The following is a 44,339-nucleotide window of genomic DNA, read 5'->3' as shown; positions in this document are numbered from 1 at the left end:
CTACCAGCGGCCCTACACCAGCAACACCGAACGCACCGCCGCCCTGGCAGACTTCCTGCACACCTACAACCACCACCGCGGCCACACCGCACTCGCAGGCCAGCCACCGATCAGCCGCGTGAACAACGCTCCGGGTCAATACACCTAGGACCAACGGCGGAGCGGCAGTTCGGGCTGTGGGCCGCGGACGGGGCGGGTCGGGTGTGATTACGGTGACGTCATGTCCGAGTCCATACCGTTCGACCTCGACGTGTATCTCCGGCGGATCGGATGGGAGGGGGAGCGGCGGGCCGACGCCGCCACCCTGCGCGGAGTGCATCTGGCGCACATGCGGGCCATTCCGTTCGAGAACCTCGACGCGCTGCGCGGCACGGCCCCCTCCCTCGACCCGGCCGACCTGATGGCCAAGCTGGTCCACAGCCGGCGCGGCGGCTACTGCTACGAGCACAACACCCTGTTGGCCTGCGCCTTGGAGGCGCTGGGCTTCCGGGTGACCCTGCTGTGCGCGCGGGTGGTCGTCGGCGCCGACAGCATCGCGAGCCGGCCGCGCACCCACATGGCGCTGATGGCCGAGGTGCCCGGTGAACCACGGCCGTACCTCGCGGACGTCGGCTACGGGACGGTCGGCGCGCTGCCTGAGCCGGTGCCGCTGGCCGCCGACGTCGCATTCGCCGCGGCCGGGCGGCGGCACCGCCTCGTGCACGCGCCGCACGACGGCCCCCTGGAGATGTGGCTGCTTCAGGCCCACGACGCGGGGAAAGACGACTGGGTCAGCCAGTACGCCTTCACCCTGGAGCCCTTCGAGAAGCCCGACTTCGAGGTCATCAACTGGCACATCGCGACCCACCCGCGCTCGCCGTTCACCCAGCGCCTCTACGTCCAGCACACCGACACCACCCGGCACCTCCTGCTCGACGGCCGGCTCCTCACACGGACCGGCTCCGACGGGACGGTCAGCGAGCGGGAGGTGACCGGTGAGGCGGAGGCGCGGCGGCTCCTGGAGGAGGAGTTCGGCATCACCGCGCCGGAGGGGATGACGCTGTTCCAGGCCTCCTGAGGACAGGAACTGTCCTAATTGCTCCCTACGGTTCTCCCATGACCACTTCCCCGGAGAAGACCGACCTGTCGCAGGCGCTCGCGGAGCAGCGGGAGTTGCTGCTGATCACCGTGCGCGGACTCACCGACGCGCAGGCCGCGCAGCGTACGACCGTCAGTGAGCTGACCCTGGGCGGGATCGTGAAGCATCTCGCCCAGGGCGAGGAGGCGTGGATGCGGATCATGGTCGAGGGGGACGGTGAACTGCCCGACGGCATGCTGGATCTGGGGCAGTACCGGATGGCCGAGGGCGACACGATCGCCGGGCTGGTGGAGCGGTACGAGGCGGCCGCCCGGGCGACCGACGAGGCCGTGGCCGGGCTGCCGGACCTGGGGCAGAGGGTGCTGCTGCCGACGACTCCGTGGTCGCCGCCGGAGCCCCAGTACTGGTCGGCGCGCCGGATCCTGCTGCACCTGATCAGGGAGACGGCCCAGCACGCCGGTCACGCGGACATCGTCCGGGAGGCGCTCGACGGGGCCAGCACCACGGCCCAGCGCTGACCCCGGCCCAGCGCTGACCCGGCGGTCCGTCAGACGCGGGCGTCGAAGCACTCGCGGGTGCCTCCCGTCACCGGGCGGAAGCAGGCCCGGACGGTCGTGCCGGGGCGGGCTTCGGTCATGGGCGTGTAGACGTAGGACTGGGCGGCGATGTCGTCCGTGATCTCGGCGGTGTGCGGACGGCGGCCTCCGTCGGTCCTGTTCAGCTCCAGCCGGTCGCCGATCCGCGTGCTCCACATCCGGGCCCAGCCGGCCTCGCACTTGTCGCTGTAGCGCAGTTCGAGGTGGGCTCCGGTGGACGTGCGGCGGGAGGCGAGGGTGAGCGGGGCCTCGCCGCATCTCATCTGCATCGGGCTCTTGCCCTCGCAGATGGCTCCACGGCAGCGGGGTGCCGGGGCGGACGGGGACGGCGGGGACGGCCGGGGGTCGCCGGACTGGCCCGCGAGGAGGACCAGGGCCACGGACAGGCCGCCGGCCGCTGTCGCGCACACCGACGCGAGGACGGCCAGGAGTGCGCCCCTGCCGGCGACGGCAGGCCTTCGGGTGTCCGCCTCCGGGGGCGCGGGCGGGTCCGTGGGTGCCGTCGGTGCCTTCGTCGGTGTCGCCGGTACCTTCGTTGGTGTCGTCGGTGCCGCCCGGCCGCTCCACTCCGACTCCGCCAGCTCCCACAGCGCCAGACACCGGCCCTCCGGTTCCCCGGCCAGGCGGCACAGCTCCTGCACCGCCTCGCGCGGTGGGAGTGTCCTGCCGTTGAGGTAGCGCTCCCAGGAGGACTTGCTGAAGGTGGTCTTCGCCGCGAGGGCCGCCAGGCTCAGGCCCGTGCCCGCCCTCAACTCCCGCAGCGCCGCGGCGAGCCGGGCGCGTTCGGGCGGCAGCGGGCCGGGCGGGGTTCGCGTCATTCCCGCAGGGCCTTCCAGGTGTGCGGGCCGATGATGCCGTCCACGACCAGGTGCGCCCGTTTCTGCAGGTCCCTGACCGCGCGTTTCGTGTGCGGGCCGAAGATGCCGTCCACGGCGCCCGGCGAGAGGCCCGCCTCGCGCAGCAGACACTGCGCCTCGGCCACCTCCGCTCCGGCGTGGCCCTCGGCCAGGACGGCCTTCATGGTGCGGCTGTTGCCCGCGTACCAGCGGCCCTCGATCCGCTCCGCCCGGCAGGTGTACCGGGGCCGGTCCGACTCCTCGGGCGACCCCGGTGCGGTGGTGGAGGAGGCGGTGAGGCCGGCCGCCGCCGCTCTGTCCTCGCCGTCCGACAGCCGTACGGCCAGCAGGACCGAGGCGGCCACGGCCAGCACCAGGGCCACCGATCCGGCTGTGAGCGTGATGCGCAGCGCCCGGCCGTGGGGGCGGGGTGCGCCGGATCCCGGATCGGTTCCGGGCTCGGTTCCGGGTGCGGTTCCGGGTGCGGTCCCGGGTTCGGTCCCGGGCTCGTTCCCGCGCTCGGTTCTCGGCTGGGTCCCGGCCGTCTCGCCCTCTCGATCCGCCAGGTCCGCCAGGTCCGCCCGGTCCGTCCGGGCCCCCAGGCCCGCCCGGCGTGTTCCGTCCGCCCTGTCTGCCGGGTCCGCCCCCTTGCCCCACGCCTCGGTGGCGACCTCGTGCAGGGCGAGGAGGCGGGTCGGGTCGTCACCGCCGAGCCGGGCCATCGCCTCGACGGCCTCCCTGGGCGGGAGCGACCTGCCGGCCAGGTAGCGCTCCCAGGACGACGTGCTGTACCCCGTCTTGGCCGCGAGCTGGCGCAGGCTCAGTCCGCTGTGATCCTTCACCCGGCGTAATCGCACCACCAACTGCCGTACGCACGGGTCGAGTTCTTCGGGCAGCCCTTTCCAACGCGACATGTTCCCCCCACTCGCGTTCGTGGACCGTGGTCAGCGGTCCCGTCACCGCCGCATTCTGCATCAGCATCCACGCGGTGCCCCATACATCGGTTCCGTTCTCCCCGCCGCCCCCTACCGATTCGGCCACACCCCACCGCGACCGTCCCGCCGCACCGTCCCGGCGGACGGTGTCACCGCAGGTCAGCGCACGGGACGTCCCGCGAGTACGTCACTTCGGAGGCGACTGTGGCGGACCCGGGGCCCCGGGCCGCAGTCTCGTTGCCGAGCCGGCCGGTGCGGTCGGCCCGCCCACGAAGGGGGACACAGCATGCGTATGACCAGGAAGCTCGCCGTCATGGCCGGGGGCCTCGCGCTGACCGGTGGTCTGCTGGCCGGGGGCGCGGGAACGGCCGGTGCGGCCGAGGCCGGGCCGCAGGCCGCGTCGGACTGCCCGTCGGGCTGGTTCTGCGTCTGGGCCGGGCAGAACTACACCGGCCGTATGCAGAAGGTCGCCGGGACCAACAAGGACCTGACCCAGTACGCCGTGTTCCAGAACTTCAAGTCCTGGTACAACCACGGCGCGTCCTGCGACTTCCAGTGGTTCTCCGAGAAGAACCACCGCGGGGACGACGGCATCATCCCGAGGGGATCCAAGAAGTCCGACAACACGGGCCACTACATCAAGTCCAACAAGTGGGTCAACTGCAAGTGACCTGCGCCCGGTAACGCCGAGGGCGGCACTCCACGGGGGGAGTGCCGCCCTCGGCCTGTCGCGGCAGGGCCGGGCTCAGAGCCGCTCGGGCGTCCGGATGCCCAGCAGGGCCATGCCCTGGTGGAGCGTGCGGGCCGTGATGTCGCAGAGGAACAGGCGGTTCTCGATCTGCTCGGGCGACTCGGCCTTCAGGACCGGGCACTTGTCGTAGAACGTCGTGTACAGCGACGCCAGCTGGTACAGGTACGCCGTCAGCTTGTGCGGGGCGTACTCCGCCGCCGCCTCCGCCACCGTCGCCCCGAACGAGTCCGCGTGCAGACCCAGCGCGCGCTCCGCCTCGTGCAGGTCCAGCTCCGGGTGCGCGACCGGGCGGGCCTCGCCGGCCTTGCGCAGGATCGACCGGATACGGGCGTAGGCGTACTGGAGGTAGACGGACGTGTCGCCGTTCAGCGAGACCATCTGGTCCAGGTCGAACTTGTAGTCGCGGTTCGCCGACGTCGACAGGTCCGCGTACTTCACCGCGCCGATGCCGACCTGCGTGCCCCGCTCGGCGATCTCCTCGTCCGACAGCTGACGCTGGGTGTCCTTCTCCCGTACGACCGCCGTCGCACGGTCGATCGCCTCGTCCAGCAGGTCCACCAGCCGGATCGTCTCGCCCTCACGGGTCTTGAACGGCTTGCCGTCCTTGCCGAGGACCGTGCCGAAGGCGAGCTGCACCGCGTGCACGTCCTCGTTCAGCCAGCCCGCCCGGCGGGCCGTCTCGAAGACCATCTTGAAGTGCAGCGACTGGCGGGCGTCCACGACGTACAGCAGCGTGTTCGCCTTGAGGTTGAAGACGCGGTCGCGGATCGCCGAGAGGTCGGTCGCCGCGTAGCCGTAGCCGCCGTCCGACTTCTGGACGATCAACGGGACCGGCTTGCCGTCCGGGCCCTTGATGTCGTCGAAGAAGACACACAGCGCGCCCTCGGAGCGGACCGCGACGCCCGACTCCTCCAGCAGGCGGCAGGTCTCCGCGAGCATGTCGTTGTAGCCGGACTCGCCGACGATGTCCGGGTCCCGGATCTCCATGTCCAGCTTCTCGAAGACGGAGAAGAAGTAGATCTTCGACTCGTCCACGAACTTCTGCCACATGGCGAGGGTCTGCGGGTCGCCCGCCTGGAGGTCGACCACCCGGCGGCGGGCCCGCGTCTTGAACTCCTCGTCCGCGTCGAAGACCTTGCGGGCGGCCTTGTAGAGGCGGTCGAGATTCGACATCGCCTCCTCGCCGGAGACCTCGTCGGCCTTGTGGTCCAGCTCGTGCGGGTGCTCCTCCAGGTACTGGATGAGCATGCCGAACTGGGTGCCCCAGTCGCCGATGTGGTGACGCCGCACCACGCTCTCGCCGGTGAACTCCAGCAGCTGCACCACCGAGTCGCCGATCACCGCGGAGCGCAGGTGACCGACGTGCATCTCCTTCGCCACGTTCGGCTGGGCGTAGTCGATGACCGTGGTGCCCGGCTGCTCGGCGTGCGGCACGCCGAGGCGGCCGGTGTCGTCCGCGTAGCGCTCGGCGAGGTTCTCCGTGATCGCCCGGTCGGTGATCGTGATGTTCAGGAAGCCGGGGCCGGAGACCTCGACGTCCTTGATCACGTCACCCGACTCGACCCGGGAGACGACCTGCGTCGCCAGCTCCCGCGGGTTCGCCTTCTCCTTCTTCGCGAGGGCCAGGATCCCGTTGGCCTGGAAGTCGGCCCGGTCGCTTCGTCGCAGCAGCGGGTCCGCGGAGCCGGCCTGCGGCACGGCCGCCGACAGGGCCGCCGCGAGGCGCTGGTGGACGGAGTCGCTGAGGGACGTGACCGAGGCCATAGGAAGGGGTGCCGTTCTCCTCGAGGGAATGGATAGACACGGCCAGTATCCCATGGGGGGTTGTGCTGCTGCCGCTTGATTGAGACCGAGCGTACTGGGGCGGGTGTGAGTGAGCAGCGGTCCGCAGTGGGGTGTGCTGCGGGCTTGGGACTGGGCGAACGGGAGTGTGCTTGCGGACGCGGCGGTGCTGTACGAGGTCGGCTCCTTCCTGGACCGTCCAGGCCGGACCGGAGACCTCGGGGCGTGACGGACCCCGCCCCCGCGTTCCCGGACCACGCACCGGATGCGTGCCGCCCGGACGCGGAGTGAAAGCGGGCGACCAGCGTGCCCAACACCGCTCGGAGCACGCGGCTGAGCACGAGCCCTGGCAGCAGGACTCACTCCCGCTCGGTCCTCAGGACCGGTAAAGCCGTTTTTCCGGGCGCGAGGTGGTCTGGGACAATGGTGCGGTCAGCCGTGCGACCGTACCGGCTGCCCGATGCAGAAAGAAGGACGTGCCGATCGTGGCTCAGAGCACCGAGACCACCGACTGGGTCTCCCGTTTCGCGGATGAGGTCATCGAGGAGTCGGAGCGTCGGGCCCCGGGCAAACCCGTCGTCGTCGCGTCCGGCCTCTCACCGTCCGGTCCCGTCCACCTGGGGAACCTCCGCGAGGTCATGACCCCGCATCTCGTCGCCGACGAGATCCGCCGCCGGGGCCACCAGGTGCGGCACCTGATCTCCTGGGACGACTACGACCGGTACCGGAAGGTGCCGGCGGGGATCGCGGGCGTCGACGAGTCGTGGGCCGAGCACATCGGCAAGCCGCTGACCTCCGTCCCGGCCCCGAAGGGCTCCTCCCATCCCAACTGGGCCGAGCACTTCAAGGCCGCGATGATCGAGTCGCTGGCCGAGCTGGGCGTGGAGTTCGACGGGATCAGCCAGACCGCGCAGTACACCTCCGGCGTGTACCGCGAGCAGATCCTGCACGCCATCAAGCACCGCGGCGACATCGACGCGATCCTCGACCAGTACCGCACGAAGAAGGCCCCGGCCAAGAAGCAGCAGGGGCAGAAGCCGGTCGACGAGGCCGAGCTGGAGGCCGCCGAGGGCTCCGGCGCGGCCGCCGAGGACGACGGCAGCTCCGGCACCGCCGGGTACTTCCCGTACAAGCCGTACTGCGGCAACTGCGAGAAGGACCTCACCACCGTCACGTCCTACGACGACGACTCCACCGAGCTGACGTACGCCTGCACCGCGTGCGGCTTCTCCGAGACGGTCCGGCTGAGCGAGTTCAACCGCGGCAAGCTGGTCTGGAAGGTCGACTGGCCGATGCGGTGGGCGTACGAGGGCGTCGTGTTCGAGCCCTCCGGCGTCGACCACTCCTCCCCGGGGTCCTCCTTCCAGGTCGGCGGGCAGATCGTCGGGATCTTCGGCGGCAAGCAGCCGATCGGCCCGATGTACGCCTTCGTCGGCATCTCCGGCATGGCAAAGATGTCCTCCTCGCGGGGCGGCGTGCCCACCCCCGCCGACGCCCTGAAGATCATGGAGCCGCAGCTGCTGCGCTGGCTGTACGCCCGGCGCAGGCCCAACCAGTCCTTCAAGGTCGCCTTCGACCAGGAGATCCAGCGGCTCTACGACGAGTGGGACCGGCTCGACGCCAAGGTCGCCGACGGCAGCGCCCTGCCGGCCGACGTCGCCGCGCACTCGCGTGCGGTGCGCACGGCCGCCGGTGAGCTGCCGCGCACGCCCCGGCCACTGCCGTACCGGACGCTGGCGTCCGTCGCGGACATCACCGCCGGGCACGAGGACCAGGCGCTGCGGATCCTGAGCGAGCTCGACCCGGAGCAGCCGCTGACCTCGCTCGACGAGGCGCGGCCGCGGTACGACAAGGCCGAGGCCTGGATCAACACGCACGTGTCGGCCGAACAGCGGACGATCGTGCGCGACGAGCCGGACGCGGAGCTGTTGAAGTCGCTCGACGAGCAGGGGCGGGAGTCGCTGCGGCTGCTGCTCGACGGGCTGGCCGACCACTGGTCGCTCGACGGTCTGACGCACCTCGTGTACGGCGTGCCGAAGGTGCAGGCCGGGTTCCCGGCCGACGCCACGCCGAAGGAGCTGCCGCCGGAGATCAAGACCGCGCAGCGGTCCTTCTTCGCCCTGCTGTACCACCTGCTGGTCGGGCGGGACACGGGGCCGCGGCTGCCGACGCTGCTGCTGGCGGTGGGGCAGGAGCGGGTGCGGGCCCTGCTCGGGGAGTGAACAGGCACTGAGAAGGGGCCCCCGGATTTCTCCGGGGGCCCCTTCTGCGCGCCGGCGGTCAGGCGATGTGGTCTTCTTCCAGTTCCGCCGAGTGGCGCTTCTGGAAGCGCTCCACGAGGGACTTCAGCTCACCGGGGCTCAGCGTCGTGCCGTAGGTGGCCTGGATGTTGTCACCCAGCGCGCGGGGGGTGGGGTAGCTGCCGTCTATCGACTGGCGGAACACCTGGTAGTACGCCTCTTCGTCCGGCTCGGGGGCCGGGGGCGTGCCGCCGCCCTCGCCGAGTTCGCGGGTGCGGTTCGGGCCCACCGGGATGGGGAAGCTGCCGGTGTCCTCCGGCGTGGGTTCCTGCTCGTACTGGGTCTGGTACTGCTCGGCTTCCTGTTGTTCGGCGATCCACTGGGCGTACTGCTCGGCGGGATCGTAGTCGGGGTCATAGCCGCCCTGGTACGCGACCTCGCGGGGGGTGTTGAACCAGGGGCTCTGGTCGGGTTCGGGTGCGCGGTCCAGGTGCTCTGCGACGGGGTTGCTGTCGAGCTCCAGGCGCTGCTCGCCGGGAGGTGCCGCTCTCTGCGGGACGGGCGCCGCCCCAGCGGCACGACTGCCCGCTGCCGGGTCGGCCGACGCGCCCGCTGCGGGGCCGGCGTCCAGCGCCTGCTGCGGCGGCGGGGGGATCAGCGCCGGCTCTATGCCTGCCGCTGCCAGGCCCGCCGGGGCCGTTTCCGCCAGGGGGACGCCGTAGCGGGCCAGGCGCAGTGGCATCAGCGATTCCACCGGGGCCTTCCTGCGCCACGCCCGGCCGAAGCGGGAACGCAGCCGGGCCTGGTAGACGAGACGTTCCTGCTCCAGCTTGATGACCTGCTCGTAGGAGCGCAGCTCCCAGAGCTTCATGCGGCGCCACAGGAGGAACGTCGGGACGGGGGACAGCAGCCAGCGGGTGAGGCGGACGCCCTCCATGTGCTTGTCGGCCGTGATGTCGGCGATCCGGCCGATCGCGTGACGGGCCGCCTCGACCGAGACCACGAACAGGATCGGGATCACCGCGTGCATCCCGACACCGAGCGGATCCGGCCACGCGGCGGCGCCGTTGAAGGCGATCGTCGCCGCCGTCAGCAGCCACGCCGTCTGACGCAGGAGGGGGAACGGGATCCTGATCCAGGTGAGCAGCAGATCCAGGGCCAGCAGGACACAGATACCCGCGTCGATGCCGATCGGGAAGACGTAGGAGAAGTTCCCGAAGCCCTTCTTCAGGGCCAACTCGCGCACCGCCGCGTACGAACCGGCGAAGCCGATGCCGGCGATGATCACGGCACCGGCCACGACCACGCCGATGAGGACGCGGTGCGTCCGAGTCAGTTGCAGTGGCGCGGCCACCCGTACTCCCCTCCCCATGCGTGTTCTTGCGCGCAACAGGGTGGCACATGTGTGCGGAGGACGGGTGGCCGGTTCGTGTTCTGCGTCCTGACCTGCTTCTCGTAGTGAGAGGGCCGGTTGTGGAGCTTCCCCTCTTGTTCAGTCGGCCGCGGGCCTCCACTGGGCGGCCTCGCGCGCAGCCGCACGGGCGCCGAGGAACCCGACGGCGAGAGAGACCACGGCGCATGTCGTGATGCCTGCCGCCAGAACGGTCCAGGACACGGAGCCTTCCTGCACCAGGGCGATGAAGAACACCGAGTGCCATGCGGTCACGGCCCCGGTCAGGACCGTGGCAATGAGCAAGGGGACGGTCAGGTGCCATGAGCTCACGGACCGGAACACCCGACGGTGGCCGGTCAGGACGGAGAGCGGGGCGAGGGCATGGCGGATCCGGACGAATTCGGCTGCCGCGCTGACCGCACCGGCCACGAGGATGAAGAGGATGCCGATGACGCCGAACAGCTGGATCCAGTTCGCCAGAGGGGCCCGCGAGGGTCCCAGCCAGTTTCCGCCCAGTGTCTGGACCTGCACCGAGGGATTGGGAAGCGTGTACGCGGCTTTCTTCACCGCGCTGAGGTGCCCCGGCTCGGGGGTCACGACGAGGAGGGACTGGGTGCTGTCCGGCTTCACGGTGATGCGGGGGACTTGGGCGAACTTCACGTTTCCGTACCAGCGACGCATTTCCTGTACCTGAACGCTGGTTCCCGCCGCTGCCTTCGTGTCGCCGGGGCAGGCCACGTGCAGGGTGCGCAGATCTCGGCAGGACCCTTCGATCGTCACCCAAGGATCTTTCGGTGGCCCCGGATCGTGGAAGGCGCGCGTCAGGAGAAGCGACCCGGCTGGAAGGGACGAGCGGAACCGGTCTGTCTGCGCCGCGGTCATGCCACCGGTGGTCAGCTGGATCACGGTGTCCTTGATCCGCTGGTGTGTGTCGACCGCTGCCTGCGACTGCACCCCGAGTCTGCTGGTCCATACCTGCATCTGTGCGACGATCCCGATGCCGATCACCATGGCCAGAGCCAGCCGCACGATGACGCCGGGATGCGCGTGCGTCCACCGGCCGCCGATCATGCGGCCCGCGTGCCCCTTGCGCTTGCCGTTGTCGGCGAGCCAGGAGCCCAGGTGGCGGGTGACGAGAGCCACTACGGAGGACAGGAACCCCCACATCACGACAGTTCCGCAGGTGAACACCGCAAGCTGTGCTCTGTGGGGCACGTACTGGCTTGTCAGGACCAGCGCGACGCCGACGCCACAGACGGACAGGCGCCATGCGGGAACCCGAGAAGCGAACGAGGCCGGGCGGGTGGACCTGCCGTCCCGGTGAACACGGTGCGAGCCCACCACGATGCCGAGCACGGCCAGCAGGGATACCACTGCCGCCCCTGCGGCGGTGGGCCACGCGCCCAGCACGTCACGGTGGTCGAGGATGTATCCGGTGGGCCCGAGGCGAACATCCCACACGGAGGCAATGGCATACGGGATGAAGGCGGCGGAGGTCCCCAATGCCGCGGGGAGTGCGGCTTCGCCGATGTTGACGATCATCCGGTGCCGCCATGTCCCGCCGAGGGCCTGCAGCAGACTGCTGCGCCGGTCACGGGAGCGGGAGCCGACCCGCGCGGCGACCACGGTCAAGGCGAGGGCGGGCAGTCCGGTCAGGGCCCACAGAGCCAGAAGCGGCGACGTCACCGGCTTCTGATCGGCCATCTCTCCCGTGGCTCCGCCGCCGGCACCGAAGGCGGCCACGTGCATCCACCGGTCATCGTCCTTCGGCGGAGTGTCTGCCACCCGGACATAGGCGATCCGTTCGGAGGGAGTGACCAGGCCGTCGGTGGTGACAGTGCCGGCAAACGACCCGTACCGGGTACGGATCCCCTCCGCGTGTCCGGTGCGCAGGAGTTCGGGAGAGAGCAGCACCTCGCCCGGCTTGGGCCAGCGGGACACACCGGCGGGAAGAGGAGCCTCAGGAGTGAGGGGGTGGAGAAAGACGACGGATACAGGCCGGTTGTCGACGGAGTCGGCGCCCTCCCGGTACAGCAGCGTGGCGTGCTTGCTGTCGGTGATCACCGCTCCTCTGGCGTCTGCCCTGGTGTCGCGGCCGTGATACGTGGCGACGGTGGCCACTGTCGCCAAGGTGACGAAGGCGACGGCGAGGGCGGCGCAGAACAGGCCCCACCAGCGCAGGCGGTCGCCGGGAGTGGAGCGCCCCGCGGCAAGGCCGATTCTGATCAGGGTGCCTGCGGTGCGCGTGCTCGTTCGCATCAGACGGCTCCGACTTCGGCCAGGATCCCGCCCTGAAGCTCGTGGCGGCGGTCGGCCCGGCCCGCGACCCAGGGGTCGTGCGTGACGACGAGCAGTGCGCAACCGCGGTCACGGGCGGCGGTGAAGAGCAGACGGGCGACTGCCTCCTTGGCTGCGGGGTCGAGGGCGCCGGTGGGCTCGTCGGCGAGGAGGACGGCGGGCTCGGTGATCAGGGCGCGGGCCACGGCGGTCCGCTGGCGCTCCCCGCCGGAGAGCATCCCGGTGGGGGTGGAGCCGGTGGGGACACCGAGCTCGCCAAGGAGCTCCTCCGCACGCCGGTAGGTGTCCTGGTGATGGCCTCCGTCGAGCAGGACCGGCAGGGCGACATTCTCCACCGGGCTGAGTTCGGGGAGGAGTTCGCCGAACTGGAACACCATGCCCACAGTCTCCCGCCGTGCCTGCGCGAGCTGTGCGGACCGGAGCCCGGTGATCTCCCGGCCTCCGGCGGTGATGGTGCCTGCCTGAGGTTTGATCAGTCCGAGGACGCACATGAGCAGCGTTGACTTGCCGGATCCGCTGGGGCCGGTCACCGCGACCGACTCGCCGGGGGACACGGACAGTTCCACGTTGTCGAGGAGGGTCCGTCCCTCGACCTGGTAGCACAGGCCGCTCACGCGGAGCCCGGACGAATCACTTTGTTTCACAGAATCTGGCCCCGTTCCCCTCCTTGGTCATCTGACTGGTGGACAGGCCGAGTTGCCGTGGCATGGCGCCGATGCCACGACTTTGCGCTGTCGTCCCAGTAGTCCGATCTTCACATGGATGAAGCTCAGGAAAAGGGAGCTGGCGAGGTGATGACTCAATGACGACCTTGGTTTCAGGTCGGAGCAGCCGGCTGTACCGGGGGAGGCATACGAGAGTCGAGAGAAAGATGTCCTCGCGGGCGATCACCGGCGGGACGTACCGCCGCCGCAGCTCACGCCGAAGCGGCCTCGTCGCCATGCTGCACCGCTGACGACCGTCAGCGGTGCAGCCTCGGCCTCAGCTCTTCTTCGCGGGCGTCTTGGAGGGCGACGCGGAGGAGTCCTTCGAAGCGCTCTTCGAGGCTTCCTTCGAGGGCTCCTTGGACGGGGACTTCGACGCCGGCTTCGACGGGGCGCCGCTCGCCTTGGCGCCGCCCGCGCCGTTCGCCTCGGACACCGCCGCCACGGCCTCCTTGGCGGCCTTCTTGGCGTCCTTCATCAGGTCGTCGGCGCTGGGGCTCTTGTCGCCGGCCAGGCCCGCGCCGTTGTAGTCGATGGTGACGACGACGTTCTCGACGCGTGCCACGACCGTCTGCTGCTTGAAGGTGCCTTCCTTCTTCTTCAGCTCGTAGCGCACGGCCGTCGCCTCGTCGCCGGTCCCGGGCACCGGCTCCGACTTGGTGCTCTTGGCACCCTCAGTGGCCTGGGCGTCCTGGACCTGCTTCTCGACGTACTCCTGGGCCAGCTTGTCGGCCGGGCCGCGGGTGACGTCCGACTCGAAGCGCAGCATCGACACGTTCAGCCAGCGGAACTGGGAGCCCTTGACGCCGTTGTTGTCGAGGCTGTTCCAGGAGCAGTTGGCGCGGGTCGAGATGTCGTCCGACTTGCCCTCCTTGCCGGACTTGCCCTCCGGCACGAGGTCCTTCAGCGTCTTCTTCGACAGCGCCTTGCAGGGCTCCGGGAGTTTGCCGTACGCCGCCGCCTCCACGGTCGGCGAGGGGCTCGCGGACGCCGAGGCGGCTGCCTTCGCGGCCTTGTCCGTGCTGTCGCCGGAGCCGGAGTCCGAGGAGCAGCCGGCGGTGACCAGCATCACGGGGACGGCGGCCGCGCAGACAAGGACGCGGTGGAGTCGCTTCGCTCGCTGGTCTCGCTGGTCACGCTGTGCTCGTCGCTGCATGGTTCCTTCACTCATGACGCTCGTGGTTCCTGCGGTCGGAACGGGTCCGAGTGGTCACGGTACGCGGTGAGGAAGCGGTGTGTTCTTCCTTCGGTTGCTTTGCGGGTGCGCGTGAAGGGGGCGTGAAGGGGCCTCAGTCGCTCAGCGAATCGGCCAGCTGCGAGGCCAGTTTCCGGGCCCTGTCCTGCATTTCCTTGCTGTCGGGGACGACGCCGACGGTGGCCGGCTGCTCGGCGTACTCGATGGTCACGATGACGTTCGACGTGCGGAATGCCACAGTCACCGTCCGCTGCTTGGCCGTCGAACCGGAACTGCTCAGCTCGTCGTCGAGGAAGGCCTCGTCGCCGACCTCCTCCAGGACGCGCGGCTGGAGGTCGGTCGGGGTGGCGGAGGCGGATGCCGGGGGCGAGGAGCTGCCGGAGGGGGACGGGGAGCCGCTCGGTGCGGGGGTGGCACCCCCGGCCGGCGTGCTGCCCGGAGTGCTGCCCGGAGTGCTGCCCGGGGTCGCCGACTCGGTGGTGGTCGGCTCGGGCAGGTGGGCCGCCGCCTCCTTCTCCGCGAAGAGCTGCTCGGCCTGGCTGTCGTCGCTGACCGCGTTGTCGTAGGAGACGACCCGCTCGAAGTCGACGAGCAGATGGTCGGTGGCCTGCGGTGCGTCGACCTTCCACTGGCAGCCGACCTTGCGGTCGGTGTCGTACGTGACGGTCGCCTCGCCCTCGTACGCCTTCTCGCGCTGTTCCTCGTCGGTGATCTGCCGGATTCCGGGCAGGAGTTCGTCGAGGGAGCTCTGGCCGACGGCGCCGCAGGGCTCGGGCAGCGTGCGGTACTTGCCCGGCTCGGCGGCGGCCGAGGCCGTGCCCGTGTCGCCCGGGTTGGCATCGTCCGTCGCGCCGTCGTCGCCGGAGCCGCCGGTGCAGCCGGCCAGCAGGGCCGCGAGGAGCGCGGCGATACCGGGTGCGTACGCCTTCCGTTGCACGTGGTGGCCCCTCTCGACGCGGAAATCTGCTTGCCGCCGGGGGGCGGCCGATGAACACAATGTCTATCGCACGCACTGCCGTGGACGCCGGTCCGGATTCCCTTTCGTCGACCTTGGCGCCGGTATTTGCTGTTGAGGACTTCTGTTCGTTTACGGGGGATTGAGGACGCTATGTCGTATGTAGAGGTGCCCGGTGCGAAAGTACCGATCCGGATGTGGACCGACCCGGCCACGGTCGAGGGCTCCGCACTCCAGCAGCTCCAGAACGTCGCCACGCTGCCCTGGATCAAGGGCCTGGCCGTCATGCCCGACGTGCACTACGGCAAGGGTGCGACGGTCGGCTCGGTCATCGCCATGAAGGGCGCGGTGTGCCCGGCGGCGGTGGGCGTCGACATCGGCTGCGGAATGTCGGCGGTGAAGACGTCCCTGACGGCGAACGACCTGCCCGGGGATCTGTCGCGGCTGCGGTCGCGGGTCGAGCAGGTGATTCCGGTCGGGCGGGGGATGCATGACGATCCCGTCGACCCCGGGCGGTTCCACGGGCTGGCCACCGCCGGGTGGGAGGACTTCTGGGGGCGGTTCGACGGGGTGGCGGAGGCGGTCAAGTTCCGTCAGGAGCGGGCCACGAAGCAGATGGGAACGCTCGGATCCGGGAATCACTTTGCAGAAATTTGCATAGATACGCAGGGGTTTGTGTGGCTCATGCTCCACTCCGGCTCCCGGAACATAGGTAAGGAACTGGCCGAGCACCACATCGGCGTGGCCCAGAAGCTCCCGCACAACCAGGGGCTGGTCGACCGCGACCTCGCGGTCTTCGTCGCGGACACCCCGCAGATGGCGGCGTACCGCAACGATCTGTTCTGGGCGCAGGAGTACGCGAAGTACAACCGCTCGATCATGATGGCGCTCCTGAAGGACGTGATCCGCAAGGAGTTCAAGAAGGCCAAGCCGACGTTCGAGCCGGAGATCTCCTGCCATCACAACTACGTGGCGGAGGAGCGGTACGAGGGCATGGACCTGCTCGTGACCCGCAAGGGCGCGATCCGGGCCGGTTCCGGCGAGTACGGGATCATCCCCGGCTCCATGGGCACGGGTTCGTACATCGTGAAGGGCCTCGGCAACGCCAAGTCCTTCAACTCGGCCTCGCACGGGGCGGGCCGGCGCATGAGCCGCAACGCGGCCAAGCGCCGCTTCTCGACGAAGGACCTGGAGGAGCAGACGCGGGGCGTGGAGTGCCGCAAGGACTCCGGCGTCGTGGACGAGATCCCGGGCGCCTACAAGCCGATCGAGCAGGTCATCGACCAGCAGCGGGACCTGGTGGAGGTCGTGGCGAAGCTGAAGCAGGTAGTTTGCGTGAAGGGCTGACACACAAGTGCCCCGGTCAAAACCGGGGCACTTGGTTTCACTTATTCGCTGTCGGGCCGGGGCACTTGCCCACTGCGCAGGCGCCAGAGCCGGAGATTACAGCTTTGGACGGTCCTGCCGAGCGCCACTGCCGCGGCCGTTGGGCTGTTGAGCTTCAGCAGAATTCTGTCTTCGTGGTCAGCCCAGCGGCGTCTCGTGTGAGCGGACCGCATTTCTGCGGGACGCACCCATGCGGTCAGGGACGCGGCTGCAGCCCGTTTGCGGTTCAAGGGACAAGCAGCCCGGGTAGTACAGTTCGGCCGCCAAGCGCTGGGCCACTTCCATCGTGTAGAGGACGTTGTAGATGTCGTCGCGGCTGTTGCGCTTCGGGATGCGATCCGCTCCCGTGACCTCTCTCGCGTAGGTGCAGATGTAGGACGCCATGGCGGTGCTGGCCGTAGTGAGGGAGATGAAGGGGAACCCTTTGCCTGTGAAGCCCACTGAACCGTCGGCGTCGATGACGCCCCGCAGATAGTCCCGGTTGGAAAACTCGGTGCTCGGCGGAGCGATCGTCTTGGACTTGCGGCCGTATGGAAGTCCTAGTTCGCTCAGTTTGGTCCTGGCTTCGAGGGAGCACAGGCTCCAGATGGCCGAGGTGTGTACCTCGGCGAAATTCGTGGGCCGGTCGCGCGTCCTGATGTTGCTGTAGAACGGCGTGAGCTTCTGAAACTCCCTCAGAACCTCGACATCGCGGGCGTTGAGTTCGAGGGTCAACTTGCCCTTCTGCCCGGCACCTCGTTGCAGATGCCCATCCGCCTGCAAGAAGCCGAACATGTACGCGTACTCGGGGACCGTGAGGTCCATGAACTGGTGAGCGCTAGGCTCGCAGTCAGCCACAGGGAAGCCTCTACTTCCTTGTCGGTCAGGCCCTCGGTCGGGACCGGCATCCCGGTCGAGGGCCGTCGTATTGACGATGTGGCGTGAGCCTAGAGCGCCAGTTCAACTGCCGTTCGGGTGATCGAGGATGTTCACTCCTGTGAGTGAGAGCTACTTCGGGGCATGCAGCACCGCGTAGATCATGACGAACGCCACGATGTGGATGCCGAAGAGGAAGTAGGCGAGCCACCACCACATGTGGCGTTCGTTCTTCGTCTCCTGGGTGAGGCGCTGTTGTTCCCGCTCCCGCTGCTGTTCCGGGTCACCTGCGGTGTCCGGCATCACAGGTCCCGGTGGACCTTCGTGTTGGAGGCCTGGGCGCGGGGGCGCAGGACGAGGAGGTCGACGTTGACGTGGCTGGGGCGGGTGACCGCCCAGGTGATCGTGTCGGCGACGTCGTCGGCCGTGAGGGGCTCGGCGACGCCCTCGTAGACCTTGGCCGCCTTGTTCTCGTCGCCGCCGAAGCGGGTCAGGGCGAACTCGTCCGTCCTGACCATGCCGGGGGCGATCTCGATGACGCGGACCGGCCGGCCCACGATCTCCAGGCGCAGCGTCTCGGCGAGGACGTGCGCGCCGTGCTTGGCGGCGACGTAGCCCGCGCCGCCCTCGTAGGTGCCGTGGCCCGCGGTGGAGGAGACGACCACGACCGTGCCGTCGCCGCTCGCGATCAGCTTGGGCAGCAGGGCCTGGGTGAGGTTGAGGGTGCCGATGACGTTCGTCTCGTACATCTGGCGCCAGTCGGCCGGGTCGCCGGTCGCGACCGGGTCGGCGCCGAGTGCGCCGCCCGCGTTGTTGACCAGCACGCCGATCGTCTTGAAGGCCGTGGCGAACTCGTCGACCGCCGCGCGGTCGGTGACGTCGAGGGCGTACGCCGTGGCCTGGTGGCCCGCCTTGGTGATCTCCTCCGCCAGCGCTTCGATGCGGTCCTTGCGGCGGGCGGTGAGGACGACGCGGTAGCCCGCGGCGGCGAGCTGCCTGGCCGTGGCGGCGCCGATTCCGCTGCTCGCACCGGTGACGACGGCGATGCGGGAGGCTGCGGACGGGGCGGCGGTGGCCATGGGAGCTCCTCGGACGTGGTGGGCGGTGCCGGGCCGGCGTCGGCCTGAGGCTTCCGGCCAGGATAGGCGGGCCCCGCGGTGGGAGAATGAGGGCGGGTGATCCCCTGACACTTTCCGGAGGTGGATCATGGGCGAGGCACGTGAGGTCATGGACCGGCTGACCGACGCGGTCACCACGCACGCCGATCTGAAGGTCATCAGCGAGCTGTACGCCGAGGACGCGGTCGCCTTCACCCCCGACGAGGGTGAGCTGCGCGGGCGCGACAGCATCGTCGAGTACTGGCGGACGATGACGGAGGCGGTCCCCGAGGCGACGTTCCAGTCGCTGCACTCCTACGAGGTCGGTGACACGGCCATCGACGAGGGGATCTTCAGCGGGCGGAACACCGGGCCGCTGGAGCTGCCCAACGGCGAGACGCTGCCCCCGACGCAGAAGGAGATCAGGATCCGTGGGGTGGACATCGCCACGGTGAAGGACGGCCGGATCGTCGACTACCGCCTGTATTTCGACGAGATGGACTTCCTGGGGCAGCTGGGGCTGCTGCCCGACGAGCCGTTCTGAGTCCCCGGCCGGTCGATTTCCTCGAGGCCGGTCAGTTTCCTCGCGGGGCGTACATGATCACTGCCATGCCCGCGAGGCAGACGAGTGCGCCCGTGATGTCCCAGCGGTCCGGGCGGTAGCCGTCCGCGACCACGCCCCACAGGATCGAACCGGCGACGAAGATCCCGCCGTACGCGGCGAGGACGCGCCCGAAGTGGGCGTCGGGCTGGAACGTCGCGACGAAGCCGTACGCGCCGAGCGCGAGGACGCCGCCGGCCGCCCACAGCCAGCCCCTGTTCTCGCGCACGCCCTGCCAGACCAGCCATGCGCCGCCGATCTCGAAGAGGGCGGCGACGACGAAGAGGGCGGCGGAGCGGAGCACGAGCATGGTGGCCAGCTTCGCATGCCCGTGCCCTGGCCTCGGTTTCGGCGGGATGGCTCCCGGGCGGCGCGCGGTGCGACGCCCGGTGCTAGTCGGCGGGGCTCTCGGCGTCGTAGCGCTCGCGGGCCTCTTTGACCTCGTCGAAGTGGTTCTCCGCCCAGTCCTTCACGGCGGTCAGCAGCAAGGCCAGGTTGTGGCCCAGGGGGGTGAGTTCGTAGTCGACGCGGACCGGGACGGACGGGGTGACGGTGCGGGTGAGGAGGCCGTCGCGTTCCAGTGAGCGCAGGGTCTGGGTCAGCATCTTGGGGCTGACTCCGGCGATCTTGCGGCCGAGGTCGCTGTAGCGCAGGGGCCCGGGGGCGAGGGCGGACACGACGAGGCTGACCCACTTGTCGCTGATGCGGTCCAGGAGCTGGTTGGTGGGGCAGCTCTTGATGAACGCGTCGTACTCGACGCGGGCCTGTTCGCGGCGCTGGGCCGCGGTCATGGTCGCCATGGCTCACCTCTGGGGTACATACGCACTCCTGGGTAACTACTTACTGAAAGATAGTAACTCTTCCTAGGGTTGTTCGCAGTGATCGGGAGGACATCCCGGATACCGACAATCCAAGGGGAGTGGCTGTGCGTGCTGTCGTGGTGAACTCGTTCGGTGGCCCGGAGGCCGTGCAGGTCGTGGAGGCCGAGGTGCCGGAGCCGGGTGCGCGGAAGGTGCGGATCAAGGTCTCGGCGGCCGCGCTGAACCCCGTGGACGCGGGTGTGCGGGCCGGCGTCTTCGGGGGTGCGGGGAAGAGGATCGGACTCGGCTGGGACGTCGCCGGGACGGTGGACGCGGTGGGTGTGGCCAGTTCGTGGAGTGTCGGGGACGAGGTGGTGGCGCTCGACTACGGCGTGGCCAAGCCGCTGGGCACACACGCCGAGTACGTCGTCGTGGACACGACCGCAGTGGCCCTGGCGCCCGCCACGGTCGATCCCGTCCACGCGGCGACGCTGCCGCTGAACGCGCTGACCGCCGTGCAGGCGCTGGATCTGCTGGAGCTGACGTCGGACCAGTCGCTGCTGGTGACGGGTGCGGCGGGGGCGGTCGGCGGGTACGCCGTCCAACTGGCCGTGCACCGGGGGATAGCGGTGACCGGGCTGGCACGCGAGGGGGACGAGGAGCTCGTGCGGTCCTTGGGGGCCGGGCGGTTCACCGGCGGTGCCGTCGCGGACCGGAGCTTTGACGCGGTGCTGGACGCCGCGGTCCTCGGTGAGCCGGCCCTGGCGTCGGTGCGGGACGGCGGCCGCTACGTCGGTGTCATCCCGCAGGCCCAGCCCGCCTCCGTCCGGGGGGTGCGGACCGATGCGGTCGAGGTCGGTGCCGACGGGGCGCAGCTGGCGGACCTGGTGCGGCTGGTGGACGAGGGGGTGCTGACGACGCGGGTGGCCGAGACGTTCGCTCTGGACGATGCCGTCAAGGCGCATGCCCGGCTGGAGGAGGGCGGCGTGCGGGGGCGCCTGGTGCTCGTGCCCTAACGCCCGGCTCGGGCTCCGGCGGCGTATGCCGCCGGGGGTACTCCCACCGTCGTCGTGAAGTCGCGTACCAAATGGGCCTGGTCGGCGTAGCCGAGGTCGGCGGCGAGGGCGGCCCAGTCGACGTCGCTGCGGCTGCCGGCCTGTTCCAGGGCCTCGTGGATGCGGTAGCGGAGGATGACCCACTTGGGGCTGGCGCCGACATAGGTGGAGAAGAGCCGTTGCAGCGCCCGCACCGACAGTCCTCGCGAGCGGGCGAAGTCGCCGACGCGGCGTACGGTGCGGTCCGCCTGGATGCGCCGGACGAGGTCGATCGCGAGGTCGGCCTGCGGATCCGGGTCGCAGGGCAGGGAGAGCAGGAAGGCATCGAGGGCGGCCACCCGGGCGCGGTCGTCCGCAGGGGTGACGACCGCGCGGGCGGTGTCACCGGTGACCTGCGGGAACACCTCCTGGGCGGGCAGCGTGCGGCCCGTCCACCGGGAGACCGGCACCCCGGGGGCGTACGGCCGGAATCCGCCAGGCCGGAACTTCGCCCCGCAGACCCGGCCCCGGCCGGACAGCTTCCTGGTGTACAGGCCGAGTGCGACGCCGGTGACCTCTCCGTAGGGTGCGTCCTCCTCGTCCGCCCGGTCCCACTGGAAGGTGAGGTTGACGGCGGGGTGCGGGACGATGTGGGAGGCGTAGGGCGCGGGCAGGTCCCAGTCGATGAGCCAGTACCACTCGACGTACCGGCGCAGCGGCTCGGCGGGCTCGTGGCGGCGGAATCGCACGCGGTTCAGCAGCCCGGACGGGTCGACGATCCCGCGGGTGTCGTGGCGGGGTGCCTCCATGGCCGGATCGTACGTCGCGTTTCTTCAAGAAGGGCGGCCCCGAGCGTCCCTACGGTCAGTGCATGGACACCGAGCGCAGTGAAGTGAAGAGCCACACCCTGGGCGATCTTCTGGCGGTGGCGCGTGAGCGGGCCGTTCCTGTGGTCCGGGCGGTTCCCGACGAGGCGCTCTCCGCGCCCACACCGTGTGCCGACTACGACGTGAAGGGCCTGGTCAACCACCTCTTCCAGGTGGTCGTGGAGTTCCAGAAGCTGGCCGCCAAGGGGGAGTCGGACTTCTCCACGACGCCCGACCGGGTCGGCGCGGGACCGGACTGGCGGGAGCGGTTCGCCGAGGAGGCGGACAGACTGGTGGCGGCCTGGTCGGCGCCGGGTGCCGAGGAGGGCACGGCAGGGGCGTGGCAGATGCCCGCGCGGCTGGTCGGCTCGATGGCGTTGCTCGATCTGACCGTGCACGCGTGGGACCTGGCCCGGGCCACGGGCCAGGAGTACCGGGCGGACGACGGGATGGAACCGGTCCTGGAGCAGCTCGCCGGCACGGTCGCCGAGCTGGCCCCGACGGCCCGGTCGACGGGTGTGTTCGCGGAGCCGGTGCCGGTGGCGGAGGGTGCGTCGGCCTTCGAGCGGCTGCTCGGGCAGACCGGCAGGGATCCGTACCGGACGGGATGACCTGTCTGTTGGCCCCCAGGTATGGTTGAAGGGTAAACAACCTGGAGGGTGAGCGAGCATGCAGTTCGGGATCTTCAGCGTCGGCGACGTCACGCCCGACCCGACCACCGGCCGGACGCCGACCGAACGCGAGCGCATCAAGGCCATGGTCGCCATCGCGCTGAAGGCCGAGGAGGCCGGGCTCGACGTCTTCGCCACCGGCGAGCACCACAACCCGCCGTTCGTGCCGTCGTCCCCGACCACCATGCTCGGCCACATCGCCGCCCGCACCGAGCGGCTGATCCTCTCCACCGCCACCACCCTCATCACCACCAACGACCCGGTGAAGATCGCCGAGGACTTCGCGATGCTCCAGCACCTGGCCGACGGCCGGGTGGATCTGATGCTGGGCCGCGGCAACACCGCCCCCGTCTACCCCTGGTTCGGCCAGGACATCCGGCAGGGCATCCCGCTCGCGATCGAGAACTACGCCCTCCTCCACCGGCTGTGGCGCGAGGAGGCCGTCGACTGGGAGGGGAAGTTCCGTACGCCGCTGCAGGGCTTCACCGCCACGCCCCGCCCGCTGGACGGCGTACCGCCGTTCGTCTGGCACGGGTCGATCCGCTCGCCGGAGATCGCCGAGCAGGCCGCGTACTACGGCGACGGCTTCTTCCACAACAACATCTTCTGGCCGGCCGAGCACACCCGGCGCATGGTCGAGCTGTACCGGACGCGGTACGCGCACCACGGGCACGGCACCCCCGAGCAGGCGATCGTCGGGCTCGGCGGGCACGTGTTCATGCGGCGGAACTCGCAGGACGCCGTCCGTGAGTTCCGGCCGTACTTCGACGTCGCGCCGGTGTACGGGCACGGGCCGTCGCTGGAGGACTTCATGGCGCAGACACCGCTGACCGTCGGCTCCCCGCAGCAGGTGATCGAGAAGACGCTGGCCTTCCGTGACTACGCCGGCGACTACCAGCGCCAGCTGTTCCTGGTCGACCACGCCGGGCTGCCGCTGAAGACCGTGCTGGAGCAGATCGACCTGCTGGGCGAGGAGGTCGTACCGGTGCTGCGCAAGGAGTTCGCCAAGGGCCGCCCGGCCCATGTGCCGGACGCCCCGACGCACGCGGCCCGGCTCGCCGCGGCCCGAGGGTGAGAGGACGGTAGTCACCGGGCCCGTGGTTGCGCGCCCCTGGTGAGAGGGCAGTAAGAAGGACGCTCCGGCGCAGCTCATCCGGTCCCGCGGACCCGGCGGCGGGGCACACTGGACGCGTGTCCCAAACAGTGCTGCTCGCCGAAGACGACCGCGCCATCCGCAACGCCCTGGAGCGCGCCCTGACCCTGGAGGGTTACCAGGTCATGGCGGTCGCCGACGGTGTCGAGGCACTGGCGCAGGCCCACCGCAACCGTCCGGACGTCCTCGTCCTGGACGTGATGATGCCCGGCATCGACGGGCTCCAGGTGTGCCGCGTGCTGCGCGCCGAGGGCGACCGGACGCCGATCCTGATGCTGACCGCCCTCGTGGAGACCGCCGACCGGATCGCCGGCCTGGACGCGGGCGCCGACGACTACGTGGTGAAGCCCTTCGACGTGGAGGAGGTCTTCGCCCGGCTGCGCGCCCTGCTGCGCCGCACCAGCCCGGTGGGCGTCGGCGCCGCACCCGCGGCCGAGGCGCCCCGGCCGGTCCCCGAGCGGTTCATCGAGGCGGCCGGCATCCGCATGGACCCGCAGGCGCGCCGGGCCTGGCGGGGCGCCCGCGAGCTGGAGCTGACCCGCACCGAGTTCGAACTGCTGGAGCTGCTGGTCCGCAACGCGGGCATCGTCCTCGACCACTCGACGATCTACGACCGTATCTGGGGCTACGACTTCGGCCCCGGCTCGAAGAACCTCGCCGTCTACGTCGGCTATCTGCGGCGCAAGCTCGACGAGCCGGGCGCGCCGCAGCTGATCCACACGGTGCGTGGCGTGGGTTACGTGCTGCGGGAGGACTGAGTGGGCCGCCTCGGCCGGATGCTGGGCGGGCGGCGGCTGAAGCTGGTCTCGCTGCGCACCACGTTCGCCGTGTCGTTCGCGGCGGTGACGGCGGCCGTGACGATCCTGGTCGGCATCCTGTCGTACAGCGCTGCGGCCCGGCTGGTGCGGGTGGACCAGCAGACCGTGTTCGACGAGGTCGTGCAGGACCTGCGGGGCGAGGTGCGGGAGAACCGCATGACGCCCGGCGACTTCTCGTCCGCCGCGCCGGGCCACGACCTGGTCCGGCCGGCCCGGACGGATGTGCAGGTGCTCGGTCCGGACGGCCATGTCGTCGACCCGGGCAGCCCCGGACTGCCGGTCACCGGCGCCGACGTACGGATCGCCGGGGCCCTGACCTCCGGGCGGGTGGCCGAGCACAAGGACGTCGACGTGGGCGACGACGTCTACCGTGTCGCGACCGTCTCCCTCGGCGGCGGCCGGGGCGCGGTGCAGGTCGCGCAGGAGTTCAGCGACGTCGAGGACCTGCTGCGGGCGCTGCAGCGGCGGACGCTGCTGCTGATGGCCGCCGTGGTGATCGCCGCCGGCCTGTTCGGCTGGTGGCTGGCCCGGCGGATCACGCGCCGCCTGGTCGTCCTGACCGACGCCGCCGAGGACGTCGCCCGCACGCGCCGGCTCGGCATCCAGGTGCCCGTCGCCGGGCACGACGAGGTGGGCCGGCTGGGCCGGGCCTTCGACCGCATGCTGGGGCGGCTCGCCCAGTCCGAGGAGGACCAGCGCCGTCTGGTCCAGGACGCGGGCCATGAGCTCCGTACGCCGCTGACCTCCCTGCGCACGAACATCTCCCTGCTGCGGCGGATCGACGAACTCCCGCCCCGGACCCGTGAGGAACTGGTCGCCGATCTCGGCCAGGAGGCCCGTGAGCTGACCGACCTGGTCAACGAGCTCGTCGACCTCGCGGCCGGGCAGTCCGACACGGAGCCGCCGCGGCGGGTGGACGTCGCCGACCTCGCGGAGGAGGTGGCGGGCCTCGCCCGGCGCCGCAGCGGCCGGCGGATCCTGCTCCGCGCGAGCGGCGACACCACCACCGACGGGCGGCCCGGGATGCTGACCCGGGCGCTGTCCAACCTCGTCGAGAACGCGGTGAAGTTCGACCAGGGCGGCACGACCCCCATCGAGATCGTCGTGGCCGGGCCCGCCCGCCCGGGCACGATCCGCGTGGAGGTCCTCGACCGCGGCCCCGGCATCGCCGACAAGGACCTCGACCGCGTCTTCGACCGCTTCTACCGCGCCGCCGACGCCCGCTCCCTGCCGGGCTCGGGCCTGGGCCTGTCCATCGTCCGGGAAGTGGCCCTCGCACACGGCGGAGCACCGTTCGCGTTCCGCCGGGACGGGGGCGGGACGGTGATCGGGTTCACGGTGGGCGGGGGGCTGGACTGACCCGGGTCGGCTTCGAGCCCCTCGGGACAACGCTTGCAAGTTTGGGGCGGACTGTGCCGAAGTCCATGTGTTACCTAGGAATAACCGCTGGCTGGCCGGGCCACATCACCATGAAAGCGCTGTCACATTTCCGAGGCCGGAGGGCGAATTCCTGTGCTACCGTCCGCTCATGCCTCCAGCTCAACGGCACCCCACGATGGCCGACGTCGCCGAACGGGCCGGGGTCTCCACCTCCACCGTCTCGCGCACACTGCGCGGCCTGTCCACGGTCTCGCCGGAGGTGCGGGCCCGCGTCGAGAAGGCCGCGCGCGAGCTGAACTTCGCCGTGTCCCGGCAGGCCGCGAGCCTGGTCACGGGCCGGACCGGGACGGTGGCGGTGCTGGTCCCGACCCTCAACTCCTGGTTCATGGGGTCCGCCCTGTCCAGCCTGGCCCCGCTGCTGCGGGCGGCCGGCATGCAGCTGAACGTCTACGAGGTCCCGGACCTGGCCGAGCGCACCGCGTTCTTCGAGCACCTCCCGGCACGCCGCAACGCCGACGCGCTCCTGGTGTTCTCCTTCGACCTCACCGACGAGGAGACCGCGCGGCTGGACGACCTCGGCATGCCGGTGATCTACGTCAGCCGGCACGTCGAAGGACGCCCGAGCATCTACGTCGACGACGTGGCCGGTGCCCTGCACGGCACCCGGCACCTGCTCAACCTCGGCCACCGCCGGATCGCCTTCGTCCAGACGGCGGGAGCGAGCGGCTTCTCCTTCAGCTCCAACGAACGGCTGCTGGGCTACCAGCAGGCGCTCACCGAGGCGGGTGTCCCGCTCGACGACGACCTGGTGGTGTCCACGCGGGTCGGCGACAAGCGCGCCGCCGCCGAGGTGCTCGGCATGCTGCTGAGCCTGCGCGAGCCGCCCACCGCCGTCTTCGCCGAGCAGGACGAGGTCGCCGTCGCCCTCATCTGGAACCTGCGCAAGACGCAGATCGCCGTACCCGAGCGGATCTCCGTGCTCGGCTTCGACGACCAGCCGCTGGCCGACTGGTTCGACCTGTCCACGGTCGCCCAGTCACCGTCGGACATGGGACGGCAGGCCGGTGAACTGGCGCTCAAGCTCATCGACGACGACGGGGCGGATCACGAGCGGCACGTCGTCCTGCCGACGTATGTGATCCCGCGGGCGACGACCGCTCCGGCGGCCCGGGCCAGGGGCTGGGACGAGGGGGAGCGGGGCGGCGAGCAGGTGCGCGAGTGACATGCGCGAGTGACATGCGCACCCTTGGAAGAACCGGCTGATCAATCCTCGAGGGCGAAGAACCGCATCGGTGAGTTCGCCTCGAAGCCGATGCGCGGGTACACGGGCGCTCCGGCGGCGGTGGCGTGCAGGGTCGCCCGGGTCAGTCCGGTGGCCCGCCCGCCCTCGTGCAGGGCCTTGCGCGTCACCGCTTCCCCGTATCCCCGGCGCTCCCACGCCGGATCGGTCGCGACGAGCAGCACGAAGAGGCGGCCGTCGGCCTCGACGGTGGCGGCGCAGGTGACGGGAGTGCCGTCGGCGCGCACGCCCAGGTAGGCGTGCACCTGCCTCTTCCACAGCGAGGAGCGGCCGAGACCGTCACGGCCTTCCTCGAGCGGGAAGCCGTAGGCACGGGAGTTGAGGTCGGCGAAGGCGCGCAGCTGCTCGTCCGTCGTCACGCGTACGAACGTCAGGTCGGGGTGGGCGGGTTCGGGGAGGGGCAGCAGGTCCCCCGCCATGCCCGTCCCGGCGAAGGCGTGCACGAGCCCGGCCCGCTCGGCGGCGTCCCCGAGCCCCGCGCGTGCCTCGTCGTCCAGCAGGTCCTCGAAGACCCACAGAAAACCGGGGTGCTCCTTCGCCCGCATGACCTCCGCGACCTCGTCGAGCCGCTGCTTCAGCAGCCCGGCGGTGGTGCCGGGTTCGGTCAGCGTCACGCAGTTCCAGAAGGCGAACCGGCAGTCGGCCCAGCGGACGGCGATCCCCGGCAGATCGCGGACGTCCGCCTGCGGATCCCGGTCGAGCACCATGACCCGCCACACCGTGGCGAGCTGCTCCACCGATTCGATCGCGTCCCTGAGATCGCGCATGACCATTCCCCCCAAGTCGGCAGCAGAGCCCGGGAGTTGCCCGGCCCCGTACACGTACTGCCCTTCCCGGGGCCGGCTCATCCCGCCCGTGTTCTCACCGTCCGGCGGAGCCGTCCTGCTGGGCCCGGCGCCGGGCGGCGGCCACATCGCGCATGGTCTGCAGAAAGCGCCGCACCGTTGCCAGCTCCTCCTCCTCGAAGGACCGCATCTCGCCGACCATCTCGTGGATCAGCGGCCCGAAGAACGACCAGCCCAGGGCGACGGCCTCGTCCTGGACGACCAGCAGCACCCGCCGGCGGTCGCGGGTGTCCCGTTCCCGGCGCACGAGTCCCATCCGCTCGAGCCGGTCGACCAGGGCAGTGGTCGATGCCGAGTTCACACCCAGCTGCGCTCCGAGCCATCCGGGGGTGGCCCGCACGCCCTCCCGGCCGGCGTCCAGCAGGTGGATCAGTGCGCGCACATCCGTGGGATGAAGCCCCTCGCGGCCGGCGAACTCGGCAGCGAGAAGGTCCAGTTCCACGGTGACGGCGCGCAGCAGATGGACCAGTTGAAGACCGGGATCCTGGTCGTCCACGCTCTCACTCCCGTAATATCTCGACAGTCGAGATTATCGATGACCGAGTAATCATAAGGCGGGGGTCCAATGGGTGAGGTGGAGTCCATGGGTGAGACGGGGGGCCATGGTGACGAGGCGGTCTTCTTCGCGGCGTACGACGCCGTCCTGCGGCAGTGGCCCGTCGAGGTCCACAGCGTCGACGTCCCGTCCCCCTACGGCAGCACCCGGGTCCAGGTCTGCGGCCCTGAGGACGGCGTTCCGGTCGTGCTCCTGCCCGGTGGCGGATCGACCTCGGTGGTCTGGTTCGCCACCGTCGCAGCCCTGGCCCCCGCCCATCGGGTGTACGCCGTCGACCTGATGGGCGACATCGGCCGCAGCGTGCACGACGGGGCGCCCCTGCGCGGCGCCGCCGACCTGGTGGCATGGCTCGACGCGCTCTTCGACGGGCTGGACCTGGACGGGGCCCATCTGTGCGGCCACTCCTACGGCGCCTGGATCGCCCTGAACTACGCGCTGCACGCGCCCCACCGGCTCGGCAGACTCGCGCTGCTCGACCCGACCAACTGCTTCGCCGGCATGAGGGCGCGGTACCTCATGCACGGACTGCCGATGCTGCTGAAGCCCACCGTGGAGCGCATACGGGCCTTCCACCGGTGGGAGACCGGCCGCACGCCCGAGGACCCGGTGTGGCGGGCGTTCCTGGACAGCACCGCCAGCGCCCGGCGTTCGAAGGTCGTCACCATGCGACGCCCCAGGGCAGCGCAGTTGAGGGCCTGTACGGTTCCGGCCCTGGTGCTCCTGGCCGAACACAGCCGGGCTCACGACGTGCCACGCACAGCGGCCGCCGCACGCCGGCTCCTGCCCGACGCGAGCGTCGTCATCCTGCCCGGCGCCTCCCACCACTCCATCCCCACCGAGCGGCCTGCCGGACTCAACCGCCTGCTGGCGGAGTTCCTGGCCTGAGGGGGCGACGGCCGGGGCCGTGGGCAGTGGCTGCCGGTCAGTTCGCGAGTTCGCCGCTGAGCGTCTCGTGGATACGGGCACTGGGCTCGTTCAGGCCGATGATCTCGACGGTCTTGCCGCGCTGGGCGTACTTGGTCTCGACGGCGTCCAGGGCGGCGACGGACGAGGCGTCCCAGATGTGCGCGGCGGACAGGTCGATGACGACCCTGTCGGGGTCGGTGGCGTAGTCGAACCGGCCGACGAGGTCGTTGGAGGAGGCGAAGAACAGCTCGCCCGTCACCTGGTAGACGACCGTCGAGCCGTCGGGGTCGGTGACGGCGGTGACGTCGGCGAGGCGGGCGACGCGCTTGGCGAAGACGACCATCGCGGTGACCGAGCCGACGACGACGCCGATGGCGAGGTTGTGGGTGGCGACGACGCACGCGACGGTGACCACCATGACGGTGATCTCCCCGGCCGGCATCCGCCGCAGCGTCTTCGGCGCGATGGAGTGCCAGTCGAAGGTGGCGACCGACACCATGACCATCACCGCGACCAGCGCCGCCATGGGAATGTCGGAGACGACCGGCCCGAAGACGACGCACAGCACCATCAGGAACGCGCCGGCGAGGAAGGTCGACAGGCGGGTGCGGGCGCCGGACACCCGTACGTTGATCATCGTCTGGCCGATCATGGCGCAGCCGCCCATGCCGCCGAAGAACCCGGTGACGATGTTGGCGACGCCTTGTCCGACGGACTCGCGGGTCTTGGAGGAGTGGGTGTCGGTGATGTCGTCGACCAGCTTGGCCGTCATCAGGGACTCCATGAGCCCGACCAGCGCCATGGCGAGCGCGTACGGGGCCACGATCGTCAGCGTTTCCAGGGTGAACGGCACGTCCGGCAGCCCCGGCACGGGGAGGGAGGACGGCAGCTCGCCCTTGTCGCCGACGGTGGGCACGGCGATGCCGGCCGCCAGGGTGATCACCGTCAGGATGACGATGGACACCAGCGGCGCCGGGACCATGGTGGTGATCTTCGGGAAGAACACCATCAGCGCCAGGCCGGCGGCGAGCAGCGGATAGACCGGCCACGGCACGCCGGTCATCTCCGGCACCTGCGCCATGAAGATGAGGATGGCGAGGGAGTTCACGAAGCCGACCATCACCGAGCGCGGCACGAACCGCATCAGCTTGGCCACCCCGAGCGCGCCGAGGACGATCTGGAACACACCGGCCAGGATCACGGCGGCGACGAGGTAGCCGAAGCCGTGGTCGCGGTTCAGGGGAGCGATCACGAGGGCGACGGCGCCGGTGGCGGCGGAGATCATCGCCCGGCGGCCGCCGACGACCGCGATGGTGACGGCCATGGTGAAGGAGGCGAACAGGCCGATCGCCGGGTCGACGCCCGCGATGATCGAGAACGAGATCGCCTCGGGGATCAGGGCGAGCGCGACCACCAGGCCGGCCAGCACCTCGGTGCGCCAGACCTTCGGATCACGCAGCCAGTCGGGCTTGAGGCCGCGCAGCCGGGCGGCGGGGGACAGCAGTACGGAGGAAGACAAGGAAACAGCAACCTGTCGTGCTCGGGCACATCCCCGGACAGGACGAGGCGTGCGGAATACGGGGCGGAAGGCCGGTCAGGCTTCCCGCGATCGGCCCGCTCACGGGCCGGAAGATTCAGGACGGAGCCGACAGACGCGATCGGACGCGCGTCAGGACTCGGGTCGGGAGTCGGGTCGGCGGCGCAGGATCACGGCGGACAGGCGGCGGCGCCGGGCACCACGGACTCACGCACGCTTCTCTCCCGCTGGCTCGAATTCCAGCTCGAAATTCACGAGCCACTGTACAAGCCCGCAGGGCGTGGCTCGCCGTGGAAGACCTGGCGGGTGTGCCACGCGCGGTGAGCCGCGGCGACAGAGCGCACGCCGGGCTGTGGGCCGATGAGTGGGCGGCCGGCCAGGGCTACGACGTACTCGCGGGCGGCGGGGCTGTGGCCGATGAAGCGCTGTGAGACCAGGATGCGCTCATCGTCCCCCACGCCGAGGACGCCCTTGTCGAAGAGCTTGTGATGCAGCGAGCACAGGCACAACCCGTTCTCGATCGCGTCGGGGCCGCCGAAGGCCCACCAGCGCACGTGGGCGGCTTCCAGCCCGACCGGCACCGCGCCGATCCTGCCGTCGTAGCCGCAGAAGGCACACCGGTACTCGTAGGCGGTCAGGACCAGCTCCCGCATCCGCGGGTCCCGCCGCCGGCGCGGCGCGGCCGGCTGCTGGAGCTCGCCCGGTTCCGGTTCCAGGCCGACGGCCTCACACAGTTCGCCGTGGAGAGAGGGCGGGAAGTGCAGGTCGAGCAGTAATCGCGCGACTCTCCCCAGCAGTTCCGGTTCCCGGCGCAGTGCCGCTTTCAGCTCCGGCGTCAACTGCCCGACGGCGCCCGTCTCCCGGAGGTCCCGTACCCCGCTCCCGGGGCTGCCGGGCCCGCGATCGGTGCGCACTTCCCATACGCCGTCGCTGACCAAGTGGTGGAAGGGATAGGCGGGAGTCGTCTTGTTCGGCGGGCCGTACTCGGTCAGGAGCCGCTGCAGATCCTGCTCCACCGCGCTGTAGCGCAGGCCGTCCTCCGCATCCCGCTGGAACCGGCCGAGGGCGTACAGGAGCAGCAGCGGCTTGTGCGGAGCGCGGGTTCCGCTCCTGGTCCACTGCCTCAGGTTCGCGATGCGCTCCAGCCAGTCCATGGCGGCCGATCGTAGACAAGCCCTCCCGCCCCCGGGGAACAGGGGCGGTCAGACATCCGACCGGACGAAGACCGGCTTGAGGTGTTTCTCCGGCAGCGCGGCCGGCAGGTCCTCCCAGTCGATGACGTGGGAGACGACCCGTTCGGGGGCGACCTTGCCGGAGGCGGCGAGAGCGAGGGCGTCGGGGATGTGGGCGCGTACGTTGTCGCGGGCGACGCGCAGGGTGACGCCGGTGAGGTACATGTCGAGCAGGGGCAGCTCGCCGGGGCGGAAGTGGTTTCCGGCGCTCTCGCAGATCCCCTCCGGGGTGAGGCACTTGACGGCCAGGCCGAGCTGGTCGACACGGCCGGTGGCCTCCACGGCGATGTCGAAGCCCTGCGGGACCGCCTCCAGCGTCTCGGCGCTGGCGGCCCCGAACGCGCGGGCCAGTTCGCGGTGTTCGGGGGCGGGGTCGACGTAGAGCACCTCGGAGGCGCCGAGGGCGCGGGCGATGTCGCACACGTAGAGGCCGATGCTTCCGCGGGCGACGACCAGCACCCGCGCTCCGGGCCGGGCCTCGAGGTGGGGTGCGACCAGGCGCCAGGCCAGGGACCAGTTGTCGCTGGCGGAGGCCATGGCGACCGGGTCGAGGCCGGTGGGCAGGGGTACGAGCATGGCGTCGGCGTAGGGCACGCGCACCAGGTCGGAGAAGAGCCCGCCCCAGGTACCGCCGATCGGCGCGCCGTACATCGCCATGTAGGGCACGGCGGTGCAGTGCGCGGTCAGGCCGGCCCGGCAGCGGTCGCAGTCGCCGCAGTTGACGGACCAGGGGACGACCACGAGATCGCCGGGCGCGACGCCGGTGACGGCGTCGCCGGTCTCCACGACCCGGGCGACGCACTCGTGGCCGAGGGCGAAGGGCGGCTCGACGAAGCCGTGCCCGGCGAGGATGGCGGAGTCGACGTCACACGGGGTGGCGGCCACCGGCGCGACGATCGCCTCGCCGTCCGACTGGATCCTGGGGTCGGGTGCTTCTCGCCATGCGACGGTGCGCTTGGCGACGTAGGTCAGTTCACGCATCGGTGCGCTGCCCCTTCGCCAGTGCCACCAGATCGGCGTACCGGACGACGGAACCGCCCGCGCCCCAGGTGCCGTCGGGTTGCTCGTGCACCAGCACCCACACCCGCAGCGTGTCGTCCGGGCCGAGGCCGGCGGCGCCCAGGACGGTCTTGGTCGCCTCCTCGACCAGCCCCGCCTTGCGGCGCTCGGACAGGGCGCCCTGCGGGACGACGACCTCCACCAGGAAGCGCGGTTCGTCGTCCTCGGCGGTGGTCTGGGCGCCCTCGGGCAGTTCGACGAGGTAGCTCCACGCCTGAGCGCGGAAGAAGGCGGTGTCGGGCGCGCCCTCCCAGCGCAGCAGCACGGCGGCCAGGTCGCGCTGGACGGTCGTGCGCCCCTGATCGGTGAGGGCACCGGTCGGGACGGTCAGCCTGATCATCGGCATGGCAGCTCCTCGAATCGTCGACAGCCACTGTTCGTCGGCGCCCACGGTTCGCCGACGGTCTCTGTCTATGACAGTCGTTATAACGAGTGGCCACGGTAGACTATGACGGCCGTTATAGCCAGAGGGGATGTGCACAAGTGGCCGAGCGAAGTGCGCCGTCGCGTGAGCGGATCGTGGCCGGGGCCGCCGACATGATCAGTCGGCGCGGTCTGAGCGCCACGAGCATCCGGGAGATGGCCAAGCACGCCAAGGCGCCGCTCGGCTCGACGTACCACTACTTTCCCGAGGGCAAGCAGCAGCTGGCCACCGAAGCCGTCCGGTACACGGGCGAATGGGTCGCCCGCAGCCTGCGCAAGGAGCTGGAGTCGGGGCCCGTCGAAGGGCTACGAGCGTTCCTCGCCCTGTGGCGCAGGATCGTCGTCGAGAGCGACTTCCACGCCGGTTGCCCCGTGCTGGCCGTGGCCATCGAAGAGCCTCCGGCCGACGAGATCCCGCCCGCTGTGGCTGCCGCGGCAGAGGTGTTCGCCCAGTGGGAGGCCCTGCTGGCCGCCTCGCTGCGCGAGCACGGCACCGAGGCGGAACAGGCCGCGCAGCTCGCGACACTCGTCGTGGCGGCCGTCGAGGGCACGGTCGCCATGTGCCGCGCCAAGCGCAGCGCGCAGCCGCTCGACGACACCGCGGAACAGTTGCAGGCACTCATCGCCGGCGCGATCAAGCGCTGACCGGCCCGGGTCGGGTACCGAGTGCGGCGCGGACGGCCTCGGCCTTCTCCTCGGTGAACACGCCGGTGTCGAGGAGGGAGAGGATGGACAGCACGCCGCCGCGCGATCCCCAGCTGCCCTCGTCGATCACGCGGAACGTGACCCACCAGGCCGGTGAAGGCTCGGGGAGCCCGCAGGCGTCGGCCATCGCGGCCAGGACGCGTTCGATGACCTCGGCCCGGACCTCCTGGCGCCAGTCCCCGTCCATCACCGTCACGTCGATCACCATGACGTTGGCGTCGGCGTCGGCGTCGGTATCCGGGTCCGGGCGGATGTCGGCGAGGAGGCGCCCGCCGATGGCCATCATGCCGGCCGCGCGCTCGACGAAGTGCACCTGGAACCCGGCCCGCGCGGCCGGGGCGAACCGCCCGACCTCCGGCACGAGCACCGCGTCCGTCAGCGTCTCGGCCAGCGTTCGGCGCTGCTCCCGGCTCAGGCGGCCCTCCGGGGCGTTCACCGTGATGATCGTCATGACGTCCTCCTATGACAGTCGTTATAGACGGCGGTCAGGCTACACCCGCCTATAACGACTGTCATAACGGTCCGGGCGGGACGCCGTCGTCTCGCCTCGGCCGAGGCAGGTCGGTGGTGGCGACGACCTCTTCACGCGCTCCTCGGCCGCCTTGATCGCAAGGGTCGGGGAAACGGGCGCCTCCCGGCTGGCGTGGCTGTCGTGGTTCGAGGTCGGCCACACGCTCGCGTTGGGCGAGCGGCCCTGAGAAGGTGATCTACCGCACGCTCTTGCGGCCGATCTGCGCGAAGAAGGAGATCGCCCTCGTGCTCCGTACGCGACCGCGCCTCATCCTGCGGGCGTTCGTATGGTTTGCCACTGGAAGGACACCTACGGGATCGGGGGCTTCACAGATCGTCACCGAGTGGGTGAAGAGGCGCGTGGTCGCACGCCTTACGCAGAGATGGCTTGAAGGGGACGTCGGCGCAAGCTCGTTTCGGCCGCCACTCCGTCGACTGCGTGGCGGTATCGGGACCTCAGTTCGGGAGTCGGCCCGGATGGTCGGTAGCGACAGTAGCTATCTGCTGGGGCACTCACCACGAACGGGGGAGAACATCTCGATCATGCATGAGACCGAACTCATGGCCGTGGCAACCGGTGCGGCCGGCACGCTCGTTGCCGCCATCGCCGCCTCGGGTGCCGAGAAGGTACGGGTCACAGTTGCACATTTCTTCCGCCGTGCCACCCCGGAGCAGCAGAGAGCAGCCGCGCAGGCTGTGGATGAAACCGCCGCCCAACTCGCCTCGCCGGGTGCTGACACTCTGGCCATGGCGACGAACGCGTGGGCAGAACTCATCGCGTCGTACCTCGCTGAGCACCGCGACGCTTTGAGTGAGGTCGACGAACTGGCCGGGCCTGCCACCTCGAAGGTGTGGAACGAGTACAACACCGGCACAGGAACGTTCATCGGCGGTGACGTTCAGGGCGACATGACCTTCAACTATGGCGGGGCGTCACATGGGGGACGCTGAGCACCGAGAACAGCACAACGGCTCCGGCACGTTCGTGGGCGGCAATGTCCACGGCGGCATATGGCAGATCTTTCTCCCGCCCTACAGCAAGAAGCCCTCCAACAATCGACCATCGCCGGAACGACGTCCAGATCAGGACGACGACGAGACTGACGACTACGAGGACCTCGCAGCCCCCTGATTGCCTCGGCCATGATCGCCGCCACGACGGGCTTAGCCGTCGTTTACGAGGTCATGGGGCGACCCTTGTCCGACGGTGCGTCGCCCCCTGGCATCGCTGAACGCATCATCGGCGGGTTGATTTTTGCCTACGGCTGCTTGGCTGCCATCGCCACGTTCTGCGCTCGTCTGGCCCAAGTCTTTGAACTCTGGTCCGAGCAATGCGCCATCACGGCCACGCAGACACGGGGCCGATTGGTTGCCCCTCCCCCTGCACTCATGGCACGCGTCATGGCGGGGGCGTCTGCAGCCATCGCTGCCGTGGCTGAGGTCCTGGCGTCTCTCTACGGCTGGCGGTCCTTCGGAGGGGAAGTCTCACGACGCGCACACCTCGCCCGGCTGAATGCGGCCGCCAACGCCATGACGGCCCGTGCTGCAGCTAAGAGGTCCACCACATAGGCTGCGTTTGCCCGGGCCACAGCCTCACCCAGAGCCGAAGCCGTCTTGTCGGCCGTGGCTTATGTGGCTGCCTTTGACTTTCGCCTCCGACCACACTGCCTCCATCCGCGCCGGCACCACCACCATGCCGAACACGCGGCATCTCCTGGCAGGTCAGCGGCCCTTGACTGAGCCAGGAGACGGTCCGCGAGGGCCGGCAGGATGCGCTGATAGCCCAGCGACGGCACTGACCAGGAAAGGCCCTCAAGCCACACCGGCACCTGCGACTTCGGCTTAGCCGAATCCCGTGGGCGCAGACGGCCCGCCCGCATCCCGCGGAGCCGGGACGTCCTCCGTGTCGGCGGTGCCGCCGTCATCCGGAGCCAGCACCGTATCGACCCCCCTGCGGGCGATCGACCACCCTCCCCTTCCTGCTCGGCCGCGGTCAGCTAGGCCAGGCCACGACTCCCACGGAATCACTGCCCATATGCCTGACCAGCGAAAAAGCCGACCTCAAGGCCGGAAAACATCTTAGTACTCCAGCTGTAGATCGTGATCTTGCTGGTCGGGCTGGGAAGCTTACGAACCGGCCGTGCTCTCCGACCGGTTGCCCCGGGCAAGGGTCGAGGCGCTCAGGCGGCTGGTGGCAAGGGCAGTTCGACCCGGAGCTCAACCTGGGGCGGCGTGGACCGCGCACCGGTGGCTCGCGAGGCCCCGCTTCGTCGACTCGGTCGAGCGGCTGGGCACCCCCTTCGATGCCCACGACCTGTCCGCATCCCTACGCCGCGCCGCCTCCGCCGACCAGGCTTCGATCCCACCCGCACCGGCCTCGCCGCCACCACCACGGACCTGTACACCACCCCGCTCGACCTGCTGTGGATCTCGGACGACATCCTCGCTGACTGGCGATGCTGACCCGCCTGCCAGGCCAGCGGCACAAAATCCCAGGTCGGAAGCAATTCGACCTGGGATTCTTTAGCTGAGCACCCTGGCCTACGGTGCCGACAACCTGCGCGAGTTGTCACTCAGTTACGGCGACGCCTGTGTTTTGGCCAGCGGAAATCCACCACTGTCCTTCCCTCTTCACCAGCACCCACGTTCCTACATTGGCACGCTTGTGTTCTGACACGACGATGGGCTGCCGGAAGAAGACCACGGCGACGTCCGGGGTCGGGAAGGTGATGCGCTCGATCTCGTACCAGGTACTGATTCCCTCTGCATGCCCGGTCAGGCGCTCGCTGTGATACGCGTGAATCTTCTCCCAGCCATAGAACCGCGTACCGTTCACTGCCGTGAAGACGATATCCGCGGTGAACCGCTCGTCGAACTTCGCGGCGTCATGCTCAGCGAAAGCTGACCCTAAATCAGCGAAAATTTTCTCAATAAGGCGTATATCATCCTCATTGGTCTGAAATCCCTGAGTGTCTGGACGATCGGTCACTCTTCGCTCCCTTGTTGAGACGGGTAAGGCCACCGTTGATCATCGTGAGTTGTGTGGACTGACGAAGAGACGGTGGCCGCGGCTCACAGCATAGATCCCGGCCGTTGGCGGAAGGCGTTCGAGGGGGCCATGGGCCGTATCTCGGGCCGGTTCGCCCGGGTCGAACCCCGGCTGCGGGCCCGGCGATTGGTAATGGGGCTGCTGTCAGAGCTGCCGCGCAAAAACTGCTGGACGATTGCGGAGTGGGCCGGGGAGAAGACTCCGCATGGCATGCAGCATCTGCTGTGCCGGGCGTCCTGGGACGCCGATGCTGTGCGTGACGATGTGCGCGAGTATGTCGTCGAGCATCTCCGTGACGATGCGGCAGTGCTGGTCATGGACGAGACCGGCGACGTGAAGAAGGGCACCCGCACCGTCGGTGTCCAACGCCAGTACACCGGCACTGCCGGCTGGATCGAGAACTCCCAGGTCGCCGTCTATCTTGTCTATGCGGGCGAGCGAGGGCACGCGACGGTGGACCGGGAGTTGTACGTCCCGCGCTCGTGGACCTCAGACCCGGATCGTTGCCGGGCGGCCGGGCTGAGCGAGGACACGGTGTTCGCGACCAAGCCGGAGCCGGCCCGCACCGACGACGAGGTCTACGGCTCCAATCCGAAGCTGAGGGCGGCCCTGGAAAAGCGCGGTCTGGGCTACGTCCTCGCGGTGGCCTGTTCAGCCGAAGTGCTCACCGGCGCGGGAAAGTTCCGCGCCGACACGCTGGCCGGGAAACTCCCGAAGCGGGCCTGGCAGAAACTATCCGCCGGACGCGGCGCGAAGGGACACCGCTACTACGACTGGGCCGTCATCGACCTCACCGATCCGGCACCGGGCCACCGTCACCTGCTGATCCGACGCAACCGCACTACCGGCGAACTTGCCTACTACCGCTGCCATTCCACCGGGCCAGTCCCGTTGCACACCCTGGTCCGAACGGCCGGATCCAGATGGCGGGTGGAGGAGACCTTCCAGACCGAGAAGGGCCTGGCCGGACTCGATGAACACCAGGTCCGCCGCTACCCGTCCTGGAGCCGTTGGGTCACCCTCGCCATGCTCGCTCACGCCTTCCTCACTGTCGTCCGCGCAGACGAACACGCACGCCACGCCGGACCGGACGATCTGGCCCCGCTGACATGCATCGAGATCCAGCACCTGTTTCTCGCGGTCACCGTCCGACCGCTGAACGACCTCGCCCACCGACTCAGCTGGTCCCACTGGCGACGCCGCCACCAGGCACGATCACAGAGCAGCCACTACCGCCGACAAGCCGCAACCCAGACATGAAGATCACGAACTACAGCTGGAGTATTAGGGCGTGGAGCCAACGCTTGTTTTTGCTTCACGAGGCGGCCGCTGGCTTGAGCAACGGAAGGGGCTCCACGACGAAGCTACGCCGTCGGTGGCTCGGGGATGCGCCAGGTGATGCGGAACCGTTGATCCGGCGGAAGCCCGAACCTGCCCACCGGGCCGATCTCCTTGATGAGATAGCCAAAGATCTGATGGTGGGCCTCCTCGGAGAGTTCATGCCAGGTCTCCGGCGTCGCGGTCATGACCTCCCGCATCAAGGACATGTCCGATTCGGCGCGCAGCATCTCGATACGGTCCTCACGATCCATGGTCTCGTCAGCATGCATGGCGCTGATCGACCGCTGAAGGAGGTTCGGCTCGACCGCCAGGCGCTGGAGTATCCGGTCGCAGCCATAGCGGAAGGCCGTATGCATCTCGACCGCTTCTTGGTCCGGATAGTGGTAGCCGAAGGGGCTGCCCTCCTCGGCGCCCAGGTAGTCGCCCTTCAGGGTTCGTAAGAGGGCGCGTAGAGCAAACTCGGCACCGTTCTCCTCGATGAGGCGGACACCGACCTGCACCCATTCGTCCTCTGAAATCACAGGCTCGTGCGGCACCGCGAGCGAGGGGGCGATCTCAATGGCATTGAACGGGTTGATCATCATGCCGACCACCGCCTCAGCGGTCCACTGCCCGTCATCCGTGCCCCACCCCTGTGACAGCGCCAGTTCCCGGGCGGACTTCATGCCACCCGGTTCTCCCTCCCGCACTGCGCGCCATAGGGGCAGGAAACGCGCCACCTCGGCCGTCGGGTCTCGAGGTGGATCGACGCAGGCGGCGGCGAGCACCGCCACGATCGACTGCACGGTCTCCCAGCGCGGGACATTCAGTCCCTTTAGGGTCGTACGGACTCCCTCATGGCTGACGACCGCCGGGTGGTCGCCCTCAGCGATCAGGGCGCTTACCTTTCGCATGCCGGGGCGGCCCGCCGCCCGGTGGAGCTCTTCGAGGGCGCGTACCAGCTCTTGGTGGGCTTCGTTCGGAAGAGAGGCGGTGTTGGGCGTCATGAAACGACAGATCCTTTCGGCCTTTCAGGTGGCGGCCCGTATGTCCGCCAGATAGCGCCAAGAGCGTAAAAGGCGCAGGCAGAGTGCCACATGCCAGATTGCGCCAACTTCCCTGTCCCGGCGTCAAACGGTGACAAGTAATCGGAGAGGGCCCCGAGCATGGAGACAGCGTCGTGAGCGAACTGGCGCCGTTTCTACAGGAGTTGCCCCGTGCACATCCCTAACTATGCCTATGCCGTGATCCGGTCCGCACTGCCGACTGTCCCTACCTCCCGCCAGGTGGGGGCGCTGGATTGCTGCCTCTGCGACAAGCCCTTTGAAGATCGGCCGCCCGTACCGCTCGGGCCGACTCCCGAGTCGGGACTGTTCGGCTGCCGTCCCTGTCTAACCCGGTTGGTCGCGCGGGCGCGGCGGGCCCGTGACGCCGCGCTGACCCAGAACGCCGAGCGGGCTCGAACGGAGTTCGCAGCCTGGCTGCCGGTGCGTGAGCGGCATCTCGCCCGGCTCGACAGCGCGCGGCAGGCCGCGGAGGCCGTGGCCGGGCTGGCCCGGGACGGTGACACCGAGCCGCTGCGGGTGGCCTGGCTGCTGGTCTCGCTGGAGTCGGCGTACGCCTGGATCCCGGAGGCGCCGGAGCCACCCACCTCTGAGGAGCGCGAAGACTCAGATCTGAAGGACGAGGCGTTCCGGCTCGACCTGGCGATGATCACAGCACGGGAGGCGGTGGCGGAGCGGCTCGCCTATCACCTCATCAACGAGGCGCAGCCTGAGGAACCGGAGATGTGCGAGGAGATCGGATGCCCGGAAGGCTGCTCGGGACGCCATGACTCCTCTCACATCGACTGCGGACCGGACGCCGTCTTCGAGGATCTGGCGAAGCAAGGAATCACCGTGGAGCAGCCGGAGCCCGAACCTCTGTCGCCTCGGCTCAAGGCTCTCTTGGGAAGGACCGAGGCCGAGGAGAAGCACTTGCCGCTTCCGGGCATTGAGGAGCAGGCCCCAGCTGTCCTGGCGCACTTCGGTATCGACGCCGAGGATACGGATGCCCTTGTAAGCGCGGCAGCGGTCGGGCTGGTGGCCGACGCCTGGCGCGAGGGGCCGCTGGACATGATCCACGCGGCCGACGACGGGCCAAGTGACGGTGAGATCTTCGCGCAGAGTATCGATCTATACCGCAGGGCTCGCGCCGCGCTGCTGGCCGCACGGGACGACGGGCCCGAGATGCTGCTCGCGTTCGTGGCCGTCGCCTCGGACGTGGATCTTCCGTGGGCCGGCGGTTCGCGCTTCGCGCTTCGGACGGTGTCCGAACCCGTGGCGGAGTTTGTCCAGCATGTCGACGACCGGGTCTGGTTCACCACGGAAGTGATGCGCGAACAGGGCTGGCGCGCGGGGTTGCTGCACAGAGCCACTTCGGCTGCGTTCAAGGTTCCTACCCACTTCGGTATGCCGGGCTGGCCCGGCGCCGTCTCCTCAGCAATGGAGCGTCTCGCCGTGCTGGACAGGTCGGACGCTCCCGAGGCGCTGACAGATCTCGCGGCGGCAAAAGCCGCATTGCTCGAAGCGCCCGACCGGCTGGGGGCAGACGCCCTCGACTGGATTTCCCGCCAGGCCCTACTCGGCTAATACGCCACCCGGCCTGCCCGTCCGCTAACGGTCGGGCTCGGGAAAGCCCTCGCACCAGGGCATACCTTCATTACGTCCGGCTCGCGGAGAGTCGGTGGGCGGCGTTTTCCTGCGGGCCCCGGCACCCGAGGAAGCCGCACATGGGCGTAGTTTCACTCAACTCCGCATACTCGCATTAGTGGTCACCAGGTATGTGACCTGAAGTGCCAGCCGGGGCGGCGCGAGGTATCGACATGTCCAGAAGTACCAGTGAATTGCTGGCCCGCATCCCTGTTCCGTTCGTGAGTGAGCTCAGGCGTGCTACATGCTCAGAACAGCAGCGCAGAGCTTTGCCGGGACGCCGGCTCGATGAGTTCCAAGAACCGCGCACATACCAGGCACACCATCTGACCACCGTTGCCAAAGTCGTCATCACCGGCAACCGTTCGGGAAGCTGGAACGGCGAATGGCGTCCTTCGCCCGCGCAGGTCGGTTTCCCTAGTGTCGTCAGGCGTGTTGCCGGTGACCACGTCCACGTCCGGTTCGGTCGCCCGGTTCTGCAGATGCCCGAGCGCCGCGAGGCGACCCAGCAGAAGGTAGAGGCCCCCCGGTGAAGTGGGACGAAGTGACCCTCGTCATCCTCGCCGCGTTCGGCTGCGTCACGCTACTGCTGGCGCAGATCAGCGAAGTGCTCTCGAGGCTGCCACAAATCATCCGCGCGTGGCGGCAGGTCCGACACGAACTGAGCGCTGGCGTCGTTGAGGACCATACATCCAGAGAGCCCGGAGCAGGGCAAGACGAGGGTTGATCCTGTCAGCGGCACCGCTGCTGAGCGCCGCTTTAGCGGTCGTCTCAACTGACTTGATCACTAGGCTGTCCCGTCGTGATGTCGTGAGTGGGACGTCTGGTTCCGGACGGGTGGTAGTTGTTTCAGCGGGTGGTCCCGGCTGCTCCGGTGCGCCCGCAGGGCGGTGGTCGACCGCGGTGCGGTGATCGCGAAGTGCTGGCTGCGATCGTATGCGTGGCCACGACGGGCTGTACCTGGCGGCGACTGCCGCCGGTCTTCGGTCCGTCCGGACGGACCGCACACCGTCGGTTCACCTAGTGGGGCCAGGCCAGGGTGTGGGGCAAGCCCCACCGCATGGTCCTGGACGCTCGGCGCCCGCGGGCAGTTGGACTGGTCGCGGTGCGCGATCGACCTGACGTCCCCTCTCAGCACATGACAAAGGCGGGGTCCGAAAACCCCGCCCGAAACCACCGAAACCCCAGCTCAGGGCCAAACCAAGCAATACGGCTGATGCCCCGCCTCATGCAACCGATGCGAGAAGTCCTGCCACTCGTGCAGCAGCTGGTACACGTTGAACGCGTCCCGAGGGCCGCCCCGGTCCGGGACCGTCGACCAGATGAAGGCCGCCGCGCCCACCGACTCCTCGCCGATGCCCCGCAGGGGGTCGACGACGGTCATCGGGAGTTTCACGACCGCGTAGTCGGGGTGCAGGACGACCAGTTCCAGGGGCGGCACCTTGTGCAGGGGAATGCCCTCGATGCCCGTGAGGACCATCGCCGCCATGGTCTCCGGCTTGATCTTCGTGAACATGCCGTTCATGCCGAGCTCGTCGCCGCCGAGTTCCTCGGGGCGCATCGAGATCGGGACGCGGGCCGCGGTCGCGCCGTCGGGCGCGCCGAAGTACTTGTACGTCACCCCCACCCGACCACCATTCCTGCTCCCCGTCCGAAGATCGTCCATTCGGCGTTCAGTACGGCGGTCGAGCCGGTCCGGTTCACTCGGCAGCCCCTGCGTCTGACGTGCTTCCTGCGTGTCCTCCGCTTCGCGCCGGTGCCTTCCCCGCCGGGCACGTCGAGGACCCAGGTCATCAGTCCCCTCGCCCAGTCCGCCACCGCGATGCATATCTCCACCCGACTGCTTTTCTAGGACGCGTCGCCCCCGCCGCGCAACCCGATCATCGTGTCAGTGACCTCCCCCGCGGCCGCTCGCCGAAACGTGCGCTGAAACATCTGCCCGCGGGATCTTCGCAGCCTCCGACCACTCCGGGCCGTTTGAGCTGTGTGTATCACGCCCCAGTCTCGCAGACGACAGAGGTTCGGGGACCGGTTGCAGGGCACTGTCCTACCCTGAACAGGTCACACGCACCCGGATCCCGACGGCGTCGGAGAAGGTCGGAGAAGTCGCAGGTCATGAGCGAACTGGCATATCCGTATGAAGCACCGGCCTCGCAGGCTCTGTTCGACCGTGCGGCGGCCGTCACACCCGGCGGCGTGAACTCGCCGGTGCGGGCCTTCCGCGCCGTCGGCGGCACACCGCGGTTCATGGTGTCCGGCAAGGGGCCGTATCTGACCGATGCCGACGGGCGGGAGTACGTCGACCTCGTGTGCTCCTGGGGGCCCATGATCCTCGGGCACTCGCACCCCGAGGTCATCGCCGCCGTGCAGGACGCCGTCGCCCGCGGGACGTCCTTCGGCACGCCCGGTGAGGGCGAGGTCGCGCTCGCCGAGGAGATCGTCGCCCGGGTGGAGCCGGTCGAGCAGGTGCGGCTCGTGTCCAGCGGGACCGAGGCGACCATGTCCGCGATCCGGCTCGCCCGCGGGTTCACGCAGCGCAGCAAGGTGGTCAAGTTCGCCGGGTGCTACCACGGGCACGTCGACTCGCTGCTCGCCGCCGCGGGCAGCGGCGTCGCGACCTTCGCGCTGCCCGACACCCCCGGCGTCACCGGCGCCCAGGCCGGCGACACCATCGTCCTGCCGTACAACGACCTCGACGCCGTGCGCGCCGCCTTCGCCGCCCACCCCGGCGAGATCGCCTGCGTGATCACCGAGGCCTCCCCGGGCAACATGGGCGTCGTCCC

At 69.6% G+C, this 44,339-nt stretch carries 44 protein-coding genes and 3 pseudogenes (1 of these 47 cut by a window edge); 23 read left to right on the top strand and 24 right to left on the bottom strand.

The genetic code is table 11. The features are described 5' to 3' along the window. The 3 genes and pseudogenes from ACZ3I3_RS07755 to ACZ3I3_RS07745 form a co-directional block, all read left to right on the top strand. A pseudogene (locus tag ACZ3I3_RS07755) lies at positions 1-148 on the top strand (IS481 family transposase); the annotation flags it as partial. Positions 149-220: 72 nt separating this feature from the next. Next, a complete protein-coding gene (locus ACZ3I3_RS07750) occupies positions 221-1,057 on the top strand; it encodes an arylamine N-acetyltransferase family protein (protein ID WP_467363350.1) in 837 nt (278 codons plus the stop codon). A gap of 38 nt (positions 1,058-1,095) precedes the next feature. After that, entirely contained in the window at positions 1,096-1,596 is a 501-nt protein-coding gene (locus tag ACZ3I3_RS07745) for a DinB family protein (RefSeq protein WP_467363349.1), read from the top strand. Positions 1,597-1,625: 29 nt separating this feature from the next. Here the strand turns inward: ACZ3I3_RS07745 and ACZ3I3_RS07740 are convergent, their stop codons facing one another. Together ACZ3I3_RS07740 and ACZ3I3_RS07735 are read right to left on the bottom strand one after the other, a co-directional pair. After that, positions 1,626-2,492 carry a helix-turn-helix domain-containing protein gene (locus ACZ3I3_RS07740; RefSeq protein WP_467363347.1) on the bottom strand — a complete coding sequence of 289 codons (867 nt, stop codon included), beginning with the start codon at positions 2,490-2,492 and terminating at the stop codon, positions 1,626-1,628. Then, entirely contained in the window at positions 2,489-3,424 is a 936-nt protein-coding gene (locus ACZ3I3_RS07735) for a peptidoglycan-binding protein (RefSeq protein ID WP_467363346.1), read from the bottom strand. The genes ACZ3I3_RS07740 and ACZ3I3_RS07735 overlap by 4 nt, the downstream gene beginning before the upstream one ends. A 307-nt stretch (positions 3,425-3,731) precedes the next feature. On the opposite strand from ACZ3I3_RS07735, the gene ACZ3I3_RS07730 reads away from it, so the two are divergent. Beyond that, entirely contained in the window at positions 3,732-4,115 is a 384-nt protein-coding gene (locus ACZ3I3_RS07730; RefSeq protein WP_467363344.1) for a peptidase inhibitor family I36 protein, read from the top strand. 75 nt (positions 4,116-4,190) lie between these two features. Here ACZ3I3_RS07730 and argS read toward each other — a convergent pair whose 3' ends face one another. Continuing rightward, entirely contained in the window at positions 4,191-5,960 is a 1,770-nt protein-coding gene (gene argS / locus ACZ3I3_RS07725; protein ID WP_467363342.1) for an arginine--tRNA ligase, read from the bottom strand. 109 nt (positions 5,961-6,069) lie between these two features. Between argS and ACZ3I3_RS07720 the strand changes: the two genes are divergently transcribed. From ACZ3I3_RS07720 to lysS, 3 genes and pseudogenes are all read left to right on the top strand, one after another. After that, entirely contained in the window at positions 6,070-6,207 is a 138-nt protein-coding gene (locus ACZ3I3_RS07720) for a hypothetical protein (RefSeq protein ID WP_467363389.1), read from the top strand. Beyond that, a pseudogene (locus ACZ3I3_RS07715) lies at positions 6,173-6,367 on the top strand (transposase); the annotation flags it as partial. The gene ACZ3I3_RS07720 and the pseudogene ACZ3I3_RS07715, both read left to right, overlap by 35 nt. Before the next feature lie 87 nt (positions 6,368-6,454). Continuing rightward, complete coding sequence (gene lysS, locus ACZ3I3_RS07710; protein ID WP_467363341.1) at positions 6,455-8,200, top strand: lysine--tRNA ligase; 1,746 nt, start codon at positions 6,455-6,457, stop codon at positions 8,198-8,200. Positions 8,201-8,258: 58 nt separating this feature from the next. On the opposite strand, the gene ACZ3I3_RS07705 is transcribed toward lysS, so the two are convergent. The 5 genes from ACZ3I3_RS07705 to ACZ3I3_RS07685 all read right to left on the bottom strand — a co-directional run bounded on the left by ACZ3I3_RS07705 (position 8,259) and on the right by ACZ3I3_RS07685 (position 14,745). Then, the gene (locus tag ACZ3I3_RS07705) at positions 8,259-9,572 is read right to left on the bottom strand and encodes a DUF2637 domain-containing protein (protein ID WP_467363340.1); all 1,314 of its coding nucleotides are present in this window, start codon (positions 9,570-9,572) and stop codon (positions 8,259-8,261) included. 138 nt (positions 9,573-9,710) lie between these two features. Further along, positions 9,711-11,525, bottom strand: coding sequence for a permease (locus ACZ3I3_RS07700; protein WP_467363339.1), 1,815 nt, complete (start codon positions 11,523-11,525; stop codon positions 9,711-9,713). A 344-nt stretch (positions 11,526-11,869) separates the two neighbouring features. Continuing rightward, positions 11,870-12,553: an ABC transporter ATP-binding protein gene (locus ACZ3I3_RS07695; RefSeq protein WP_467363337.1), complete on the bottom strand. Its 684-nt coding sequence runs from the start codon at positions 12,551-12,553 to the stop codon at positions 11,870-11,872. Between the two features lie 337 nt (positions 12,554-12,890). Then, positions 12,891-13,784 (bottom strand): DUF3558 family protein, encoded by an 894-nt coding sequence (locus ACZ3I3_RS07690; protein ID WP_467363336.1) that lies wholly within the window; start codon positions 13,782-13,784, stop codon positions 12,891-12,893. A 118-nt stretch (positions 13,785-13,902) separates the two neighbouring features. Continuing rightward, positions 13,903-14,745, bottom strand: a complete 843-nt coding sequence (locus ACZ3I3_RS07685; RefSeq protein WP_467363334.1) for a DUF3558 domain-containing protein — start codon at positions 14,743-14,745, stop codon at positions 13,903-13,905. A gap of 171 nt (positions 14,746-14,916) precedes the next feature. Between ACZ3I3_RS07685 and ACZ3I3_RS07680 the strand changes: the two genes are divergently transcribed. Beyond that, positions 14,917-16,110 (top strand): RtcB family protein, encoded by a 1,194-nt coding sequence (locus ACZ3I3_RS07680; RefSeq protein WP_467363333.1) that lies wholly within the window; start codon positions 14,917-14,919, stop codon positions 16,108-16,110. Positions 16,111-16,287: 177 nt separating this feature from the next. Here ACZ3I3_RS07680 and ACZ3I3_RS07675 read toward each other — a convergent pair whose 3' ends face one another. From ACZ3I3_RS07675 to ACZ3I3_RS07665, 3 genes are all read right to left on the bottom strand, one after another. Beyond that, positions 16,288-16,953: a hypothetical protein gene (locus tag ACZ3I3_RS07675; protein ID WP_467363332.1), complete on the bottom strand. Its 666-nt coding sequence runs from the start codon at positions 16,951-16,953 to the stop codon at positions 16,288-16,290. Between the two features lie 183 nt (positions 16,954-17,136). Further along, positions 17,137-17,307 carry a hypothetical protein gene (locus ACZ3I3_RS07670; RefSeq protein WP_467363330.1) on the bottom strand — a complete coding sequence of 57 codons (171 nt, stop codon included), beginning with the start codon at positions 17,305-17,307 and terminating at the stop codon, positions 17,137-17,139. After that, positions 17,307-18,083: an SDR family NAD(P)-dependent oxidoreductase gene (locus ACZ3I3_RS07665; protein WP_467363329.1), complete on the bottom strand. Its 777-nt coding sequence runs from the start codon at positions 18,081-18,083 to the stop codon at positions 17,307-17,309. Before ACZ3I3_RS07665 ends, ACZ3I3_RS07670 begins: the two co-directional genes overlap by 1 nt. Positions 18,084-18,210: 127 nt before the next feature. Here ACZ3I3_RS07665 and ACZ3I3_RS07660 point away from each other — a divergent pair, with 127 nt between their 5' ends. Continuing rightward, on the top strand, positions 18,211-18,645 hold the full coding sequence (locus tag ACZ3I3_RS07660; RefSeq protein ID WP_356929795.1) for an ester cyclase: 435 nt from the start codon (positions 18,211-18,213) through the stop codon (positions 18,643-18,645). A 31-nt stretch (positions 18,646-18,676) separates the two neighbouring features. Here ACZ3I3_RS07660 and ACZ3I3_RS07655 read toward each other — a convergent pair whose 3' ends face one another. Beyond that, positions 18,677-19,012 (bottom strand): YnfA family protein, encoded by a 336-nt coding sequence (locus ACZ3I3_RS07655; protein WP_466103387.1) that lies wholly within the window; start codon positions 19,010-19,012, stop codon positions 18,677-18,679. Positions 19,013-19,094: 82 nt separating this feature from the next. Beyond that, the gene (locus ACZ3I3_RS07650; protein ID WP_467363326.1) at positions 19,095-19,502 is read right to left on the bottom strand and encodes a winged helix-turn-helix transcriptional regulator; all 408 of its coding nucleotides are present in this window, start codon (positions 19,500-19,502) and stop codon (positions 19,095-19,097) included. Positions 19,503-19,627: 125 nt separating this feature from the next. Between ACZ3I3_RS07650 and ACZ3I3_RS07645 the strand changes: the two genes are divergently transcribed. Beyond that, positions 19,628-20,518 carry an NADP-dependent oxidoreductase gene (locus tag ACZ3I3_RS07645; protein WP_467363324.1) on the top strand — a complete coding sequence of 297 codons (891 nt, stop codon included), beginning with the start codon at positions 19,628-19,630 and terminating at the stop codon, positions 20,516-20,518. Here the strand turns inward: ACZ3I3_RS07645 and ACZ3I3_RS07640 are convergent. Beyond that, positions 20,515-21,345 (bottom strand): DUF6597 domain-containing transcriptional factor, encoded by an 831-nt coding sequence (locus tag ACZ3I3_RS07640; protein WP_467363322.1) that lies wholly within the window; start codon positions 21,343-21,345, stop codon positions 20,515-20,517. The two genes, ACZ3I3_RS07645 and ACZ3I3_RS07640, sit on opposite strands and share 4 nt — an antisense overlap. A 62-nt stretch (positions 21,346-21,407) precedes the next feature. On the opposite strand from ACZ3I3_RS07640, the gene ACZ3I3_RS07635 reads away from it, so the two are divergent. The 5 genes from ACZ3I3_RS07635 to ACZ3I3_RS07615 all read left to right on the top strand — a co-directional run bounded on the left by ACZ3I3_RS07635 (position 21,408) and on the right by ACZ3I3_RS07615 (position 26,646). Next, positions 21,408-22,013: a TIGR03086 family metal-binding protein gene (locus tag ACZ3I3_RS07635; RefSeq protein WP_467363321.1), complete on the top strand. Its 606-nt coding sequence runs from the start codon at positions 21,408-21,410 to the stop codon at positions 22,011-22,013. Positions 22,014-22,071: 58 nt separating this feature from the next. Next, complete coding sequence (locus tag ACZ3I3_RS07630; RefSeq protein ID WP_467363319.1) at positions 22,072-23,148, top strand: LLM class flavin-dependent oxidoreductase; 1,077 nt, start codon at positions 22,072-22,074, stop codon at positions 23,146-23,148. Between the two features lie 116 nt (positions 23,149-23,264). Continuing rightward, positions 23,265-23,984: a response regulator transcription factor gene (locus ACZ3I3_RS07625; protein ID WP_467363317.1), complete on the top strand. Its 720-nt coding sequence runs from the start codon at positions 23,265-23,267 to the stop codon at positions 23,982-23,984. A gap of 18 nt (positions 23,985-24,002) precedes the next feature. Continuing rightward, complete coding sequence (locus ACZ3I3_RS07620; RefSeq protein ID WP_467363385.1) at positions 24,003-25,403, top strand: HAMP domain-containing sensor histidine kinase; 1,401 nt, start codon at positions 24,003-24,005, stop codon at positions 25,401-25,403. Positions 25,404-25,599: 196 nt separating this feature from the next. Continuing rightward, complete coding sequence (locus tag ACZ3I3_RS07615) at positions 25,600-26,646, top strand: LacI family DNA-binding transcriptional regulator (RefSeq protein WP_467363384.1); 1,047 nt, start codon at positions 25,600-25,602, stop codon at positions 26,644-26,646. A 41-nt stretch (positions 26,647-26,687) separates the two neighbouring features. Here the strand turns inward: ACZ3I3_RS07615 and ACZ3I3_RS07610 are convergent, their stop codons facing one another. Continuing rightward, a complete protein-coding gene (locus tag ACZ3I3_RS07610; RefSeq protein WP_467363316.1) occupies positions 26,688-27,491 on the bottom strand; it encodes a GNAT family N-acetyltransferase in 804 nt (267 codons plus the stop codon). Positions 27,492-27,585: 94 nt separating this feature from the next. After that, complete coding sequence (locus ACZ3I3_RS07605) at positions 27,586-28,065, bottom strand: MarR family winged helix-turn-helix transcriptional regulator (RefSeq protein ID WP_467363315.1); 480 nt, start codon at positions 28,063-28,065, stop codon at positions 27,586-27,588. Between the two features lie 87 nt (positions 28,066-28,152). Here ACZ3I3_RS07605 and ACZ3I3_RS07600 point away from each other — a divergent pair, with 87 nt between their 5' ends. Beyond that, positions 28,153-29,010, top strand: a complete 858-nt coding sequence (locus ACZ3I3_RS07600) for an alpha/beta fold hydrolase (protein WP_467363313.1) — start codon at positions 28,153-28,155, stop codon at positions 29,008-29,010. A gap of 37 nt (positions 29,011-29,047) precedes the next feature. Here the strand turns inward: ACZ3I3_RS07600 and ACZ3I3_RS07595 are convergent, their stop codons facing one another. From ACZ3I3_RS07595 to ACZ3I3_RS07580, 4 genes are all read right to left on the bottom strand, one after another. Next, positions 29,048-30,550 carry a SulP family inorganic anion transporter gene (locus ACZ3I3_RS07595; protein WP_467363312.1) on the bottom strand — a complete coding sequence of 501 codons (1,503 nt, stop codon included), beginning with the start codon at positions 30,548-30,550 and terminating at the stop codon, positions 29,048-29,050. A gap of 269 nt (positions 30,551-30,819) precedes the next feature. Next, complete coding sequence (locus tag ACZ3I3_RS07590; protein ID WP_467363310.1) at positions 30,820-31,722, bottom strand: phosphorothioated DNA-binding restriction endonuclease; 903 nt, start codon at positions 31,720-31,722, stop codon at positions 30,820-30,822. A gap of 48 nt (positions 31,723-31,770) precedes the next feature. Further along, a complete protein-coding gene (locus tag ACZ3I3_RS07585; protein ID WP_467363308.1) occupies positions 31,771-32,781 on the bottom strand; it encodes a zinc-dependent alcohol dehydrogenase in 1,011 nt (336 codons plus the stop codon). Next, entirely contained in the window at positions 32,774-33,205 is a 432-nt protein-coding gene (locus ACZ3I3_RS07580) for a tautomerase family protein (protein WP_467363307.1), read from the bottom strand. Before ACZ3I3_RS07580 ends, ACZ3I3_RS07585 begins: the two co-directional genes overlap by 8 nt. A 137-nt stretch (positions 33,206-33,342) precedes the next feature. Between ACZ3I3_RS07580 and ACZ3I3_RS07575 the strand changes: the two genes are divergently transcribed. After that, positions 33,343-33,927, top strand: coding sequence for a TetR/AcrR family transcriptional regulator (locus ACZ3I3_RS07575; RefSeq protein ID WP_467363305.1), 585 nt, complete (start codon positions 33,343-33,345; stop codon positions 33,925-33,927). Here ACZ3I3_RS07575 and ACZ3I3_RS07570 read toward each other — a convergent pair. Continuing rightward, on the bottom strand, positions 33,917-34,438 hold the full coding sequence (locus ACZ3I3_RS07570) for a tautomerase family protein (protein ID WP_467363304.1): 522 nt from the start codon (positions 34,436-34,438) through the stop codon (positions 33,917-33,919). The genes ACZ3I3_RS07575 and ACZ3I3_RS07570 overlap by 11 nt on opposite strands. A 602-nt stretch (positions 34,439-35,040) precedes the next feature. Here ACZ3I3_RS07570 and ACZ3I3_RS07565 point away from each other — a divergent pair. Next, a complete protein-coding gene (locus ACZ3I3_RS07565; protein WP_467363303.1) occupies positions 35,041-35,448 on the top strand; it encodes a hypothetical protein in 408 nt (135 codons plus the stop codon). Positions 35,449-37,066: 1,618 nt separating this feature from the next. Here ACZ3I3_RS07565 and ACZ3I3_RS07560 read toward each other — a convergent pair. Beyond that, positions 37,067-37,486: an SgcJ/EcaC family oxidoreductase gene (locus tag ACZ3I3_RS07560; RefSeq protein WP_467363302.1), complete on the bottom strand. Its 420-nt coding sequence runs from the start codon at positions 37,484-37,486 to the stop codon at positions 37,067-37,069. A 129-nt stretch (positions 37,487-37,615) separates the two neighbouring features. Between ACZ3I3_RS07560 and ACZ3I3_RS07555 the strand changes: the two genes are divergently transcribed. After that, positions 37,616-38,806 (top strand): IS701 family transposase, encoded by a 1,191-nt coding sequence (locus ACZ3I3_RS07555; RefSeq protein ID WP_467363301.1) that lies wholly within the window; start codon positions 37,616-37,618, stop codon positions 38,804-38,806. Between the two features lie 104 nt (positions 38,807-38,910). Here ACZ3I3_RS07555 and ACZ3I3_RS07550 read toward each other — a convergent pair whose 3' ends face one another. Next, positions 38,911-39,873 carry a hypothetical protein gene (locus ACZ3I3_RS07550; RefSeq protein WP_467363299.1) on the bottom strand — a complete coding sequence of 321 codons (963 nt, stop codon included), beginning with the start codon at positions 39,871-39,873 and terminating at the stop codon, positions 38,911-38,913. Positions 39,874-40,083: 210 nt separating this feature from the next. On the opposite strand from ACZ3I3_RS07550, the gene ACZ3I3_RS07545 reads away from it, so the two are divergent. From ACZ3I3_RS07545 to ACZ3I3_RS07535, 3 genes and pseudogenes are all read left to right on the top strand, one after another. Further along, positions 40,084-41,496, top strand: a complete 1,413-nt coding sequence (locus ACZ3I3_RS07545; RefSeq protein WP_467363298.1) for a hypothetical protein — start codon at positions 40,084-40,086, stop codon at positions 41,494-41,496. A 233-nt stretch (positions 41,497-41,729) separates the two neighbouring features. Continuing rightward, on the top strand, positions 41,730-42,089 hold the full coding sequence (locus tag ACZ3I3_RS07540; RefSeq protein ID WP_467363297.1) for a hypothetical protein: 360 nt from the start codon (positions 41,730-41,732) through the stop codon (positions 42,087-42,089). A gap of 311 nt (positions 42,090-42,400) precedes the next feature. Further along, positions 42,401-42,683: pseudogene (locus ACZ3I3_RS07535) on the top strand (transposase); the annotation flags it as partial. Between the two features lie 62 nt (positions 42,684-42,745). Here the strand turns inward: ACZ3I3_RS07535 and ACZ3I3_RS07530 are convergent. Beyond that, positions 42,746-43,384 (bottom strand): hypothetical protein, encoded by a 639-nt coding sequence (locus tag ACZ3I3_RS07530; RefSeq protein WP_356925313.1) that lies wholly within the window; start codon positions 43,382-43,384, stop codon positions 42,746-42,748. Between the two features lie 287 nt (positions 43,385-43,671). Between ACZ3I3_RS07530 and hemL the strand changes: the two genes are divergently transcribed. After that, positions 43,672-44,339 carry the 5' portion of a glutamate-1-semialdehyde 2,1-aminomutase gene (gene hemL, locus ACZ3I3_RS07525; protein ID WP_467363295.1) on the top strand. 649 nt of this gene lie beyond the right edge of the window, so only the first 668 of its 1,317 coding nucleotides appear in the window; the start codon lies at positions 43,672-43,674; its stop codon lies off the right edge, out of view.

This window comes from Streptomyces sp. NPDC016851 (genome assembly GCF_055562795.1).
Note: the sequence above shows the minus strand (reverse complement) of the source record. Positions and strands in the feature narration are given on the sequence as shown.

Excerpts from the sequence above, each read along its gene's own strand:
- ACZ3I3_RS07675 (WP_467363332.1), bottom strand. The coding sequence starts at position 16,953 with ATGGACCTCACGGTCCCCGAGTACGCGTACATGTTCGGCTTCTTGCAG.
- ACZ3I3_RS07730 (WP_467363344.1), top strand. The coding sequence starts at position 3,732 with ATGCGTATGACCAGGAAGCTCGCCGTCATGGCCGGGGGCCTCGCGCTG.
- ACZ3I3_RS07650 (WP_467363326.1), bottom strand. The coding sequence starts at position 19,502 with ATGGCGACCATGACCGCGGCCCAGCGCCGCGAACAGGCCCGCGTCGAG.
- ACZ3I3_RS07670 (WP_467363330.1), bottom strand. The coding sequence starts at position 17,307 with ATGCCGGACACCGCAGGTGACCCGGAACAGCAGCGGGAGCGGGAACAA.
- ACZ3I3_RS07590 (WP_467363310.1), bottom strand. The coding sequence starts at position 31,722 with ATGGACTGGCTGGAGCGCATCGCGAACCTGAGGCAGTGGACCAGGAGC.
- ACZ3I3_RS07635 (WP_467363321.1), top strand. The coding sequence starts at position 21,408 with ATGGACACCGAGCGCAGTGAAGTGAAGAGCCACACCCTGGGCGATCTT.
- argS (WP_467363342.1), bottom strand. The coding sequence starts at position 5,960 with ATGGCCTCGGTCACGTCCCTCAGCGACTCCGTCCACCAGCGCCTCGCG.
- ACZ3I3_RS07570 (WP_467363304.1), bottom strand. The coding sequence starts at position 34,438 with ATGACGATCATCACGGTGAACGCCCCGGAGGGCCGCCTGAGCCGGGAG.
- ACZ3I3_RS07550 (WP_467363299.1), bottom strand. The coding sequence starts at position 39,873 with ATGACGCCCAACACCGCCTCTCTTCCGAACGAAGCCCACCAAGAGCTG.
- ACZ3I3_RS07745 (WP_467363349.1), top strand. The coding sequence starts at position 1,096 with ATGACCACTTCCCCGGAGAAGACCGACCTGTCGCAGGCGCTCGCGGAG.
- ACZ3I3_RS07540 (WP_467363297.1), top strand. The coding sequence starts at position 41,730 with ATGTCCAGAAGTACCAGTGAATTGCTGGCCCGCATCCCTGTTCCGTTC.
- ACZ3I3_RS07735 (WP_467363346.1), bottom strand. The coding sequence starts at position 3,424 with ATGTCGCGTTGGAAAGGGCTGCCCGAAGAACTCGACCCGTGCGTACGG.
- ACZ3I3_RS07620 (WP_467363385.1), top strand. The coding sequence starts at position 24,003 with ATGCTGGGCGGGCGGCGGCTGAAGCTGGTCTCGCTGCGCACCACGTTC.
- ACZ3I3_RS07660 (WP_356929795.1), top strand. The coding sequence starts at position 18,211 with ATGGGCGAGGCACGTGAGGTCATGGACCGGCTGACCGACGCGGTCACC.
- ACZ3I3_RS07565 (WP_467363303.1), top strand. The coding sequence starts at position 35,041 with ATGCATGAGACCGAACTCATGGCCGTGGCAACCGGTGCGGCCGGCACG.
- ACZ3I3_RS07750 (WP_467363350.1), top strand. The coding sequence starts at position 221 with ATGTCCGAGTCCATACCGTTCGACCTCGACGTGTATCTCCGGCGGATC.
- ACZ3I3_RS07630 (WP_467363319.1), top strand. The coding sequence starts at position 22,072 with ATGCAGTTCGGGATCTTCAGCGTCGGCGACGTCACGCCCGACCCGACC.
- ACZ3I3_RS07680 (WP_467363333.1), top strand. The coding sequence starts at position 14,917 with ATGTCGTATGTAGAGGTGCCCGGTGCGAAAGTACCGATCCGGATGTGG.
- ACZ3I3_RS07610 (WP_467363316.1), bottom strand. The coding sequence starts at position 27,491 with ATGCGCGATCTCAGGGACGCGATCGAATCGGTGGAGCAGCTCGCCACG.
- ACZ3I3_RS07690 (WP_467363336.1), bottom strand. The coding sequence starts at position 13,784 with ATGAGTGAAGGAACCATGCAGCGACGAGCACAGCGTGACCAGCGAGAC.
- ACZ3I3_RS07740 (WP_467363347.1), bottom strand. The coding sequence starts at position 2,492 with ATGACGCGAACCCCGCCCGGCCCGCTGCCGCCCGAACGCGCCCGGCTC.
- ACZ3I3_RS07580 (WP_467363307.1), bottom strand. The coding sequence starts at position 33,205 with ATGCCGATGATCAGGCTGACCGTCCCGACCGGTGCCCTCACCGATCAG.
- ACZ3I3_RS07665 (WP_467363329.1), bottom strand. The coding sequence starts at position 18,083 with ATGGCCACCGCCGCCCCGTCCGCAGCCTCCCGCATCGCCGTCGTCACC.
- ACZ3I3_RS07555 (WP_467363301.1), top strand. The coding sequence starts at position 37,616 with ATGGGCCGTATCTCGGGCCGGTTCGCCCGGGTCGAACCCCGGCTGCGG.
- ACZ3I3_RS07655 (WP_466103387.1), bottom strand. The coding sequence starts at position 19,012 with ATGCTCGTGCTCCGCTCCGCCGCCCTCTTCGTCGTCGCCGCCCTCTTC.
- ACZ3I3_RS07640 (WP_467363322.1), bottom strand. The coding sequence starts at position 21,345 with ATGGAGGCACCCCGCCACGACACCCGCGGGATCGTCGACCCGTCCGGG.
- ACZ3I3_RS07530 (WP_356925313.1), bottom strand. The coding sequence starts at position 43,384 with ATGCATCGCGGTGGCGGACTGGGCGAGGGGACTGATGACCTGGGTCCT.
- ACZ3I3_RS07615 (WP_467363384.1), top strand. The coding sequence starts at position 25,600 with ATGGCCGACGTCGCCGAACGGGCCGGGGTCTCCACCTCCACCGTCTCG.
- ACZ3I3_RS07585 (WP_467363308.1), bottom strand. The coding sequence starts at position 32,781 with ATGCGTGAACTGACCTACGTCGCCAAGCGCACCGTCGCATGGCGAGAA.
- ACZ3I3_RS07600 (WP_467363313.1), top strand. The coding sequence starts at position 28,153 with ATGGGTGAGACGGGGGGCCATGGTGACGAGGCGGTCTTCTTCGCGGCG.